This window comes from Streptococcus sanguinis (assembly GCF_050234405.1).
Classification (GTDB): domain Bacteria; phylum Bacillota; class Bacilli; order Lactobacillales; family Streptococcaceae; genus Streptococcus; species Streptococcus sanguinis_W.
Genome location: NZ_CP092117.1, coordinates 1902731 through 1959788, shown reverse-complemented (window position 1 = coordinate 1959788; position 57058 = coordinate 1902731). Strand labels below are relative to the sequence as shown.

Sequence of the window (57058 nt, the reverse complement as noted above, 5' to 3'; positions counted from 1 at the left end):
TTACTGGACCAAATGGAACACGGAAGACCACTTTCTTATCCGGATATTTCTTTCTTAATACTAGTACAGCTAGAGCAGTTGGGATGTATTGGAAGAAGCGGAAGACCACGCTGAGAGCTGCTAATTCTTCAAATTTACCAGAGAAGAGCAGGGCGATAGCCAGAATTCCTGAAATAATAATGGCAACTATAGGGGCATTTTTAGAGTTGGTTTCTGCAATTTTCTTAGGAAGCAGGCCTTCATTTGCGATAGCTGCACCATAACGCGGAACCATGACGGACTCTCCGATATTAAGACCAGTGATAGAGATGAGTGCTCCAATGGAAATAATCCAAGCACCAGCAGGGCCAATCATCTCAACAAAGGCGTCTTGTACAGAAGCATCTGTTTGCAAGATACGGCTGCCCAGCATGGCAATGGTTCCAGCGATAATCAACATATAGAGAACTGATACAATACTGATAGAGCCTAAGATAGCCCGAGGTACATTCTTTTCTGGGTTGCGCATTTCACCAGCAACGATAGACATGGTTTCAAATCCGATAAATCCGTAGAAGATATAAATGGCTGTACTTGAGATAGCTTTCATGATATCTACTTTAGGATCTAGTTGTAGAAACGGAGTGAAGTTACCTTTATCAATTCCCGATTTAATAAAGAAAATTGCGCATAAACTAAAGGCAACGATTGGAATGAGTTTAGCTACAGTAGCAGTCAAGGTAAATATTTTTGAAGTCTTAAGACCAGATATATTCATCAAGCTGAGCAAAATAATCAGGCTCACACTGAGCAAAAGTTCATAAGGTTCAAAGGCTTTAAAAGTGATGACAAAAAGTCTTGCAAATGCTGCTGCCATAGCGGCCCAAGCGATAATGGTTACGACCCATCCCAGAAAACCGACATTAAAGCCTACAAAGTTTCCGAAGGCCGCTTTGGAATATTGGAAAGCTCCGCCGTTTTTATTAAAATAACCTGCAGTTTCTGCCAAGCAGACGGCTAGGAGAATAACGAGGAGGGCAGTTCCAAGCATGACAGCTAGAGAGGCAGGACCAAGTCCTTTATAAATCTTTTGCGGTAGGAGGAAAATCCCTGAACCGATAACGGCATTGATACCGTAGAGAGTTGCACCGGAAAAGCTGAATTTCGCTTTTTCCTGTTCTTGTTCTTGTGCAGTGAGTTTAGTTGCATCCATAATAATGTTTCTCCTTTAGAGATATGGGATCCTTTCCAAGTAAAGATAGAATGGTGACAAGGCATCATGGTATCTTTACTTAGTAGGGATGTGGGTCAAACCAGCCCATATAGCAAGGGGCGTTCCCTTTGGCTGGTTACTCGAAAACATTATATGCAGCTCAGTTTCCTGAGTCTCTTTTTCCACTATCAGAAGCTGCTCTGCCTCTAGGTTAAGCGATGGCAGATTTGTTCCCGTCACCGTCAGATCCTCTATGGCATAGATAAATTGAATTTCGTCATCTCGGCTAAGCTCTTGCCCATTCGAGATGGCAATCAGCTGTCCCTGATAATGGTCGCTGTAGATTAAGTTAAAGTCGGTACAAGTCCCCCGACTTGTGATAGAATCACTCCCTTCAAAGACATAGGGAGTAAAGGGAGCTAGAACCGTTTCCTCCTGCCGGCTGGCATTGTGGAGATGAAGTGTGTGGTCCAGGCTCATGAGAATGCGGTGAAAGCCGCTGAGGTCAGAAAACTGACTTTCAGCCAACTCCACAGTCGCTGTTGAGAGTCGATAGTCAAAGTCCCGCTTGCCATAGTGGCCAGTTGGCGGGGAAAGATAAAGTTGTTTTGTCTTTCCCCCCGACCAATCGGAAACTTGAAAATCATTTACTCTTAAAAGGGTTATATGTGTCATTTTTGGTATTTATTAGAACAAACCGCTGATATTGCCGTCTTTGTCAACATCAATCTTTTCGCTGGCTGGTACTTTAGGCAGCCCTGGCATGGTCATAATCGCACCAGTCAGAGCAACGATAAAGCCTGCACCAGCAGAAACTTTGAGCTGGCTGATAGTCACGACAAAGTCTTTAGGTGCGCCCAGTTTCTTAGCATCGTCTGAGAAGGAGTACTGAGTCTTAGCCATACAGATAGGATAGTTGGAGAAGCCCAGCTCTTCCAGTTGTTTGAGCTCGCGTTTAGCAGCAGGAGTCAGGCGAACGCCCTTGCCTCCATAGACCTTAGTAACAATTTTGTTCAGCTTGGTCTCAATGGAGTCCTCTTCATTATATACAAATTGGAAGTGATTGTCTCCTTCGGCCAGTTCCACGACTTTTTCAGCCAACTCTTTGCCACCGGTTCCGCCATTTGCCCAAACGTCGGAAATCACGACGTCAACGCCGCGTTTTTGGCAGGCGTCATAAACTGCTTGCAATTCTGCTTCGGTATCCAGCGGGAATTTATTGATGGCAACGACTGCTGGCAATCCATAAACATCTTGAATGTTTTCCAGATGTTTTTCCAAGTTTGGCAGTCCATCTACAACGGCTTGGACATTTTCTTCAGCCAGATCACTCTTAGCCACACCGCCGTGCATCTTGAGAGCACGGATGGTAGCGACCAGAACTACAGCTGCTGGACGAAGTCCAGATGTACGACACTTGATATCAATGAATTTTTCAGCACCCAGGTCAGCACCGAAACCAGCTTCTGTGACTGCATAGTCGGCATATTTGAGAGCCAGCTTGGTAGCTAGGACACTGTTACAGCCATGGGCAATGTTGGCGAAAGGTCCGCCGTGAATCAAGGCTGGCGTGTGTTCCAGAGTTTGAACCAGGTTTGGATGGATAGCGTCTTTGAGCACAGCAGCCATAGCGCCACCAGCTTTCAAGTCCTTGGCAGTTACTGGCTTACCTTCAAAGCTGTAGCCAATGATAATTTTTTCCAAGCGGTTCTTGAGATCGGTAATATTTTCTGACAGACAGAGAATAGCCATAACCTCAGAAGCAACTGTAATATCAAACCCATCTTCACGCGGAACACCGTTGACTTTACCTTGCAAGCCGTCTACGATGTGGCGCAGTTGCCGGTCATTCATATCTACTGCCCGCTTCCAAGTGATGCGGCGAGAATCAATGCCTAAGGCATTGCCATGGTGGATGTGGTTGTCAATGAGGGCCGCCAGCAGATTGTTGGCAACACCGATGGCATGAAAGTCACCAGTGAAGTGGAGGTTGATATCCTCCATGGGTACAACCTGAGCGTGCCCACCGCCAGCAGCTCCGCCCTTGATACCAAAGACAGGTCCGAGTGAAGGTTCCCGCAGAGCGATAACGGCTTTTTTACCGATAGCAGCCAAAGCATCGACCAATCCGACAGAAGTAGTGGTCTTGCCTTCTCCGGCTGGTGTCGGAGAAATAGCTGTCACGAGAATCAGTTTGCCGTCTGGCTTGTCTTTTAAGGCTTCCAGTTGGCTGGCACTGATTTTTGCCTTGTAATTTCCATAAAGAGACAAAGCGTCTTCAGCAATTCCTAGCTTTTCTGCCACCTCTTTGATGGGCTTCATTTGAACCGAATTCGCAATTTCAATATCTGATAAAACCATATTGTTACCTCTTGAGAAGAGGAAGTCCATTCATGGGAATGAGCAGACTTCTCTTCCGTTTATCTATTAGACAACTTTCAAAATTTCTTGATAAATTTCATCTGCTAGAGCGCAGCCTTTTTGTAGGAGATCTTCACCCTTGCTCCGGTAGTCTGTGACGAATGTTTCATCCTTGACGCCTGACAGGTTAATGAGGACATTGAGCCAAGCCCCTTGCAGGCCAGCCTTAAGATTGAGAGCTGCTACTCCCAGGTCGCTGGCAGCATTGGTATTGGACTTGCCAACAGCCTTTTGAGTTGTTTGCAGGGCAGCCAAGATGTCTTCCATCATGCCATAAGGTGACTTGGTCGCTTCCTTGAGGGCTTGTTGCATCGCTTCTCGACGGGCAGCCTTGTCTTCGTCTGTTTCCTTAGGCATATCAAAGACGGCGGAGACTAGATTGAAGGCTTCAGTGTCCTTGTCAATAGCTGCGAGCAGACTTTCTTGGAGGCGAGCACTTTCTGTGTGCACTTGAGCAATTTCTGCTTCAAATTCTGCGTATTTTTTCTTGCCAAGGGTCAATTCACAGACCATCTTAGTCAGGGAAATACCGTTCGCTGCGGAAAGAGCAGCGGCAGAGCCGCCTCCTGGTGCAGGAGCATCTGAGCCTAGGACTTGGGCAAATTCTGTCAAGCTTAAATCTACTAATTTCATAGGTTTCTGTCCTCCTAGCCCAGCAAATGGTTTTCCAGAACTTGCTTGCCGTAGTCAAAGTCTTCGATTTGCAGATAGTATTCTGCTGCGTCAATCAAAGCCTTGGCTGGAGCCAAACCGATGACTTCTGATCCGAGGATTCCAACTCCGTAGCGCTTGGCTTCAAAGCGAACAGTTTCAAAGACACGATAGAGTGGGAATTTTTCCAGATTGACCATGTTGATAGAAACCTGAGCAATGTTGCGGTCTTCCAGCATAACGCCAATCGCTTTACAGTACTTGTAGCCACCGCTTGATCCACGGATGATTTTGGCAATATTGTTGGCAATTTCCAGATTGTCTGTATCCAAGTTGATATTGTAGGCGATGAGCGGCATTCTAGCACCGACAGCAGTAACACCAGCGGTTGGGTGAATCTTTCTTTCACCGTAGTCAGGCGCCCAGTCAGGTTCCAATAGTTTTTCTGGCATGCCTTCAAACTGTCCTTTACGAACCTTAGCCAAGTTCTTACGCTCAGGACGAGTCGCCGCATCTTCATAGAGGAAGATAGGGATACCGAGCTCACGATTGATCCGCTCAGATACGGTCTTCGCAATTTCTACGCATTCCTCACTTGTGATGTCCTTGATCGGTACAAAAGGCAGGACATCAGTTGCGCCCATACGAGGGTGTTCACCCTGGTGCTTGGTCAAGTCAATATTTTCAGAAGCGTATTTAACCAAACGGAAGGCAACTTCCTGAATGTTTTGGTCATCACCGACCAAGGTAAAGACGCTGCGATTGTGGCTGGCATCAGAAGAGTGGTCCAAAAGTGTTACGCCTGGCACGCTCTTAGCTGTTTCCACTAGACCGTCAATGACCGCTTGGTTGCGGCCTTCAGAAAAGTTAGGAATACATTCAACAATTTTTGCCATAAGATATTACCTCGTGATATCAATAATTTTAATTTATAATATGAACTTAATGAAGCAGAACCTTCTCCTGAGCCAGGTTGATACCCAGCTCAGGCCGGAAGTTGGGGGACAAGTTTTTTCTATTCGAACAATTTCTTAACAGATTCTTTGACCAAATCTTCGTCAGTTAAGTATGGAATGGTGATGTGGTCTGTTCCTTGGTGGAGGCGGTTGTACTCAATAGCAGTCTCAATAGCATGCTCATTGCGAGCCCAGTTACGACGTGCAACTCCGCCAATTGTATCCCAAGCGATAGCAGATTTGATGATTTCATCAATGCGTTCGCTGCCGTCCAGTACCAAGCCAAAGCCACCGTTGATTGCTTTACCGATACCAGTTCCGCCACCGTTGTGGAGAGCTACCAGACTCATACCGCGAGCTGCATTACCGGCATAACATTGCACAGCCATGTCGCAGGTAACATTAGAACCGTCCTTGATATTAGAAGTTTCACGGAATGGAGAGTCAGTACCAGATACGTCGTGGTGGTCACGGCCAATCATGACAGGACCAATCTTGCCTTCGCGGACTAATTCATTGAACTTGAGGGCGATATTGACACGGCCCATACAGTCTTGGTAGAGAATCCGAGCCTGAGTTCCAACAACCAGCTGGTTCTTTTCTGCATCGCGGATCCAGTTGTAGTTGTCGCGGTCTTGGTAGCGGCGGTTAGGGTCGATCACTTCCATAGCTGCATGGTCAGTAGCGACCAGGTCTTCGTGCTTACCGCTCAGACATACCCAACGGAAAGGACCATAACCATAGTCAAAGAGCATTGGACCCATGATATCTTCTACATAGGATGGCCAGATGAAGCCGTCTTTGTCGTCAAAGCCGTTCTTAGAAATTTCCTTGATGCCAGAGTCATAGACTGCCTTCATAAAGGCATTGCCGTAGTCAAAGAAGTAGGTACCGTTGCTAGTCAGGGTCTTGATTGCCTTGAAGTGACGTTCCAATGTTTCGTCAACCAACTTAGCAAAGGTTTCCTTGTCTTCAGCCAGGAGGCGAGTCCGCTCTTCAAAGCTGATACCAGCTGGACAGTAGCCGCCGTCATAGACATTGTGGCAAGAAGTTTGGTCAGACAGCAGATCTACATGGATATTGTTCTCGTTGACATATTCTAAGAGATCTACAATGTTACCATGATAGGCAATGGAAGTTGATTCACCAGTTTCCAGAGCTTTTTGAGCCAAGTCGATAGCTTCTTTCGGACTTTCGGCTAATTGACTAATCCAGCCTTGGGAGTGACGAGTTTCAATCCGGGATTGGTCTACTTCAGCTACGATTGCCACAGCTTTAGCAATTTCGGCCGCTTTCCCTTGAGCTCCACTCATGCCACCCAGACCAGAAGAGATGAAGAGTTTGCCAGTTAGATCACCATCGTCAGCCACACCCAGTTTCAAGCGTCCAGCATTGAGGAGGGTGTTGAAAGTACCATGGACGATACCTTGAGGGCCGATGTACATCCAACCACCGGCTGTCATTTGACCATAGTTGGTTACACCCATTTCTTCTGCAATTTCCCAGTCCTTCATGTTGTCGTATTCACCGACCAAGAGGCCATTGGTGATAATAACGCGCGGAGCTTCTGGTTTAGATTTGAAAAGTCCAAGTGGATGGCCAGATTCTACAACCAAGGTTTGATGGTCGGTCATGATTTCCAAGTATTTCTTGATCAGGTTGTACTGCATCCAGTTAGCGCAGACAGATCCAGTTTCCCCGTAAGTAACCAATTCATAAGGATAAAGGGCGATTTCAAAGCTCAGGTTGTTGTCAATCATAACCTGCATAGCTTTGGCCGCAGTACAGCTCCCTTTATATTCATCAATTGGTTTACCGTAGATGCGTTCTTTTGGACGCCAGCGGTAGCCATAAATCCGTCCGCGAGTTTTCAGTTCTTCTAAGAATTCTGGAATTACTTCCTCATGGAATCTCTTTGGAATATAGCGAAGGGCATTTTTAAGCGCAATTTCGGTTTGAGCTTGAGTCAAACGGAAGCCCCGGTCAGGTGCTCGACGGATGCCTTCTTGGAAAACTGTTTTTTCAGGCAGTACATCGTCTAATTTGACGGTCATTGCTGCTGCAATTTCATTTTCGCTAAAGTATGACATGAAAAATCCTCCTTTTAGTCAAGTGTAAAATATCTTTCTCCTACATTCTATAAGACTCCCGTCCATAAAGAGTCAAGAAAATGAGAAAAGCAGTAAAAAAAGTGGGGCTCCTATCTTTTACAAGCTTTTGACTATAATTTGACGATAGTGTATTATGATGAAAAGCAAATATGTCGGAAAATGAAATGGAGGAACAAGCATGACTGCTGATTTACTATTAACTCACTTTAATCAAGTCTTCTGTCCCAAGGACCTCGGACATCCCCTTTTTGGCGAGGAGATGAAGGAAGCTCAGGTTTTGGAAGACGGCTACATTGCAGTCAAAGACGGCAAAATCCTAGCAGTCGGCAGCGGAGAGCCGGATGCCAGTCTGGTCGGACCAGATACTAAGATTCAGTCTTATGAAGGCAAGATTGCCACACCTGGCTTGATTGACTGCCACACTCACTTGGTCTACGGTGGCAGCCGGGAGCATGAATTTGCTAAGAAATTAGCTGGTGTCCCTTATCTGGAAATTCTTGCCCAAGGCGGTGGTATTCTCAGTACAGTCCGGGCGACACGAGAAGCTTCTTTTGACACTCTCTATGATAAGTCTAAGAGACTGCTGGACTATATGCTGCTGCATGGGGTAACAACAGTTGAGGCTAAGAGCGGCTATGGTTTGGACTGGGAAACAGAGAAGCGCCAGCTAGATGTCGTTGGGGCTCTGGACCGTGACCACGAGATTGATCTCGTTTCTACCTTTATGGCTGCCCACGCCGTTCCACCAGAATATAAGGGACGCTCTCAGGAATATCTGGAGCTTATCGTCGAGGAAATGCTGCCTCGGGTAAAGGCAGAAAATCTAGCTGAATTCTGTGATATTTTCTGTGAAAAAGGCGTCTTTACAGCTGACGAGTCACGCTACTTACTTTCTAAGGCAAAGGAGATGGGCTTCAAGCTTCGTATCCATGCTGATGAAATCGAGTCTATCGGCGGGGTAGATGTAGCGGCTGAGCTAGGAGCAACCAGTGCAGAGCACTTGATGATGGCGACCGATGAGGGCATTCGCAAGATGGCAGAAGCCAAGGTTATCGGTAATCTCCTGCCGGCAACTACCTTCAGTCTGATGGAAGATACCTATGCACCAGCCCGTAAGATGCTGGAAGCTGGTATGGCTATCACTCTGACTACCGACAGCAATCCAGGCTCTTGTCCGACAGCTAATCTGCAGTTCGTCATGCAGCTGGGCTGCTTTATGATGCGTCTGACGCCAGTAGAAGTTCTCAACGCTGTAACCATCAATGCGGCCTACTCAGTTAACCGTCAAGATAAGATTGGCAGCTTTGATACTGGTAAGCAGGCGGACATTACCATTCTAGACGCTAAGAATATTGACTACCCACTTTATTTCTTTGCGACCAACCTGACCCATCAGGTCTACAAGGCTGGAAAACTGGTCGTCGATCAAGGAAGAATCGTCTAGCCTCTCTAAAAACGAATCGTATTTTTCGGACTCTCTCTGGTGACAGGGAGAGTTTTCTTTATATCAAAACTTTCCCTTGCCATTCTGCCGCAAGTCTGCTATAATAGTTATTTGTGAGCAAACCTCACTTACCCCTTGCAAAGTCTCGGGGTCATTAGACCAAAAGGAGGAAAAATCAATGGCTAAATACGAAATTCTTTATATTATTCGTCCAAACATTGAAGAAGAAGCTAAAAACGCTTTGGTAGCACGCTTTGACTCTATCTTGACTGACAATGGTGCAACTGTTGTTGAATCAAAAGACTGGGAAAAACGTCGTCTTGCATACGAAATCCAAGATTTCCGTGAAGGACTTTACCACATCGTTAACGTTGAAGCAAACGACGATGCAGCTCTTAAAGAGTTTGACCGTCTTTCAAAAATCAACGCTGACATTCTTCGTCACATGATCGTCAAACTTGACGCTTAAGAAGGTAGACTATGATTAATAACGTTGTACTGGTGGGTCGCATGACCCGTGATGCCGAGCTTCGCTATACTCCGCAGAACCAAGCGGTCGCAACATTTACTCTGGCTGTCAATCGCAACTTTAAAAATCAAAGTGGCGAGCGAGAAGCAGACTTTATCAATGTTGTCATCTGGCGTCAGCAGGCAGAAAATCTTGCAAACTGGGCTAAAAAAGGAGCCCTAATCGGAATTACAGGCCGTATTCAAACGCGTAACTACGAGAATCAGCAAGGCCAGCGTGTCTATGTCACAGAAGTTGTTGCGGACAATTTCCAACTCTTGGAAAGCCGCTCTAATCGTGATGGTCAGTCATCTGGCGGTTACGGTGGGAACAGCTTCGGCGGCAGCTCTGCTCCAAGTTATGGCAGTGCGGACTCGTCTAACCAAGTACCGAACTTTTCTCGTGATGAGAGCCCATTTGGCAATTCTAACCCAATGGATATCTCAGACGACGATTTACCTTTCTAAGGACCGAATCTAACTATAATATAAAGGAGAAAACACATGGCTCAACAACGTCGTGGCGGATTCAAACGCCGTAAAAAAGTTGATTACATCGCAGCGAACAAAATTGAATATGTTGATTACAAAGATACTGAGCTTCTTAGCCGTTTCGTTTCAGAACGTGGGAAAATCCTTCCTCGTCGTGTAACAGGAACTTCAGCTAAAAACCAACGTAAAGTAACAACAGCTATCAAACGCGCTCGCGTAATGGCTTTGATGCCTTTCGTAAATGAAGACTAATTAGATTAACAGCAGGCTCTAGCTTGCTGTTTTTTTATTTTGTCATTGACAAAATGTCAGTAGAGTGCTATACTGACCACAAGGAGGCAGAAATCATGCGTGATGTCAAGGAAGTAGAGGTGCGGCGGGCGGAGATTATGTCTGCAGCCTTGCAGCTCTTTGCCCAAAAGGGCTATCTAAAGACAAGGACTCAAGACATTATTGATAAGCTTGGAATTTCTCGAGGCCTGCTTTACTATCATTTTAAGGATAAGGAAGATATTCTCTATTGTCTGATTGAAAAGAACTCTGAGCCCTTGCTGAGAAAGCTAGAAAAAATCAGCTATCAGCCAAATGTCGGAGCCAAGGAAAAAATCAGAACTTTTATTGAGGCGACCCTTATCCCAGAGGAGAGCAGAACACAGGAAAATCAAGTCTTGCAGGAAACCGTCAATTTAGAAACAAATCGCTATGTCTTGGATCGCTTTTATCATAGACTCTGTGAGCGGATGATTGTTTTCTTTACTCATATCTTGGAGGAAGGTCAGAAATCTGGAGATTTTCATTTGAAATATCCGCATGAAACGGCTTCTTTTCTCATGACTGCCTACGTCTTTGTGTCCAATGATATCAAGATGAGTCAGGAAAAACCAGAGACTTTGCAGAATTATCTCACCAGCTTCCAGGCAATCTTAGAAAGAAGCTTAGGATTAGAGGAATCTATTTTTTAGAATAATCGGCAGTTTTCTGCCTTTTATTTAGAAGTGGAACTGACAAAATGTCAGTTCGAGACTTCAATCTTTTAATCCTGATATTTAAAAAATTTTAGGCTAACACTGACAAAATGTCAGTTTGAATAAAAGGAGAAATTCATGTTAAAAATAGAACATTTAACAAAAGTATATAGCAACGGTAAGAAGGCAGTGGATGATCTTAGTCTGATGGTGGAGCCTGGGGATATTTATGGCTTCATCGGCGCAAACGGAGCAGGTAAAACATCTACCATTAAGTCGGTTGTTGGGATTCATGATTTTGATAAAGGAGAGATTTATATCTGTGGGCACTCTATCAGTAAGGAGCCCTTGCTTTGTAAGAAAAAGATGGCGTTTCTACCGGATAACCCAGACCTTTATAAAAATCTGACTGCAAGGCAGTTTTTGGACTTTGTAGCAGATATTTATAGAGTCTCTATGGAAAAGAGGCAAGCGGCTATAGAAAAGTATTCTAAAATGTTTGAGTTGAATACTTCTTTGGATCAGTTGATATCAGCTTATTCACATGGAATGAAGCAGCGATTGGCACTAATAGCGGCCCTCTTGCATGAGCCAGAATTACTGATTTTAGATGAACCTTTTGTCGGTTTAGATCCGAAAGGCGCATATTATTTTAAGCAGATCATGAGAGAGTTAGCCGATCAAGGGCATGCGATTTTCTTTTCTACTCACGTTTTAGAGGTTGCGGAAGAACTCTGCAATAAGGTGGCTATTCTGCAAAAGGGACATTTGGTGGCTAATGGAAGGACCTCTGAAGTTAAGGGGGCATCCAGTTTGGAACAAGTATTTATGGAGTTACAGGAAGATGACTAATATTCTTTTGCTTTTAAAAGTACAATTATACAGCACATTTTCGCTTAATGATTTAAGGAAAGGACGAAGGTTGGGCAAGTATTTTAAGCTTGGCCTGCTCTTCTTGCTTGTTTTTCTATTTTCAGGCTATAACCTTTTGACGGCTTTGAGTTTAGTCAAGTTGGGGCAGGCAAATTTGATTCCAGCCTATATGATTGCCTTGGTTAGTTTTATTATTTTCTTTTTTAGTCTGATGCAGTCAAATGGCATCTTGTTTGACCAAGAGGAACTTGACAGGCTCATCGTATTACCGCTCAGTATTAGAGATATTGTCTGTGAGAAATATGCTTTTCTTTATCTTTTGAACAGTGTGTTTGCCATACTTCTCATGCTTCCAGCAGGCCTCGTTTGGTTTGGATATAGTGCGTCCTTGTTGGAGTTGCTTCTTTATCTGCTTTTAATGGGATTTGTCCCTCTTTTACCTCTCTGTTTAGCTTCTTTACTTGGCTTGTGCGTTGCCTACATAGCCTCAAAGGCCCCTCATAAAAATCTAGTTGCCTTCCTTTTTTCTCTCCTCTTGCTTTTGGGGCTGGCAACAGGCAGTATATGGGCTATGAGAGCTGGACTGTCAGCGGAAAATGTTGGTCTCTTGCTTACCAAGCAGCTGACTTCTCTCTATCCTCCGGCAAGCTTGTTTTTTAACCCTCAGCATTTTTTGTGGGCTAGCCTTCTGTTGATGCTTATATCTTTTGCGCTGACAGGGCTTTTTCTAAGGTATTTAAGTAGAAATTATTTAAAAATAAATCAGATGATAACAGGGGTGAAGTCAGAAAGCAAAGTCTATAGAAGCCGGCAGAAGTCTCCCTTTATGGCTCTTTATAGGAGAGAAATTTCGAATTTTATGAGTTCCTATCTTTATATGCTCAATAGTGGACTGGGAACCATTTTAATCATCGTTTTAGCCATCTCGCTTTGTTTTATGACTCCTGATGTCCTCTTTTCTTCGATTGGACTCAGAGATAGCCGAGAATTTTTACCCCTATTACTGGCTGGCTGTCTCAGTATTTCCAATCCTGCAGCTGTCAGTATTTCCTTGGAGGGGGAAGAGATTTGGCTGCTTCAGACACTCCCGGTTTCTATGAGGCAGATAATGATGGCAAAGCTGGCCTTGACGGTGTCCTTACACTTCACAGCCTTGCTGCTGGGCTTGCCTGTTCTGGTTTGGCGTTTCTCGCTAGGAGGCTTGCAAGTAGTGGATTTGGTCCTTGTTTCACTGGCTTATTCTCTATTTACAGCTCTTCAGGGACTTGTGGTCAATTTTCATTATCCTAAGTTCATCTGGGACAATGAAATGATTGTTATTAAGCAAAGTTTTTCGACTATCTTGTCTGGAGGAATTGGCATCTTGGTTCTTGTGTTCCCTCTTTGTTTATCCTTACTATTTGGTATGGACTTGGAGATTTCGCTGCGAATCTCAGCTCTTGGACTTTTTCTCTTGGCAGCTGTTCTTTATAGGCATTTAATAAAACAAGGATATTTTAAGGAGGTCCATGGCTAATGAAAAAGAAAGATTTATTCGTTTTGTTTCTCTTAGCAGTAACCTTATTTCTGATTATCTGCCTGCTGCCAGAGCAGGTTCCCATTCATTTTAACAGCGCAGGAAAGGCGGACATTGTTGTCAATCGCTTTTGCTTGATTATCAGTTTGCCCATTCCCTACTCTCTTTATTGGAAATATTTTCGAAACAAATCAAAAAGAGGTCACTGACCTCTTTTTGTGTGATATTAATATCTCGTCGGTCCCATAGTCGCGCTCTTGATGTTGAAGCGTTTTTTGAGATAGAAACGCAGGGCTAGGGTAATAGCGCCGACAATAGCAACTACGACATTGGACAGGCGGGGATTGAGGAATTCAGGCAGGAGGCTGGTCAATACGATGGACATGCTCCAGAGGAGAATAGCCGCTGCCATGGTAAGGATAGACTTGAGCAGTTTAGGGCGCTGGCTACGGTCCTTATCTGGTCCGTAGAAACGGTAGATAAAGTGGTAGAGGGCATAGAAAGAAAGGCCACCGACGATGCTTCCAAGTACTAGAGTTGTCAGTCCATAGACAGATGGCTGAGAGGAAGCCAGATTGACGATAGAGGTCAGAAGGGTAAAGAAACCAAAGATAAAGAGGACAGAGTCCAGCATCATCCATTTAGGATCGTCATTTTCCTTTGGATGCTCGGCATCATAGCGCTCTTTTGCGGTCAGAGAAGCTGCCCAAGTGGTTGGGGCTCCGTAGAGGCCACGGGCAGTGATTCCCTTGGTTTGATTTTCCAAGATTTCCGGCAGAATGCCTTCTAAGATAGTCTGGATTTCCTGATCGGATTTGCCGTCTTGTAAGAGTTGATTAGTCGCGATATGGATAAATTCTTTGTTTTTTTTGCTGAGTTTGTCGAGGGATACTTGTGACATAGGCGTTCTTTCTAAAGGTTAAAATAGTTTTTTGTGCATGAGGTAGGCCATGACCGAAGCACTCATGGCAAAGGCAATGAACATGATAATCCAGAAGGCATGCGGTTCACCATTGAGAGGCAGTTCGTTATTTTTGAAATTCATCCCATAGGCCGAGAAAATCATGGTCGGGATGGACATGACGATGGTCACCAAAGCCAAGGCTTTCATGATATTGTTCTGATTGTTAGAAATGATAGAGGCAAAGGTCTCTGTCATACTGTGGAGGATGTTGCCGTAGATATCAGCCATCTCAATGGCCTGCTGGGTCTCAATCAAGGTGTCTTCCAGCAAGTCCTCGTCTTCCAGGTATTTCTTGATATTACTAGTAGAGCTGGTCAGCTTCTTAATCACGCGCTCATTTGTCTTAAGAGAGGCCTTGAAATAGACGATGGTCTTTTCCAACTCCATGAGCTCAATCAGTTCTTCGTTTCGCGTGGACTGGTGCAGTTGGCTCTCAATCTGCTCACTCTTACGGTCAATGGAGCGCAGGGCTGTCAGATATAGCTCGGCATTGTGGTAGAGAATCTGAAAGATAAAACGTGACTTCATAAAAGTATAGAAGTTGCGCAGGCGCCGGTGAATGAAGATATCCAGCAGAGGTAATTTCTCCAAACAGGTGGTGATAATAGCTTCTTCCGTGATGATAATACCAAGGGGGATCGTGACATAGTAAGTCTGGTTATTCCGCTCCTCTGTGATGGGCACATCAACGATGATCAGCGTGTACTCATCCTCTATCGTAACCCGAGACATTTCTTCCGCATCAAGCGGCGCTCGCAGGTCGGTGATGTCAATGCCAAAGGCGTTAGCGATTTCGATTGATTCACTCTGGGAAGGGTTGACAAGATTGATCCAAGTGCCTGATTCGAGCGCATCAATCTCTTTGAATTCTGTCGTAGTAGATAAAAAGACTTGCTTCATGATCTTTTTCCTTTCCAGAGTGTTTTTTGCATACCGTACTATTATACTACAAATTCGGGCTTTTGGGGCAAAAGTTTGCAGAAAAATTTGTTATAATGGAGAAGGTTTATAAGTGAAACGAGGTCAATATGCAAGATAAAATTGTGATTCATGGAGCACGAGCTCATAATTTAAAAAATATTGATGTAGAAATTCCGCGGGACAAGCTAGTCGTGGTGACGGGGTTGTCTGGTTCAGGCAAGTCCAGTCTGGCTTTTGACACCCTTTACGCTGAGGGGCAGCGCCGCTATGTGGAAAGTCTGTCGGCCTATGCTCGGCAGTTTTTAGGCAATATGGAAAAGCCGGATGTGGACTCGATTGATGGTCTCAGTCCAGCTATTTCCATCGACCAGAAGACGACCAGTAAAAATCCCCGCTCAACAGTGGGAACAGCTACCGAAATCAATGACTATCTGCGCCTTCTCTATGCTCGTGTTGGGACGCCTTACTGTATCAACGGTCATGGAGCTATTACGGCTTCATCTGTTGAGCAGATTGTTGACAAAGTCTTGGAATTGCCAGAGCGTCAGCGGCTGCAGATTTTAGCGCCGGTCATTCGTAAGAAAAAGGGCCAGCATAAGACCATTTTTGACAAGGTTCAGAAGGACGGTTATGTCCGTGTGCGTGTGGATGGCGATATTTACGATGTGACGGAAGTGCCAGAGCTTTCTAAGAGCAAGCAGCATGATATTGAGGTCGTGGTAGACAGAATTGTTATCAAGGAAGGGGTGCGTAGTCGCCTCTTTGACTCAGTCGAAGCGGCTCTGCGGATTGCTGAGGGCTATGTGGTGATTGACACTATGGATGGTCAAGAGCTACTCTTTTCTGAGCACTATGCCTGCCCAGTCTGTGGCTTTACAGTGCCGGAGTTAGAGCCACGACTCTTCTCTTTCAATGCGCCTTTTGGCTCCTGTCCGGACTGTGATGGTCTGGGGGTTAAGCTGGAGGTGGATCTAGATGTGGTTGTGCCAGAAGCTGGCAAGACCTTACGCGAAGGAGCGCTAGCACCTTGGAATCCCATATCCTCCAACTACTATCCGCAGATGCTAGAACAGGCCATGGCAGCCTTTGGCATTGATATGGACAAGCCTTTTGAGGAGCTGACTGAGGAAGAAAAGCAGCTGATTTTCTTTGGCTCAGATGGACGAGAGTTCCATTTCCACTATGAAAATGAATTTGGCGGCGTGCGCGATATTGACATTCCTTTTGAGGGGGTTGTCACCAATATCAACCGTCGCTACCATGAGACCAATAGTGATTTTACTCGGACGCAGATGCGGGCTTATATGAATGAGCTGACTTGTGCGGCTTGTCATGGTTATCGACTCAGCCCTCAGGCCTTGTCTGTCAAGGTTGGCGGCGAAGACGGCTTGCATATCGGTGAGATTTCAGACTTGTCCATTGCTGATCATTTGCTTCAGTTGGACAAGCTTAGCTTGACTGACAATGAAGCTACGATTGCGCAGCCTATTCTTAAAGAAATTCATGACCGCCTGACCTTCCTCAATAACGTTGGTCTTAATTACCTGACTTTGTCTCGCTCGGCTGGGACTCTATCAGGAGGTGAGAGTCAGCGGATTCGCTTGGCGACTCAGATTGGTTCTAACTTGAGTGGCGTCCTCTATATCCTGGACGAGCCCTCTATTGGCTTGCACCAGCGTGACAATGACCGTCTGATTGCCAGCCTCAAGAAGATGCGCGACCTAGGAAATACCCTCATTGTGGTTGAGCATGATGAGGACACCATGCGGGAGGCTGACTGGTTGATTGATGTGGGACCAGGAGCCGGTGTTTTTGGCGGTGAAATCGTCGCAGCTGGTACTCCTACGCAAGTGGCCAAGAGCAAGAAATCTATCACTGGCCAATACCTGTCAGGTAAGCGCGAAATCCCAGTGCCATTGGACCGCCGTGTAGGCAATGGCCGCTTTATTGAAGTGACAGGAGCTCAGGAAAATAACTTGCAGAATATCACGGCCAGATTCCCCTTGGGCAAATTTATCGCTGTGACAGGAGTTTCTGGATCCGGCAAGTCAACGCTGGTCAACTCTATCCTTAAAAAAGCCATCGCCCAAAAACTCAACCGCAACTCTGCTAAGCCAGGTAAGTTCAAGAAAATCAGCGGCATTGAGCACGTGGATCGACTGATTGATATTGACCAAAGTCCGATTGGTCGGACACCGCGCTCTAATCCGGCTACATATACTGGAGTATTTGACGATATTCGCGATCTGTTTGCCAAGACCAATGAAGCCAAGATTCGCGGCTACAAGAAGGGCCGTTTCAGCTTTAACGTCAAGGGCGGCCGCTGCGAGGCCTGCTCGGGTGATGGGATTATCAAGATTGAGATGCACTTCCTGCCTGACGTCTATGTGGCCTGTGAGGTCTGCCACGGCACCCGCTATAATAGCGAAACTCTGGAAGTCCACTACAAGGAGAAGAATATCGCTCAGGTTCTGGACATGACGGTCAATGATGCGGTAGAGTTCTTCCAGCATATTCCCAAGATTGCCCGCAAACTCCAGACCATCAAGGATGTGGGACTAGGCTATGTGACTCTGGGGCAGCCAGCCACAACCTTGTCAGGTGGTGAAGCTCAGCGGATGAAACTGGCCAGCGAACTTCACAAGCGCTCGACTGGTAAGTCCTTCTATATCTTGGATGAGCCGACCACGGGTCTGCATTCTGAAGATATTGCCAAGCTCCTTCAAGTGCTATCACGCTTTGTGGACGATGGCAATACAGTACTCGTTATCGAGCACAATCTGGATGTTATCAAGACGGCTGACCATATTATCGACTTAGGACCAGAAGGCGGTGTTGGTGGCGGTACGATTATTGCGACGGGTACACCGGAAGAAGTCGCAGCTAATCCAGCCAGCTATACCGGCCAGTACTTGAAAGGCAAGCTGCATGTGAAATAATACATCAAATCCCTGTTAGATATTAAAAACAGGGATTTTTCATGTCAGAGAGTGCTCGTTGGATTCTAAGACCTAGATAAGTTTTGTCAAAAAATGTCCTATTTGACTGGTTTTTTGATATAATAAGCTTAGTTATTTCACGGAGGTGCCTCATGTTATCAAGAGTTGAGAAGTTTGAAGCAGCATTGGCTCAGACAGAATGCGATGCTGTTTTAGTAACCAATCTGAAAAATGTTTACTATCTGACTGGCTTCAGCGGGACAGAAGCGACAGTTTTTATCAGCAAGACTCGTCGGATTTTCCTGACGGATGCGCGCTATACGCTGATTGCCAAGGGAGTTGTCCAAGGCTTTGATATTGTCGAAACTCGAGATCCACTCGGTGAGATTGCTAAAATTATTGCGGGCGACAAGCTACAAAAAATCGGTTTTGATGACGAGATTTCCTATACCTACTTCAAAATGCTGGAAAGTGTCTTCTCGGCCTACGACCTGGTTCCCATGACAGGCTTTATTGAAAATCTGCGCATGATTAAAGATGAGCACGAAATCGCGACTATTCGCAAGGCCTGTCAGATTTCGGATCAAGCTTTCCTAGATGTGCTGGATTTTATCAAGCCTGGTGAGACGACAGAGCTGGCTGTTATGAACTTTTTAGATGCCCGTATGCGCCAGTTAGGTGCTTCAGGTGCCTCTTTTGACTTCATCATCGCTTCGGGTTACCGCTCTGCTATGCCGCATGGTGTGGCTAGTGACAAGGTCATTCAAAAAGGGGAAACCCTGACCATGGACTTTGGCTGCTACTACAATCACTATGTCAGTGATATGACGCGGACTGTTCATGTGGGGCAGGTGACGGATGATGAGCGGCAGATTTATGATATTGTCCTGCGCAGCAATCAAGCCCTGATAGAAGCAGCCAAGGCTGGGCTTAGCCGAATTGATTTTGACCGGATTCCGCGCCAGATTATTAACGATGCTGGCTACGGCCCTTACTTTAGTCATGGGATTGGTCACGGTATCGGCCTGGACATCCATGAGATTCCTTACTTCGGCAAGTCAGAAGAGCCGATTGAGGCCGGTATGGTCCTGACTGATGAGCCAGGTATTTATCTGGACGGTAAATACGGCGTCCGCATCGAAGACGATCTCCTCATCACAGAAACAGGCTGCGAAGTCCTAACTCTTGCGCCGAAAGAGTTGATTGTTATATAAGATGAATATTGTATTCTTACCCCTATTATTTTTTATAAGGATGAAAAGAGGATTATGAAAAAAAGTACTTTAGCGTTTGTTGCAAGTCTTCTTGCTTTACTATTGGTTTTAGCTCCTACAGTTGATGCTGGTGTGGGTAATTCTAAGAGTGGCGGAAGCAGAAGATCTGGAGGAAGCAACCGGTCAGGAAGAAGTAGTTGGTCAGGAGGGAGCAATCGATCAGGAGGAACGAGTAGTTACAGTTCGAGCTCAGAGTCTGGAGCAGGATTAGGATCTTCTGGGGCTCTAGGTGTCGTGGCTATTGTTGCAGTTGGCGGTATATTTTTTAGGATTGTGAAGGGAATGGGTGGTGATACCTATTCAAGCAATGATGTGGAAATGACCACAGAAGAGAGAGTAGGAAGACAGATTCAGAATAATCAAGAAGCAATTAGAGAACTGAAAAGATTGGATCCTTACTTTGATGAAGAAAGTTTCTTGTCTCAAGCGAAAGCCGTTTACCTTCACCTTCAGTCTGCATGGACAGAAAAAGATTGGGCTTCTGTTCGTAATTTAGAAAGTCCGAGTTTATATGAACAACACCGAACTCAGTTACAGGAACATATTCGAGCCAAAACGACTAATGTCTTGGAACGGGTGTGTGTAGAAGATTCTAAAATTAAAGACTTTTATCCAAATTCACAAGGTCATGATAGATTAGAAGTCATCCTTTCATCTACTATGAGAGACTATATTAAAGATGATGAAACAGGTCGGATTATTGAAGGTGATCCAACCAAAGAATTGTTTACAGTTTATCGAATGAACTTCATTCGTGTGCATGGAGCTCAGACTGAAGGAATTGCGAAAGACGATGTATCCAGCGATCATTGTCCTAATTGTGGGGCGCCACTGACGATTGATTCTGGTAGTAAGTGCGAGTATTGTCAGGCTTCCTTGATTCGAACCGCTCAAGATTGGGTTCTGGATACTTATGATGTTGTTGATGAAATTGAATTTTATAAATAGGAGTAATTATGGGATTTATTAAAGCAGCCCTTTCTGGGGGTATTAGTAGTTTTCGTGATAGTCAATTTAAAGAAGCAGTGGTCTTGCCTGAATCTGTTCCGGAAACGGCACTAGCAATCAAAGGGAGAATTTTGACCAAAGATCCAGATGGTCAATCTCGTCATGGCAATCAGAATACAGGGCTTTTAACGGATGGCTCGCTAGTTATTGTTCCACAAGGATATGTGGCTCTATTGGTCAACAATGGAAGCTTCTTGGGAGAAGTTTTAGAACCGGGAAGTCATGAATGGCAGGCTGGAGACAACACTTGGTTATTAGAAAAAGAAGGTATCAAGGGAACTTGGGAGAACTTTAAACATCGCTTCTCCTTTGGTGGTCAAGTTGTAACCCAGCAAGAAATCATTTATTTCAGAACTCAGCCTTTTACAGGGAACAAATTTGGTACACAAAATCCAGTTGAGTACTTTAGCGAACGCTATCAACAGCTGTTAAGTATTCGTTTTTATGGTCTGTATGACTTGAAAATTGCGGACCCGGTTCTCTTTTATATTAGTTCTGTAAGTCGTCAGATTACAGCGGAACAGCCATTTACCTTGCAAGATGTAGCACAAGGGACTTTGCGACAAAACCTGCCGCCAAAGATTGCGGTAGCAATTGCAAAGTACACTGCCGAGAACCAAGTGGATATCTATAGCCTTAATGCTAATCAAGAAGTCTTTAATGAAGTAGCAAAACAAGAGGTCAATCAAACTTGGACGAGCTTATATGGCTTGGAAGTAACCAATGTCCTCCTTGAAGACTTAAGCTATGATGAAGATAGCATGGCGACTGTTCGCAAGCTTGATAGTGAGTTAGCGGCTATGAAATACAATACGATTGAGATTGAAGAACGCCGGGCGCGTAATGAAGCCTTGGTTGCTGCGGCTAAAAACGAAGGCGGAAACGGTATGAATCTTTTGATGGGCATGAATGTTGGACAAGCTCTAGGTGGAGAACTTCAGCAGCAAGCATCTTCTTCTCAAGGTAAAGCAAAAACATTTTATATTGAGGTGGATGGGAAATATGTCCATGTCAAGAAAGATGAAGATGGAAATATCGTTCCAGTAGACTGAGGTAAGTGTACGGTTTGGTATGAAGATCAAGCCTGAAAATTTAGTAGCTGCAACCAATTGGAGTTGATTGTTATTTGAGAATTATCAGGCTTTATGATAGAATAAGTAGAAATATAATTTTAAAAAGAGGTAATATAGAATGATTGAAGCAAGTAAGCTGAAAGCTGGAATGACCTTCGAAACAGCTGATGGAAAACTCATCCGCGTTTTGGAAGCGAGCCACCACAAACCAGGTAAGGGAAATACGATTATGCGTATGAAATTGCGTGACGTTCGTACTGGTTCTACATTTGACACAAGCTACCGCCCAGAAGAAAAATTTGAACAAGCCATTATTGAAACTGTTCCAGCTCAATACTTGTACCAAATGGATGACACTGCTTATTTCATGAATACTGAGACTTACGATCAATATGAAATTCCAGTAGTCAATGTAGAAGAAGAATTGAAATTCATCCTTGAAAACTCTGATGTGAAAATCCAGTTCTACGGAACAGAAGTGATTGGTGTGACAGTACCAACAACAGTTGAATTGGTCGTAACAGATACTCAGCCATCTATCAAGGGAGCTACTGTTACTGGATCTGGTAAGCCAGCAACACTTGAGACAGGTCTTGTTGTCAACGTACCAGACTTCATCGAAGTTGGACAAAAATTAATCATCAACACTGCAGAAGGAACTTACGTTTCTCGCGCATAATATAGAAGAGGTAATAACTATGGCAGCTGAACAATTAGGTGAAATCGTCATTGCGCCACGTGTTTTGGAAAAAATTATTGCCATTGCAACGGCAAAGGTAGAAGGTGTTTATTCCTTCGCAAATAAGAGTATGTCAGACAGTCTTTCTATGCGCTCACTCGGTCGCGGAGTATCGCTCCATACTGATGAGACAGGTGATGTGACTGTAGACATCTACCTGTATTTGGAATACGGTGTCAGCGTTCCAACTGTTGCAGTAGCAATCCAGAAGGCTGTAAAAAGTGCTGTTTTTGACATGGCTGAGGTAGAGCTGTCTGCTGTCAATATCCATGTGGCAGGCATTGTTCCAGAAAAGGCACCGAAGCCAGACTTGAAAGATCTATTTGATGAGGACTTCCTCAATGACTGATATATTGTTGGAATCCAGAAGAGGTCTGCGCCAGCGGGCTTTTCAGGCCCTGATGAGCCTAGAGTATGAAGGGGATCTTGTAGAAGCTTGTCGCTTTGCCTATTCGTATGATAAGGACGAAGAGGCATGCAAAGCTGCGGAAGCTGATATTCCAGCCTTCCTGCTCAATCTGGTCTCTGGTGTGGTCCAGTCCAAGGACGACTTGGACAAGAAAATTGCCCAGCACCTTAAAAAGGGCTGGACAGTGGATCGTCTGACGCTGGTCGAAAAAAATATCCTACGTCTGGGTATCTTTGAGATTACAGAGTTTGACACCCCGCAGTTGGTTGCAGTCAACGAAGCCATCGAGCTTTCCAAGCAATTCTCTGACGAAAAGTCCAGTAAGTTCATTAATGGGATTTTGAGTCAATTTATCGTTGAATAAAATGAAGGTCGAGACAAGTGTCTTGGCTTTTTTGTTTGCCAATTGTTGTTTGAATCGCAAATAGTTTATCGAATCATCAAAATCCGCCCAGAGAGCATGAAGTATCTGAGTGAGAAAAACTCTTATTGAAAGCCTTTACAACTTGAAAAAGAATCGGTATAATAAATACAGAAAACGTTTGCATAGATGTTCTCTATAAGAAAAAATAAAGGAGTTTTCTGTTTATGAAAAATAACTATCACCTACAGTCTCGGATGGGAGAAAAGCGTCATTATTTCGGCATCCGTCGCTTAAAAGTAGGAGTGGCCTCTGTTGTCATTGCCTCAGTTTTCCTACTGGGGAATGCTCAGCTAGTCCAAGCGGATGAGGCGAGCACAGCCACCAGCCCAGCAACAGAAGCAGTATCTAATGCAAATGCGTCCGCCCTACCTAAGTCAGTAGATGAAGAAAAAACTGGAGAGGCAGATAGTTCAGGAGCGGGGGCTTCAGAGCAGGCAGCTCCAACTGGTATGCTAGCAGATCAAGCTCCAGCTAGTGCAGTTTCAGAAGCAGCTGGTCAAGATGCTGCAAATCCAAGTGAAAAAGACAAGCAAGAACCCGTTAGTCAGCCGCAAGCTTCAGCGAAAGAAGCTATCGAAGAGGGCAATATTCGCTTTCATTTCAAAACCTTGCCCTCACAAAATTTAGATAGCTTGGGCCTGTGGACTTGGGATGATGTTGAGACGCCTTCTAGTCAAAAGGGAGCTTGGCCGACTGGAGCGACTAGTTTTGCGACTGCTAAAGAAGATGACTACGGTTATTATCTTGATGTTAAGATGGCTGAGAAAAGAAGCAAAATCAGCCTTCTAATCAATAATACAGCAGGTCAGAATATTACGGGTGACAAGACGGTCGAGCTACTCAGTCCTCAGATGAATGAGATTTGGTTTGACACAGACTATCAACCTCATACTTACGAGCCTTTGAAAAAAGGGATGGTTCGAATCAACTACTATCGTACAGACGGCCAGTATGATAAGAAGTCGCTCTGGCTCTGGGGAGATGTCCAAAATCCAAGTAAGAATTGGCCTGACGGAGTGAACTTTGAGAAGACTGGGAAATATGGCCGCTATGTAGATGTTCCCTTGAAGGATGCTGCTAAGACGATTGGCTTCTTACTTTTAGACGAAAGCAAATCAGGAGATGATGTGAAGATTCAAAATCAGGATTATAATTTCACGAATTTGGAGAAAAACAGCCAAATTTTCTTGCGTGATGCGGATCCGACAGTTTATACCAACCCTTACTTTGCCAATGATATTCGTATGACGGGAGCCCAGCATATTGGCTTGACTGAGATTGAGGCCAGCTTTTCTACCTTAGAAAGTGCTAAAAAAGAGGACATTTTAAAGAACTTAAAGATTACAGACAAAGATGGCCATGAAGTCGCTGTTAAAGATGTGGTTCTGGCTCCTGAGACCAAAAGTGCCAAATTCATCGGTGATTTTAACCAAGCCCAGTCACCTTACCTTATCAAATATGGAAATGATCAATTCAAAACCAGCATGAACTGGCAGCTGAAGGATAGTATTTACAAGTATGATGGTGAGTTGGGAGCGCGTGTTTCTCAGGCGGGCAAACAAGTGGACCTAACTTTCTGGTCACCAAGTGCGGACCAAGTTGATTTGGTGGTCTATGACAAGGAAGATCAGAACAAGGTCCTTGGGCGCATAGCTATGCAGAAAGGTGAGTCTGGCACATGGACCAGCAGTTTGACGCCTGAGAGCGGTCTAGGAATTTCTGACTATCGTGGATATTTTTATCATTATGAAATTACTCGCGGCGGCAAAAAGTTTCTTGTGCTGGATCCTTATGCCAAGTCTTTAGCAGCTTGGAACAGTGAAGATGCGGACAAGGGGGATGCCTACAAGATTGCTAAGGCAGCCTTTGTAGATCCAAGTGAATATGGACCGAAAGACCTGACCTATGCTACTATTCCGAACTTCAAGAAGCGGGAAGATGCCTTGATTTATGAGGCGCACGTTCGTGACTTTACCTCTGATCCAGCTATTTCAAAGGATTTGAAATCTCAATTTGGAACCTTCTCAGCTTTCATTGAGAAATTAGATTATTTGAAAGACTTGGGAGTGACCCACGTTCAGCTCCTGCCAGTTCTAAGTTATTACTTTGTAAATGAGCTGAAAAATGCTGAGCGCATGGACAAGTACGCTTCTAGCAACAGCAACTATAACTGGGGCTATGACCCGCAAAACTACTTCTCGCTGACAGGTATGTACTCCAGTGCGCCGACAGATCCAGCCAAGCGCATTGAGGAATTCAAAAATCTTGTCAATGAAATTCATAAGCGCGGCATGGGCGTTATCATGGATGTGGTCTATAATCATACGGCTAAAACCTCTATCTTTGAGGATTTGGAGCCTAATTACTACCACTTTATGGATGCGGATGGTACACCGAGATCCAGCTTTGGCGGCGGCCGCTTGGGTACTACTCACTATATGAGCAGACGGGTCTTGGTGGATTCGATCAAGTACCTGACAGAGCAGTACAAGGTAGATGGTTTCCGCTTTGATATGATGGGGGACCACGATGCTGAGTCCATCCAAAAAGCTTTTGAAGAAGCTAAAAAGCTCAATCCAAATCTCATTATGCTGGGTGAGGGCTGGAAGACTTATGCAGGTGATGAAAATAAAGCTGTCCAGCCGGCTGACCAATCTTGGATGAAGTCAACAGACACGGTAGCAGTCTTCTCTGATGATATTCGCAATACCTTGAAATCAGGTTATCCAAATGAGGGAACACCAGCCTTTATCACCGGTGGCAAACGCAGTGTGGAAAATGTCTTCAAAAACATCAAGGCGCAGCCAACCAATTTTGAGGCGGATAGCCCAGGAGATGTGATCCAATACATCGCAGCCCATGATAATCTGACGCTCTTTGATATCATTGCTCAGTCAATCAAGAAAGATCCGGCAGTGGCTGCCAATTATCAAGAGATTCATCGCCGCCTGCGTCTGGGAAATCTGATGATTCTGACTTCGCAAGGGACACCATTTATCCACTCTGGTCAAGAGTACGGCCGGACCAAGCAATTCCGCGATCCCGATTATAAATATCCGGTCTCAGAAGACAAGGTTCCAAACAAAGCGCATTTGTTAACCAATGAGGACGGCACGCCGTTTGACTATCCGTACTTCATTCATGATTCTTATGATTCGAGCGACGCGGTCAACCATTTTGATTGGACCAAGGCGACTGATTCGGAGAAATTCCCTGAAAATGCCAAGAGCCGTTCCTATATGAAAGGCTTGATTGCCTTGCGGAAATCAACGGATGCCTTTACCCGCAGTTCCAAAGATGAAGTGGAGCAAAATGTGACCCTCATTACCCAGCCTGGCAAGGATGGTGTTGAGAAAGAAGACCTTGTGCTCGGTTACCAAGTAGTTGCGTCAAATGGTGATATTTATGCGGTCTTTATCAATGCAGACACCAAGGAACGACAATTCAACTTTGGTGAAGCCTACAAGCATCTAGCAGGTGCAGAGGTTGTGGCAGATGGTAATACGGCAGGAGTGACAGCCATTTCTGATCCAGCAGGTGTCACCAGAAACAGCAATGGTTTAGCCCTAGCTCCGCTGACAGCGACTATTTTGCGACTTCGAAAAGTGACCCCAGCTCAGGAAGAAAAATCTCAAGCTCCAGTAGCTCAAAAAGAGCAGCTGTCTGCCCCTTATGCAGCCAACGCTCAGCCTCAGGCTTTATCCTTGGATGGGCAAAAAACTCAGGCTTCAGAAGTAAAAGAAGCGGCTAGCCAAACAGAAAAAGCCTTGCCAAAAACCGGAACAAGCACTTCCCTGCTGGCACTTTTAGGTGGCTTCCTTGCTTTCCTGGCCGGTTTGTTAACCTTTAGAAAGAAAGAGTAATAATTGATTATTGCCCTGTGAGAAATTTTTTAGACTATGGCTAAATAAAGACGACTTCCAATAATGGATGTCGTCTTTGCTTGCTTATATCTGTGTTAAACACTCTTACCAGGCAAGAGGCTGACTGGCAGGAAATAGCCAGTTGTTTGGACTTCTTGGCCGGCAATTTTTTTGAGGAGTAGGTCTACAGAGAGACGGGCGATATCTTTCAGTGGCTGCTTGATCGTTGCCAGCTGTGGGTAGTAGTTCTCCACAAAGTAGGTGCCATCGTAGCCAATGATTTTCAAATCTTCAGGGATCTGGATGTTCAGCTCCTGTGCGACCTTCATAATTAAAATGGCTGTCAGATCGTCTGATGTAAAAATGCCATCAGGTTTGGTCTGAGTCAGAATTTGCTTGATTTCCATCTCCTTACGGACCGGTGAGAAATCACTGGAAACATTGATAATCGGTGCGTCTGGCAGGACGGAAGCAAAGCCAGCATGGCGCAGGCCGGTTGGTGAGTTGGAATTGTCATTGCCAGTTATCATGATGACGTTTTGAGCTCCGGCCTTGACCAAGGTCTGAGCCGCCAGTACTCCGCCTCCGTAGTTGTCTGAGGAAACAACTGGGATATCCGGCGAGAGATTCCGGTCAAAGGCAATGATTGGTGCTGTCACGCGATTGTAGTCCTCGATACCTAGATTGTGGCTGCCGGAAATGATGCCGTCCACCTGATTGGCTTCCAGCATCTCAAGGTATTCACGCTCCTTGTCAGAGTCATGCTCACTATTGCAGATGATGGTTTTATAGCCTTGTTTAAAGAGCTCATGCTCCAGCTTGTCAATCAATTCTGCATAAAAGACATTGCTGATATTAGGAAAAATGAGTCCAATTAGCTTGGCCGACTTTCCCTGGAGGCTGCGCGCCAGATTGTTGGGCTTGTAGGCCAATTCTCGCATGGCTGCCTCAACCTTAGAGATCGTTTTGTCGGATAAGTAGCCTTTTCTGTTGATGACGCGGGAAACAGTTGTGGGGCTGACTCCTGCTAGTTTTGCTACATCAGTTAGCTTTGCGACCATAATCTAATTCATAGTAAGTACCGGTTGGATTACCCTTGGTAATAGCAATACCTGTCTGGTCTTCTCTTGGGAAGACACGGCCGGAAAATACTTTCTCTCCTTTATTGATGAAAATTTCAAAAATCGATTTATCGATGAAGATAGTAGCACTTGTGGCTTCTTTGTCAATATCACAGCTTCGGATGGTTCCAAAGTCCAGAGCAAATGGCTCACCTGCCTGACTGCGGTCAACGATCACTTTCCCTGCCTTGAGGTCGAAGTTGATGCGTAGTCCCTTGCCATCCTTGTCTGCAAAGAGGACGATTTCATGCTCGGTGTCTGCAGCGAGATTTAGATCTAGTTCGTAGCTGTTCTTGCTTTCTGCCAGAGCAGTGAAAGGCTGTTCCTCTGCTCGCAAATCCTTGATAGAAGGCACTGGGTACTGGTAGAGCTTGCCGTCTTTCAGACTTAATTCCTTGACGAGGGAGAAGGCTCCTTGATGGTCGAAGCGGTCAGATGGGTATTCCACATCAGGCAAGCCTAGCCAGCTGACAGCGAGTGCACGACCGTCAGGTGCGTTAAAAGCTTGGGTCGCGTAGCAGTCGAAGCCATAGTCCAGATTTTGGATAGGGCTAGGATTAATCAAAGTAGCGTTACTTGTGTCAAACGATTGACCTATTTTATACATGTTTGGATAAATGTTGCCATAGTCCTGTACATCCTTAGACAAACCTTGAGGACAATAGAGCAGGACTGGTTGGTCATTGATAAAGACTAGATTAGGACACTCCATCATATAGGCTGTCTTGTCATTGGCGAAGTCTAAATCGCCGACAACTTCCCAGTTGGTATAGTCATTATCAACAGCCTTGTAAAGCTTGACATAGCCTTGTTTGTCTAGATTTTGCCCACCGACAATGGCATAGAATTGCCCTTTGTAGTTGAAAATCTGCGGATCGCGGAAGTGGTCAGTCGCTTCAGCAGGTTGTTCAATCAAGACCTTGTCAATTTTTTCCAGCTTGCCTGATTTATCTAATAGGGCACCGATTTGATAAGGATGACGTACCCAATTCTCATCACGAACATTGCCAGTGTAGAAGAGAAAGAGCTTGTCGTCAAACTGCATGGCAGAGCCAGAGTAGGCGCCGTGGCTGTCCAGAGGAGTATCTGGCAACACCCGAAGGCCAGTTTCCTTGAAGTGGACTAGGTCGTCGCTTTCCATCTGGACCCAGCACTTGAGACCGTGAGCTGCTCCGAAAGGAAAGTTTTGGTAGAAAACCACCCACTTGCCGTCAAAATAAGAAAAGCCATTGGGATCATTGAGCAGACCCGTCTGAGGCTCCACATGGTAGTTAGCCCGCCAAGGAGATTTAGCGATGTTTTCTTTGATCTGTTGTAGCTCTTCCTGAGTCCAGTCTTCATAGCGTTTGTAGCGTTTTTCAGTAGTCCAAGCCAATCTTTTGTCCTCCGAATCATATTATTTCTTATTACTATAGTAAACGTTTTCCGACGAAAAATCAACATTTAACAGTAAAAAAAATATTTTTTCTGCAAAACGCTTGACATATTTTTGAATCATGGTAAAATAATATTCGTAAAGGCGATAAAATCGCTTTCAAAAGTTAAAAATATTTATAAGGAGATTTTTGCAAATGAATAATACTGAAATTGCAAAAAAAGTCATCGAAGCCCTTGGCGGACGCGAGAATGTCAACAGTGTGGCTCACTGTGCGACTCGCTTGCGCGTGATGGTTAAAGATGAAAGTAAAATCGACAAAAATACTGTCGAAAATCTGGAAAAAGTGCAGGGTGCCTTCTTTAACTCCGGCCAGTACCAGATTATCTTTGGTACCGGTACGGTTAATAAAATCTATGACGAAGTTGTAGCCTTAGGATTGCCAACTTCATCAAAAGATGACATGAAAGCAGAAGCTGCTAAGCAAGGGAATTGGTTCCAACGCGCCATCCGTACATTTGGTGACGTATTTGTACCAATCATTCCAGTTATCGTAGCAACAGGTCTCTTCATGGGTGTGCGTGGACTCTTGAACGCTCTTGGGATGACACTTCCAGATGATGTGAAGACCTATACAGAAATCCTTACGGATACAGCCTTCATTATCTTGCCAGGTTTGGTTGTTTGGTCAACCTTCCGTGTATTTGGTGGAAATCCAGCTGTTGGTATCGTCCTTGGTATGATGCTGGTGTCTGGCTCGCTTCCAAATGCTTGGGCAGTAGCATCAGGTGGCGAAGTGACTGCCATGAAATTCTTTGGCTTCATCCCAGTTGTTGGTTTGCAAGGTTCTGTTCTTCCAGCCTTCATTATCGGGGTTGTTGGAGCTAAGTTTGAAAAAGCTCTCCGCAAGGTTGTGCCAGATGTCTTGGATCTCTTGGTGACACCATTCGTTACACTTTTGGTAATGTCTATCCTTGGACTTTTCGTCATCGGACCAGTATTCCACGTTGTTGAAAACTACATTTTGTTTGGAACAAAAGCAATCCTTGCTTTACCGTTTGGTTTAGGTGGTTTGGTGATTGGTGGAGTTCACCAATTGATTGTCGTATCAGGTGTTCACCATATCTTCAACTTGCTTGAAATTCAGTTACTCGCTACTGATAAGGTGAATCCATTTAATGCGATTATCACTGCTGCTATGACAGCCCAAGGTGCAGCGACTGTAGCTGTTGCGTTCAAAACGAAAAATCCTAAGTTAAAAGCCCTTGCTTTCCCAGCTGCTCTTTCTGCCTTCCTTGGTATTACAGAGCCAGCTATCTTCGGGGTTAACTTGCGTTACCGCAAACCCTTCTTCCTTTCATTGATTGCTGGTGCAATTGGTGGTGGCTTGGCATCTCTCCTTGGACTTGCTGGTACTGGTAATGGTATCACTATCATTCCAGGTACAATGCTTTATATCGGTAATGGACAACTCTTCCAATATCTCTTCATGGTAGCTGTATCATTTGCTCTTGGATTTGCATTGACTTATATGTTTGGTTTTGAAGATGAGAAAGATGAGTGGCAAGATAAAATGACAGATGTTTTATCAAAAGCTTCAATCCCTAGCGTTGCTTTGAGAGTTGCTCTTGATAAAAAAGATGAAAAAGCTGTAACTGAAAAACTGGTCGAAGAAGAAACAACTGGTAATGTGCCAGCTTCCCTCCAAGACGAAACAATTATTTCTCCAATTATTGGTCAGGCAGTAGCTTTGAGCGATGTTGATGATCCTGTTTTCTCTAGCGGAGCGATGGGACGAGGAATTGCTATCAAGCCTAGCGAAGGTGTGGTTTATGCTCCGGCCGATGCAGAAGTTACGATTGCATTCGCGACTGGCCATGCTTATGGTTTGAAGACAGCTAATGGTGCTGAAATTCTGATTCACGTCGGAATCGACACAGTGTCTATGGGCGGCGAAGGTTTTGACCAAAAGGTTGCTCAAGGTGACAAGGTCAAAGCTGGCGATGTTCTGGGAACATTTGAAGCTGAGAAAATTGCAGCTGCTGGTCTGGATGATACGACTATGGTTATCGTTACCAACACAGCTGACTATGCTTCTGTGACTCCAGTAGCAGAAGGAGCACTTGCTAAAGGCGACGCAATTATTGAAGTGAAAGCCTAATGGAATTTAGAAAACGAACAAAAGTTGATTTGTTCGTTTTTTCTAATAACGTAAGTCTATCTATAAGAGTGTCATAAGGAAAGTTTTTGGCAAATAGTCTGCAAGAGATATGCTATAATGAATAGAGTAGAAATCAAATTTTAAAAGAGGATTTATAATGACAAAATTGTATGGAAGTTTGGAAGCGGGCGGCACTAAGTTTGTCTGTGCTGTAGGCGATGAACGATTTGAAGTTGTTGAAAAGACACAGTTTCCAACGACCACGCCTATTGAAACGCTAGACAAGACGATTGAGTTCTTTTCTCGTTTTGATAATCTAGCTGGTCTGGCTGTAGGCTCTTTTGGGCCGATTGATATTGACCCTAACTCAAAGACTTACGGCTTTATCACGACTACGCCTAAGCCGCATTGGGCTAATGTAGATATTGTTGGCGCTCTGCGCCGGGCTCTCAATGTGCCAATTTACTTCACGACGGATGTCAATAGCTCAGCTTATGGTGAAGTGGTAGCTCGCAACAATGCTGGCGGCCGTATTGAAAATCTGGTCTATTATACGATTGGGACAGGAATCGGTGCTGGCGCTATCCAGCGAGGCGAATTTGTAGGGGGGACAGGACACCCAGAGATGGGGCATTATTATGTAGCTAAGCACCCTATGGATGTGGAAAAAGAGTTCAATGGCGTTTGTCCTTTCCACAATGGCTGTTTGGAAGGATTGGCGGCTGGACCAAGCTTAGAGGCACGGACCGGAGTTCGTGGGGAAAACATTAAACTCAATAGTTCTGTCTGGGATATTCAAGCTTACTATATCGCTCAGGCGGCTATTCAGGCGACAGTGACTTTCCGTCCAGATGTCATCGTCTTTGGTGGCGGAGTTATGGCTCAGCAGCACATGCTGGATCGAGTTCGTGAGAAATTCACAGTTCTTCTGAATGGCTATTTGCCAGTTCCTGATGTTCGTGACTATATCGTGACACCGGCTGTGGCTGGAAATGGCTCCGCAACGCTGGGCAACTTTGTACTGGCTAAAGAAGTTAGTGAACGCCACGCAAAATAAGCCTATAGGGTCTGATTTATCAGGCTCTTCTCTATGAGGGAAAGCAATGGAAAAAGCAATTGTCAAAGATATTTTCTTTCTGCAGCAGCTGTCTGAGCGGGCTAGCAGAGAAGACCTTTATCTGGCTCAAGACTTGCAGGATACTCTGCAGGCCAATCGAGAAAACTGTATAGGGCTCGCAGCAAATATGATTGGTGTCCGTAAGCGGGTCATTATCTTTCTATATGGCTTGGTGCCGGTAGTCATGTTTAATCCGGTGCTGCTCTCTAAGTCAGGCCCTTATAAGACAGAAGAGGGCTGCCTGTCCTTGGTTGGAAGCCGTCCCACTCAACGTTATCAGGAAATCACAGTCGATTATCTGGATAAACATTGGCAGCAGCAGACCATGACCTTGAAAGGCCTGCCTGCCCAAATCTGCCAGCATGAATTGGATCATTTGGAAGGGGTTATCATTTAGAAAAATTTGACAAAATTGCAAAAAATGTCTAAAATTAGAGATAATTAGCAGAATAATATTGAAGGAGGCAAGATGTAAATGAAAACAAAAACTTTAGCACTGATAAGCGGTCTGGTTGGTTTGATTGGAGGGACTATTTTGCTGCTCTCGAATATCTTTTTTGTTCCTTTTTCAGCCCTACTAGGTGATTCTGGCCTGAATTTACTGGGAGCGGTGATTAAATTGGCAGCTCTGGGCTTGGGAATTACTTCCTTGGCTTATTACAAAGGTCAAATGCGTTTCAGTGTCGCAGCGGGCGTCCTCCTTATCGTCGGAAGCAGCAACATCGCGCCCATTCCATTTATAGGCTGGATTGCAGGCATTCTCCTTATCATTGGAGGGTCTCTATTCCTCGCTTCTTCTTCAAAATTTTAATGCGGGACCAATCAATTTTTAGGCTGTTTGTCAGTTTGAAAGGAAGGGTGAAGAAATTTTCTTCGCTTTTTTTCTTGTTGAAAAAATAGTTCTCATGGAAACTTTTTTCTTGACTTTCTTTTTTCTTGTGTTAAAATAGTTCTCACGAAAACTATTTTTACAAAGGATACAGGTATGGATAAGCCTTTACTGGAATTGAAGCGTTTTGGACGAAAGATTCATCTCATAGCGGAAAAGCTTGCCAAGGAGCAAGGGATTGAGTCCATGGCTGGGCCTCAGGGGCAGGTCTTGCATATTGTCGCCTGTCGTATGGAAGAGGGGAAGGATACCCTTATCAAGGATATTGAGCAGGAGTTGGATATTTCCAAATCGGTGGCCTCTAACTTAATGAAAAGGATGGAGAAGAATGGCTTTATCCAGCTGGAAGCGAGCAAGACAGACAAGCGGGCTAAATATATCCGTCTCACTCCGCAGTCGCAGGAAAGAATGAAAAAAATCCGTGACTTTTTTGATGAAATGAACCTTTCTATTTTGAATGGTGTTTCTGAGCAGGAACTGCTGATTTTTTCTCAAGTCATGGCCAAGTTTTATCAGAATATCGAAAGTTTAGAAAATGGAGGGAAAGATGTTTAAGTTATTTAAACGGCTGACGGTAAGGGAAGTGAGCATGATTGTTCTCAGTGTGCTCTTCACCTTCCTAACGGTATATCTGGAATTAGAAGTTCCAACCTATATTTCGACGATTACAGAGTTGCTGCAAACACCAGGGACTGGTTTGGCAGATTTGTGGGAGCCAGGTCTGAAAATGATCGGCCTGTCTTTTGCTAGCTTGCTGTCAGCTATTGTGGTTGGCTTTTTTGCCGCTCGTATAGCAGCCAGCTTTACCCAGAGCTTGCGGAGCGATATTTTCAACCGTGTGCTAGACTATTCGCAGACGGAGATTAAGAAATTTTCAATCCCTAGTCTGCTGACTCGGACGACAAATGATATTACCCAGGTACAGACCTTAATTACCATGGGGCTTCAGGTGGTGACCAGGGGACCGATTATGGCGATTTGGGCCATGACCAAGATTATTGGCAAGTCCGAGAACTGGCTGATAGCAGTTCTTATTGCTGTTATAGTCAATATCCTGCTGACAGTAGTTTTGGTTACACTGGCCTTTCCCAAGCAGTCAGTTGCGCAGCGCTTGATCGATAAGCTAAACAGCGTCACTAGAGAGAGTCTGACTGGGATTCGCGTGGTCCGGGCTTATAATGCTGAGGACTATCAGGATGAGAAGTTTGCGACGGCTAATGATGAAGTGACTCGTCTTAACCTCTTCATTAATCGTCTGATGGCCATGATGAATCCAGTTATGATGGGGATTTCTAGCGGTTTGACACTGGCGATTTACTGGATTGGTGCTTATTTGATTCAGGAGGCTGGACTGCAGGAGCGCCTACCACTCTTCAGTGATATGGTCGTCTTTATGTCCTATGCTATGCAGATTGTGATTGGGTTCTTGCTCATGGGTGCCCTCTTCATCGTCCTGCCTCGGACCATTGTATCCGCTGGCCGGATTAATGAAGTGCTGGACCTGCATTCTTCTATCACCAGTCCAGAACAGCCTGAGGCAGCAGCAGATAGCAAGGGAGAAGTGGTCTTTCGAGATGTGTCCTTCCGCTATTCCAAGAATTCAGAAGCGGTCATTGAGCATGTTAGCTTTACAGCGCAGGCTGGTGATACCGTGGCCTTTATCGGTTCAACCGGTTCAGGGAAATCTACTCTTGTCAATCTCATCCCTCGTTTCTACGATGTAACTGAAGGAGAGATTTTGGTAGATGGCGTCAATGTTCAGGATTACCAGCTGGAAGATCTGCATAGTAAGGTCGGCTACATCCCGCAAAAGGCTGTGCTTTTCTCTGGCGATATCGAGAGCAATCTGGACTTCGGTCAAAGCAAAGAAAGCCCGCTGGATGAGCAGAAAATGTGGGAGGCTCTTGATCTAGCACAGGCTAAGCCCTTTGTCCAAGAGAAGGAAAAAGGGCTGAAAGCAGAAGTGGCTCAAAGCGGGACCAACTTCTCTGGTGGCCAGCGTCAGCGTTTGGCCATTGCCAGAGCCTTGGCTCGTAAGCCAGAAATCCTCATCTTTGATGATTCCTTCTCAGCCCTAGACTATAAGACAGACCGCATTTTGCGCAAGGAACTGGCTGAGCGGACGCAGGATATGACTAAGCTGATTGTGGCACAGCGGATTTCTACTATCATGGATGCGGATCAAATCTTGGTCTTGGATGCTGGTAAGGTGGTTGGTCAAGGTACCCACCGAGAGCTTTTGGCTAGCAACGAAGTCTATCAAGAAATTGCCTACTCACAACTATCCAAGGAGGAATTAGAAAATGGAAAATAAGAAGCCTTCATTATTTAGCCAGATACGGCCTTATCTCAAAGGCTTCCAGCTTCCTCTTGCTTTGGCATTTGTGGGAGCTGTCTTGTCAAACATTATCACAGTCTATGGGCCAAATAAATTAAAAGAAATTACTAATCTCATTTCTGATGGTCTGGCTACCAGCATTGATTTAAAAGCTGTGTCTGAGATTGCCCTTCTGCTGACCGTGCTCTATGCAGTCGGAGCCTTGCTCAACTACGGCCAGTCCTTTATCATCAGTACGGTTATCCAGTATTTCTCTAAGCGGCTGCGGACGGCTATTGCAGAGAAGATAAATAAGCTGCCGTTGGGCTATTTCGATGGTCATTCTCAGGGGGATACTCTGTCGCGCGTGACCAATGACGTAGATACGGTCGGCCAATCCCTCAACCAGAGTCTGGGGAATGTTATCTCTGCTAGCCTGCTCTTGGTGGCTGTGGTTTTGACCATGTTCTTTATGAACTGGATCTTGGCCTTGGTAACCATCTTGGCTACTATACTCGGTTTTGTCTTTGTCGGTCTCATCATGGGCAAGTCCCAGGGCTATTTCACCGCTCAGCAAAACGATCTGGCGGCTGTCAACGGTTATGTAGAGGAAATGTACTCCGGTCATAATGTCGTTACCAGCTATAATGCTATTGAGCAGTCTAAGGAGCGCTTTGCAGTTCTCAATCACAATCTCTATAACAGTATTTGGAAGTCTCAATTTATCTCTGGCATGATGATGCCGCTCATGTTCTTTACGGGGAATTTTGCTTATGTGCTGGTTATTTTGGTCGGTGCTGCTCTGGCGATTAATGGCTCTATTAGCATCGGAATTATCGTCGCCTTTATGGTTTATGTGCGGACCTTCTCTCAGCCTTTGTCACAGATTGCCCAAGGTATCACTGTCTTGCAGCAGGCTGGTGCAGCACTGGTTCGTGTCCTTGAATTTCTGGCTGAGCCTGAGATGGAAGACGACCAGCATAAAGAGCGGCAGCTTGCTGCTGTCAAGGGAGATGTTGCCTTTGAAGATGTCTTCTTCGGTTACAAGCCAGACCAGACGATTATTCATGATTTCTCAGCCCAGGCCAAAGCCGGACAGAAGATTGCCATTGTCGGCCCGACGGGTGCTGGTAAGACGACCATCGTTAATCTGCTCATGAAGTTCTATGAAATTAATAAAGGGCGTATCAGCATTGACGGTATAGATATTAAGGATATGAAGCGCTCTGAGGTTCACGATGCCTTTTCAATGGTCTTGCAGGATACCTGGCTCTTTGAGGGGACGATTCGGGAAAACTTGATTTACAATCAGGAGCATGTGACTGATGAAGCAGTTGTTGCTGCAGCGAAGGCAGTCGGTGTTCATCACTTTATCATGACTCTGCCGCAGGGCTATGATACAGTGCTGGATGACACGGTCAACTTATCGGTTGGTCAGAAGCAGCTGCTGACGATCGCTCGTGCTCTGCTGAAAGATGCGCCGCTCTTGATCTTGGATGAGGCAACTTCGTCAGTCGATACGCGGACGGAGGAGCTGATTCAAAAGGCTATGGACAAACTCATGGAAGGCCGGACTTCTTTTGTCATTGCCCACCGTCTGTCTACTATCCGTAATGCGGATCTTATCTTGGTCATGCGCGATGGAAATATCATCGAGCAGGGTAACCACGATGAACTCATGGCTCAGAATGGCTTCTATGCGGACCTCTATAATAGTCAGTTTGTAGAGGAAGATGCAGGTTGATGCTCAAATAAAACATCAGGAATGTTCGTTTTTCTGATGTTTTTTTAAATTTAACAGAATTGTAAAAAATGCTCAATTTTCAGTGAACACGCTCTAAAATCCTGACTTTTTTCGCAGATGCTCTATCAAAAACTTGACAGTTCTTATGCTTTATATTAAAATAAATTTAATATAAGAACTGGAAGCGAACACAACGGGGTGTTTGCTCTACATATAAGTGAGCAACGGTGCTACAAAAAAAATAAAAATTCCTTATTTTTTTTGTAGTACTTTTTTTATCAGCGAATCTGGAGTAAAGCGATGAAGCAATTTATGCTGGCTGGTGTTTCCAGCGGTGTCGGAAAGACAACAGTTACCCTAGGGATTTTGAAAGCTCTGGCAGACAGAGGTTATCAGGTCCAGCCTTATAAGGTAGGACCTGATTATATTGATACAGCTTATCATAGTCGGATTACCAAGCGACCGTCGCGGAATGTGGATAGCTTTATGATACCGGACGAACAGAGTCTGGCTTGGTCCTACTATAAATGGCATGGAGATGCTGATGTGGCAGTGGTCGAAGGAGTCATGGGGCTCTTTGATGGTCTGGGAACAGACAAGGACTGCGCGTCTTCTGCTTCTGTTGCTAAGAAATTGGGCATTCCGGTTGTCTTGATTATTGATGGGAAGGCGACATCCACCTCAGCAGCTGCTATGGTCCATGGCTTTGCGACTTTTGATCCGGATTTGGATATTGCTGGGGTCATTATCAATCGGGTAGCTTCACAGAACCACTATGAACTCATCAAGGGCGCCATTGAGCGTTACACGGATGTCGAAGTGCTGGGTTATCTGCCTAAGAATGCAACTGCAGAGCTGCCATCGCGCCATCTGGGTCTAATCCCTGACGTAGAAATGGATGATTTGGATCGTCGATTTGAGGAGTTAGGAGCGGCAGCAGCCAAGCATATAAATCTAGATAGGCTGCTGGAAAAGGCAGAACTTCCCGATAAGCAGATGGCCAATCCTTTTCATATTCGAAACGATCAGCCCTTGACTTTGGCTTATGCTTTTGATGATGCTTTCCACTTTTACTATGAAGATAACCTGGACTTTTTAAGAGAGCTCAATGTCCAGCTGGTGTCTTTCAGCCCTCTGAAAGATAAGGAACTGCCAGCAGCAGATGCATATTATTTTGGTGGCGGTTTTCCAGAAGTCTACGCTCAGGAGCTGATGGCAAATGCTGACTTCCGAGCTTCGGTTAAGAAAGCTCACGAGCAAGACCGGCCAATCTACGCAGAATGCGGCGGACTCATGTATCTGGGAGAGATACTGGAAGTAGATGAGCAGGTCTATGAAATGGTTGGAATTTTCAGGGGCAAGAGCCTGATGACCCCCGGCCTGAAAAGCTTTGGCTACTGCCAAGCAGAAACGCAGGTAGACAGTCTTTTTGGCCCTAAAGGTACAGCGGTCAGGGGACATGAGTTTCACCATTCGGTCTTTGAGACGGAGGAAGATACGGTCCTCAAGCTAGAGAAAGCCAGAGACGGTCAGGTCGTAGCTGCTTGGACAGGCGGTTATCAAAAGGGCCGGACCTTTGCCAGCTACCTGCATGTTCATTTTTATCAGGATGAGCAGCTGCTGGCCAACTGGCTGAACTATATCAAAGAGGCGAACTGATATGACACTCATTGCAATTTTTTTGGCCGTCTTACTGGACTGGCTCATTGGCGACCCCTATAGCTGGCCTCATCCAGTCAAGTGGATGGGTTTCTATATTTATTTATGTATGCGTTTGCAGGAGAAAAGGCAGTTTTCGCCCTATCTGTTTGGCTTTTTCCTCTGGCTGACAACAGTTGGACTGGCGCTGGGAGTGACCTACGGGTTGCTCTGGTTGGCTGGTCTGGTCCATCCCGTCCTCTACTGGATTGTCTGGATCTATCTGGCCTATGCCAGCCTGGCGGCTAAAAGTCTAGCTTTTGAGGCCCAAAAGGTTTACCATACGCTCAAGTTTGGCACTTTGGAAGAAGCTAGAAAGCAAGTTGGCATGATTGTCGGCCGTGAAACTTCCCAGCTGACTCCAGAGGAAATCAGCAAGGCGACGATTGAGACGGTGGCCGAAAATACCAGTGACGGGGTTATCGGCCCTCTGCTCTGCCTTTTTCTGGGCGGCCCCATCTTAGCCATGACCTATAAGGCCATCAATACCTTGGACTCCATGGTAGGCTATAAGACGGAGAAATACCGCAAAATCGGCTTGATATCTGCCAAGATGGATGATTTGGCCAATCTGATTCCTGCACGTTTGACTTGGCTTTTCTTGGTTCTCAGTAGTCAGATTTTACTGCTGGATTTCAAGGGAGCCCTGCGGATTGGCTGGCGGGATCGCTACCAGCATGCCAGTCCCAACAGTGCTTTTTCGGAGGCAGTTGTGGCTGGAGCTCTGGGGATTCAGCTGGGCGGACCGCACATCTATCACGGAGAGCTGATTGAGAAACCGACCATTGGAGAGGATTCCAGACCGGTTGAGGCGGATGATATTCAGACGGCGATCTCTCTGCTTTATACAAGCACCATGACAGGTTTAATTTTGTTCACTCTTTTTTATTTAGTAATGCAAGCATATTTCTAGGAGTATACTATGACATATATCCAAAACCCTTCCTCTATTGAGGAAAAGAGCTTTCAAATTATTCAGTCTATGATTACTGAAAAAGACCCTGATTATGTCTTCCATTCGGAAATGGAAGAATCCATTATTAAGAGGGCTATCCATACGACAGGAGATTTCGATTATCTCTATACTATGCGCTTTGAGCATGATGTCCTTAAAAAAATAGAAGAAGTAATCAGAGCTAAGGGGACCATTCTGCTGGACTCTAATATCTCTCTCAATGGGATTAACAAGCGCGTGCTGGACCAGCTGGGTGTGAGCTATCGCTGTTTAATTAGTGATGAAGAAGTGGTTGCGCTGGCCAAGGAAAAGCAAATTACCAGAGCTATGGCAGCAGTTGAGATAGCAGCTAAGATTGAAGGGCCTAAAGTGTTTGCTTTTGGTGGTGCTCCGACGGCTTTATCTTACCTGATTGAGCTGGCGGAGCAGGGACTGGTAGAAGCGGATGCAGTGATTGGGGTTCCAGTCGGCTTTATCAATGTCGAAGAATCCAAAGAAGAACTGCTTCAGTCAGGTCTTCCTGCCCTTGTCAATCTCGGCAGAAAAGGTGGCAGCACGATTGTAGTAGCCATTATCAATGCCATTATCTATCAGCTGAGAGAAGTGGTGACGGACGACTATGTCCGCTACTCTACACCATCCAGTAAAGAAGGAGGAAAGAACTAGATGTCCTATCTAAAAGCAGCGCACAAGATTGAAGAAGCTAGTTTCAGCAAGATTCAGGAAATTATTGACCAAGAGCATCCAGATATTCATTTTTCGGATCCTTTTGAAGAGGCAGTGCTCAAGCGGGTTGTCTTTACTAGTGCAGACTTTGACTACCTCTACAATATCAAGTTTTCCAATCAGGTTATTGAGAAAATCCTCTATGTCCTCCGAAACAAGGGCACCATTTTTACGGATACGACCATGGTCTTGGGTGGTTTTAATAAGAAATTGCTGGATGATCTAGGTGTTTCTTATCGCTGTCTGGTCAATGAGCCAGCAGTCTTTCAGGAAGCTAAGGAAAAAGGAATTACTCGCTCCATGGCCGCTGTAGAATATGCAGCTAAAGTGGATGGTCCAAAACTTTTTGTCTTCGGGAATGCTCCAACGTCCATCTTTAAGGTTTTGGATATGGTCGAAGAGGGAAGCTTGCAGCCGGATGCAGTTGTCGGAGTTCCAGTTGGCTTTGTTGGAGCGGCAGAATCCAAGCTCAAACTGCATGAAAGTTCGGTGCCTTCTATCGCGGCACTGGGTCAAAAGGGCGGCAGTACCATCGCAGCAGCTGTGGTCAATGCCATTCTCTACCAGCTCAAGCTCGACACTACGGACTATGAGCGTTACAGTGTTTCAGATAAAAAGCAGGCTCCGGAGAAAGGAGAGGGCTAATGATGGATGAATACGCTTATGTCAATGGAAAGAAATTAAGAAAAGGTTTTACAACTGGTACTTGTGCGACGGCGGCGACCGTTGCAGCCTTGAGCATGATCTTAAATCAGGAAAGGGAAGAAAAGGTTACTGTTCGTACGGCTTCAGGTGTGGAAGTGACCATGGATGTTCACAATCCTTCCTTTGGACCAGAAGAAGCGACAGCGGCCATTGAAAAAGATGGCGGCGACGATGCAGATGCGACGCACGGCCTCTTGATTTATTCGACCGTGACCCTTCTGCCAGATCAGACGGAAATCGAGATTGACGGTGGTCAGGGAGTCGGGCGTGTGACTGAGAAGGGGCTGGCCTGCGATGTCGGCATGGCAGCCATCAATCCAACTCCTAGACGGATGATTGAGCAGCATGTCCGTGAGATTATCGGTCCCAACTGTGGAGCACGGGTTATCATTTCCGTTCCCGGAGGAGAAGAAACGGCCAAGCTGACCTACAATTCCAGATTAGGTATTGTCGGTGGCATTTCAATCTTAGGAACGACAGGGATTGTCAATCCTATGTCCGAGGACAGCTGGAAGGCATCCATCACGATTGAGTTAACCATGCTCTACAATCAAGGACATCGTTCAGTCGTCTTGGTGCCGGGGAATTACGGTGAAGATTTTGCTACTAATACTGTGGGGATTCCAGCTGGGCGCATCGTCAATATGAGTAACTTTGTCGGCCACGTCCTCAAAGAAGTGCAGCGGATTGGCTTTACCAAGGTTTTGATGATCGGTCACATGGGCAAGTTTGTCAAAGTGGCGGCTGGGATTTTCTCTACCCACAGCAAGGACTCGGATGCTCGTATGGAAACGCTGGTGGCTAATCTAGCCCTGATGGGGGCGCCTATGGAGCTGCTGGAAAAGGTTGACAAGTGCTTGACGACCGAGGCAGCTGGGACAGCCATTAAAGAATTTTCTTATGAGGGGGTCTATCAGGTCTTGGCAGATAAGATCAAGGCTAGAAGTGAGCGTCTGCTCCGCTATCGTAAGCCAGAAGTCAGTATTGAAGTGGTCGTCTTTGGGACTGAGGAAGGCTACCTGGCATCAACTCAGCCTTTAGAGCAGATAAAGGAGGAATGGACATGATTTATGTTATCGGAATTGGTCCGGGAGATCCGAGCTATGGTCTTCTGGGGCAGGAAGCCTATTTTGAAAAGGCTGACCGCATTTTGGGCAGTGAACGCCATCTGGAAATTTTACCGCTGGCTTATCGGGACAAGGGCCTGGTCCCTCCTAAAAAATTGGCTGCGTTAGCAGAATTGCTGGAGAGCTTTGGTGAGGATGAAGAAATTTTATATCTGGCCTCAGGCGATCCCCTGATTTACGGCTTGGGCAAATGGCTGTCAGAGAAGTTCAAGGGGCGTGTGGTTATCTCGCCTGGTATCAGCGCCATGCAGTATCTGGCCAGCAGAATTGCCCTGCCTATGAACGACGCTTATCTGACGAGCAGTCATGCTAAGGTGCCTAACTTTGACTTGATTATGAGTCTGTCAAAAGTCTTTATGGTGACGGATCAGAAAGTAGGCCCCTACGAGATTGCTCAAGAGGCCGTTAAAAGAGGCTTAGATAAGGTGTTGGTCATCGGTGAGCAGCTGAGTTATGAAGACGAGCGTATTACCATTCTGCCTGCGAGTGAGGTAGAAGATAGAGAATATGAAATGAATGTGGTGGTGGTGTTAGATGAGGGATTCGGAATTTATCAGGGCTAAAGTCCCTATGACTAAGGAAGAAGTCAGAGCCATCAGTTTGGATAAGTTGGAGCTGCATCGGGCCAAGCGCATGCTGGATGTCGGCTCTGGCACTGGCAGTGTTACGATTCAGGCAGCCCGAACCTATCCAGAACTGGAAGTGGTGGCAGTGGAGCGCAATGAAGACGCGGTGGCTTTGACGCAGGAGAATATCCAGCACTTTGGCTGCCACAATGTCCGTCTCCATCAAGGACTGGCTCCGATTGAGCTGGAAGGCAGCTTTGATGCCATCTTTGTCGGAGGGACTGGGGGCAATATGCAGGAGATTTTTGACTGGTGTGCCCAGCTCATGGAGCCGGGCGGTCGGTTGGTCTTGAACTTTATCCTGCTGGAGAATGCTCTGGAAGCAGCTCAAATAGCGGAGCAGATGGATTGGGAGGATCTAGAGATTGTCTCGATTCAGGCTAGCCGCTGGACAGCTATAGGCAAGGGGCACTACTTCAAGCCTCAGAATCCGACCATTATCGTTTCCTGTAAGAAAAAAGAAAGAGAGGCTAATTGATGTCCAAAGTACATTTTGTTGGAGCAGGCCCAGGTGATGTGGAGCTGATTACGCTCAAAGGTTACAAGCAGCTGTCTGAGGCTGATGTGGTCATTTACGCAGGCTCCTTGGTCAATCCAGACCTGCTGAACTACTGTAAGGAAGGGGCTGAGATTCATGATAGCGCCAGCATGCACTTGATGGAAATCATCGATGTCATGGAAGCTGGAGTCAAGGCTGGTAAAGATGTAGTTCGCCTGCAGACGGGAGATTTCTCCATCTACGGCTCCATTCGAGAGCAGATCGAAGAGATGAAGAAGCGCGACATAGAGTTTGACTGTACGCCGGGCGTTAGCTCTTTTCTGGGAGCTGCTTCCAGTATCGGGGCGGAGTATACCGTACCGGAGGTTTCTCAAAGCCTCATCATCACTCGGATGGCCGGCCGGACGCCTGTGCCAGATCGGGAATCCCTGAAAAGCTATGCTCAGCATCGGACCTCTATGGCTATCTTCCTGTCTGTTCAAGGCATTGGAAAGGTCGTCAGTGAGCTGATCGAGGGTGGCTATCCTCCAGAAACGCCTGTGGCGGTCATTTACAAGGCTACTTGGCCGGATGAAAAGAAGGTCTTTGGCGATTTGACAAACATTGCTGAGAAAGTCAAGGAAGCTAAGATTAGAAAGACAGCTTTGATTTTGGTCGGTGACTTTTTAGGTCAGGAATTCTACTATTCCAAGCTCTACCATGCAGATTTTCAGCATGAGTTCAGACGGGGGAAGAGCAGCCATGCCAAGTGATTCTCAAGCCCGCTACGCAATCGCAACAGTGACAGCAGTCGGCAAGGACTTGGCTCTGACTATGCGAGAAAAGCTAGGCAAGGAAATCCCTATCTATACGACACCTCGATTGGCAGATGACAGGGTCATTGCCATCGAAGGACGAGTGATTGAGGCACTTGGTCAGCTCTTTCAGGAAGTGGATGTTCTCATTTGTATCATGGCTATCGGGGCAGTTGTGCGAGCTATTGCACCAGTCTTGAAAGACAAGGCGAGCGACCCAGCAGTGGTGGTCATGGATGAGAAAGCGACGAATGTCATCAGCCTGCTGAGCGGACATCTAGGCGGAGCCAATCAAGTGACGCTAGACATCGCAGAATTGCTCGGTTCAAATCCTGTTATCACGACAGCAACAGATGTGCAAAATGTGACAGCCTTGGACAATCTGGCTCAGTCGGTCAATGGCTGGCGGCCGGAATTGAGAGAATTCATCAAACCTTTCAACAGCTATCTAGGAAGCGGCCGAAAAGTCTACTTCTATCAGGAAAAGGACTGGGTTACGGACCTCCGCGGTCTGACTCTGGTGGATGAGGAAGAACTTGCGGCTGTTCTCAAAGGAAGGGAACCGCTGATTCTGCTGACTTCAGAAAAAAAGGACATTCAAAGAGAAAATCTGGCTCTCATCTATCCTCAACCCTATATCTTAGGAGTTGGCGCGAGAAAGGATGTGGCTCCAGCTGTCTTCCGAGAAGGCTTTGAGGAATTTTGTCAGCAGCAAGGGATTTCTGCCAGTGAGATTTCCAAAATCGTCAGCATTGATGTCAAGAAGGACGAAGCAGCCATTCTGGCCTTGGCTGAGGAATTGGGCTGTCCCTTTGAGACCTTTAGTAAGGAGGAGCTGTCTGTTGTAGCAGACCGCTATCCTCAGTCAGAATTTGTCAAAAAGACAGTCGGGGTCGGCAGTGTCGCCTTGGCTAGCGCAGATTTGGCCAGTCAGGGTCAAGTCCTGACAGAGCGCTTTGCCAAGAACGGCTGTACCTATGCGCTTGCAAAAGCAATAACCAAAAAGTAAATCAAAAGAAAAAGCAGATGGTCCTATGAACCAACTGCCCTTATAAAATTTTATCATACCCATAAAGGAGAAAAAATATATGTTATACGTTATCGGATTAGGCCCAGGTAAAGAAGAATTGATGTCACAAGAAGCATTGGCTGCTATAGCAGATTGTGAAATTATCGTCGGCTACTCGACTTATATGCGGTTGATTCTTGATTTGGTCAAGGACAAGGAGCTCGTAGCGAATGGTATGCGTCAGGAAATCGACCGTTGTCAAAAGGCTATTGATTTGGCTAGAGAGACTGGTAAAAATGTCGGAGTTGTTTCCAGTGGAGATGCCGGAGTCTATGGAATGGCTGGCTTGATTTTAGAATTGCTGGGAGATGCCAGTGATGTAGAAGTTAAGGTGGTTCCAGGTATTACAGCTAGTCTGGGTGCTGCTGCAGCTATGGGAGCTCCCCTCATGAACGACTTCTGTCACATCAGTCTGAGTGATTTGATGACGCCTTGGGAAATGATTGAGAAGCGTCTGCATGCCGCAGCTCAAGGTGACTTTGTTGTCTGCCTCTATAACCCTCGGAGTAAGGGACGTCCAGACCATTTGGCAAAAGCACTTTCTATCATGTCTGAGTATAAGGCAGAGGATACTATTGTCGGTATCGGTAAGGACATTGGCCGTAAGGATGAGGAAATCATCTTGACGACTATCAAAGACTTGGATGAAACTTTGGTAGATATGACGACAATCGTTATCGTTGGTAACAAAGAAACTTATGTTAAAAACGGACGCATGATTACACCTCGAGGATATACTTTATGATGAAATTACTGCTGGGAGGGACATCCGACAGCACCGCTATTTTAGAAGTGCTTGACCGCATGAAGATTGATGTAACAAGCTCTGTTGTCACAGACTATGGTCGGCACTTGGCTTCCAAATTCGGCCAGCCGGTCATTCAGGGCCGGCTGACAGCCGAGGATATGGTTGCCTTTATCAAAGAAAATGATGTGGATGAAATCATTGATGCAACCCATCCTTTTGCGGATATCGTTTCCAAGGAAGCCATTCGGGCGGCAGAGATGGCCGGTGTATCTTACCTGCGCTTTGAGCGTCAGGCGACCTTGGATTTGAGCGGAGCCATCGTGGTGCATTCTACCCAAGAAGCGATTGAAGAGATTGCCAAGCGCGGCTACAAGACAGTCTATCTGGGAACAGGCAGCAAGACCCTGCCGCTCTTTGTCAAGGGCCTGCCAGAGCAGCGGATTGTCGTTCGCGTTCTGCCGACTTCGGAAGTGCTTCTGGCTTGTGAGCAGCTAGGACTGGTAGCGGATCAGATTGATGCGATCAAGGCTCCATTTTCCAAAGAGTGTAATAAAGAGCTCTTACTGCGTTCCGGAGCAGATGTCTTTGTTTCCAAGGAGAGCGGTACCGTCGGCGGTATTCGTGAAAAGATTGATGGCTGTCAAGAGCTGGGGATGGACTGCATTATCATCTCTCGGCCGATTGTGGCCTATCCGCAGATGGTTTCTAACTTAGAAGAGTTAGAGGCTTATCTGACAAAATAGCTAATAAAAGGAGAAAAAATGTCCGGTTTAGTAACATTACTGGGAGCAGGTCCAGGCGATGCGGAGTTGTTGACCCTCAAAGGCAAGAGACGGCTTCAAGAAGCAGATGTCTTGGTCTTTGACCGCTTGGTCAATCAAGAGCTCTTTCAGCATCTAAAGTCTGACTGCGAAAAGATAGATGTCGGTAAAAAGCCAGGCCAGCCCTGCATCCGACAGGAAGAGATTGAAAAGATTCTTATCGAAAAAGCCCGTCAGGGCAAGCGAGTAGTCCGCCTCAAGAGCGGTGATCCCTATATCTTTGGCCGAGGCGGAGAAGAAGGAGTCAAACTGGTGGAAGCTGGTGTGGACTTTGAAGTGGTGCCAGGTATCACCTCTGCTGTGGCTGGTCTGACCTATGCAGGGATTCCTATGACTTATCGGGATGTGGCGACTAGCTTCCATGTCTTTACAGCCCATCTTAAGGATGAGACAGAAATGCTCAATTGGGAAGCAATTTCTGAGCTCAAAGGAACCTTGGTCTTCCTCATGGGCATGAAAAATCTGCCTTCCATCGTCCAAGAGCTGACGGCTAGAGGCTATGGCGAGGACAAGCCAGCCGCCATCGTTGAATGGGGAACCCATCCTCAGCAGCGCTCAGTGGACGGTACCTTGGGCAACATAGTCGAACTAGCAGAAGCTGAGGACTTTAAGGCACCCAGTGTCATCGTGGTAGGTGATGTTGTGGCCTATAGAGAACAGCTGAATTTCCATGAGAATCTGCCGCTTTTCGGCCGGAAAATCCTCATCCAGCAGTCAGAGACGGGCAGACTTCCTCGCTTGCTTAAGGATGCTGGAGCTGCGCTGACGACATTCCCAGCTCGAGATTTGGTTGAAGAGTTAGAATTGCAGCTGCCGGACTTGGAGCAGGTAGATGGTCTCCTCTTTGCAGATATGCAGAGCTGGCCACTCTTCTTGAAAGCCCTCCGCAAGGCAGGCAAAGACTTGCGCAGTCTGCCGCACATCCGCTTTGCAGCTATCGGTCATCATACGGCTAAGTCTATCGAAGCGAGCGGCATTGTGCTGGATCGGATGACGCCACAGCAGTCGGATGCGGATTTTGCAGCTGCTCTTGAAAAAGAAGGCGGCAACTGGTATATTCTGACAGCCGAGCATAAGAAAGCCAGTCTGGCAGAACTCTATTCGTTGCCGATTATTGCTAGCCACAGGCTGGCCTTTGACAGTCAGATTAGCAGTGACAATTGGTCAGAGATTGAAGTAGTCTGTCTCCCGAACTCTGCTGCGGCCATGAACTTTGTCGCAGCCAGTCAGGAAGCTGGATTTGACTGGACAGATGTTCCTATCGTTGTCATGGGTGCCAGCACACGGGCTGTTTTGGAAGAAGCAGGCTTTAGCAAGATTGTTGAGACAGATGAAGCGACTATTGCTTCCATCATTGACAAATGTCGGGAAATTCTTTGAAAGGATGCAGGTCATGAGTAAAGCTATAGTAGTAGTCAGTTTCGGAACGACCTATCCCGAGACCAGACGCAAAACAATCGAGGCTTGTGAGCAGGCTATTCAGGAACATTTTCCAGACTATCCAGTCCACCGATCTTTTACCTCAAATGTCGTTAGACGGCGGATTAAGAAGCAGGAAGGGCTAGATATTCCTACGGTCAAAGAGGTGTTAGAGCAGCTCTTGGAAGCGGGCACTGAAGAGGTCTATATCCAGCCTCTCCATGTCATTTTGGGCAGCGAGTATGAAAAGATTCTTGCCCAATCCAAAGAGTTTGAATCAGCTTTTAAAAAGCTGGTCGTTGCAAAGCCTCTGCTCAACAGTCAGGAAGACTATGAGGCTGTCAAGGATATTCTGCTGGAACGGTATGGCCATGAGGGTCAAGATGCAGCGACAGTTCTGATGGGACACGGCAGTCAGCATTATGCCTTTACAGCTTATGCAGCCTTGGATCATATGATGAAGGGAAACTCAGTCTATATCGGATGTGTAGAAAGCTATCCTCCCGTTGAGCTGATTGAGCAGGAACTGAAGCAAGAGGGCGTTCGAGAAGTGCATCTGGCACCTTTCATGCTGGTAGCGGGCGACCATGCGACCAATGATATGAGCTCAGATGAGGAAGGTTCTTGGTATCACTTCTTCAAGGAGCGGGGATATGAGGTTAAGGCTCACCTAGTCGGTCTGGGGGAATATCCTGAGGTTCAGCAGCTCTACATTCAGCATTTAGAAGAAATCATCGAATAGGAGGAAGGAATGGCAAAATTTTACGGAATTGGTGTGGGACCGGGTGATAGCGAGCTAGTCACTATCAAGGCCAGTCGGCTTTTGGAAGACTTAGATATTCTCTATACACCAGAGGCTAAGAAGGGGAGCAAGAGCTTTGCATTAGGTATCGCGGAGCCCTACCTGAAAGAGCATCTGGAAATCAAGCAGCGGCATTTCCCTATGGTCCGTTCCAATTCGACCAAAGAAGTCCAGTGGCAGGCCATCTCTGCTGAAATCGCAGAGGATGTCAAGTCTGGCAAGAATGTCGGCTTTATCACACTGGGTGACCCCATGGTCTACAGTACATATAGCTATCTGCTGGCCCTGCTGGAAAAGGAAATCGACTGTCAAACCATCCCTGGTATCACCTCTTTCTGTAGCATGGCTTCTGAGCTAGGTCAGCCCCTGACCATGGATGAGGAGTCTCTGGCGGTCATGCCGGCTACGGCTTCTGCTGAGAAGATTGAGGCGGCGCTTGAGCTGCATGACTCGATTGTGATCATGAAGGTGGCCAATCACCTAGATACTGTCCTGCCCCTGCTAGAAAAGCTCGGTCTCTTGCAGCAGACTTTTATGGTTAGCAATTCTTCAACGGACAAGCAGCAGACTCTGCTAGGCCTCCAAGGAATCACACCAGAAACCAAGCTGCCTTATTTTACCACTTTCCTCGTGAAAAAGAAGATTTTTTAATATTAGAGCCCATGTTCGTGGATAAACATTCATCCTTTTGAGCTTAGGTTCTTAGTAAAGGAAAAAAATATGAAACTATTGAAAAATAAAAAAGTAACTTTTGTGGCCTTGTTGGCTATTTTGGCGGTACTGAGTACCCAGTCTGTGTCAGCTATGCATATCATGGAAGGCTATCTTCCACTCTTTTGGTGTATCTTCTGGTTCGCCGTATTCCTGCCTTTCTTTGTGGTCGGCTTGATGCGCATCAAGAAAATCGTTGCAGAGGATCCAAATTCCAAGACCATGCTGGCCTTGTCCGGTGCCTTTATCTTTATCCTGTCTTCTTTGAAGATTCCGTCTGTTACAGGATCCAGTTCGCATCCGACTGGGGTTGGTCTGGGGACAGCTATGTTTGGTCCGTCCGTTATCAGCGTTTTGGGAACCATCTGCTTGCTCTTCCAAGCCCTTCTCTTAGCTCACGGCGGCTTGACAACTCTGGGTGCCAATGCATTCTCAATGGCAGTGGTTGGTCCATTTGTCGGTTATTTTGTCTATAAGTTTGCTAAATCCATCAAGATGTCTACACCGGTATCTATCTTTATCTGTGCGGTGATTGCGGACTTGGCGACTTATGCGACAACTTCTATCCAGCTCGGTTTAGTCTTCCCAGATGCTAACAGCGGTTTTGTTGGTTCTGCATTGAAATTCATGGGTGTCTTCTTGACCACTCAAATCCCGATTGCTATCGTAGAAGGATTGCTGACAGTTGTCCTCTATAACTTGATCTCAGAAAATATCAAAGAAAGAGCAGGTCTGTTCAAATGAAAAAATATAAGAATATCATCTTAATCTTGGCTGCAGTAGCAGTCACTCTAGCTGCCTTTATCTTTGCACCTAAGGGTGTGGAATACAGTGGAACAGATGACGCTGCTGAAAAAACCATTAGCTCTATCCAAAAGGACTATGAGCCTTGGTTTTCACCAATTTTTGAGCCAGCAGGTCCGGAAGTAGAAAGTCTGCTCTTCACCCTGCAAGGCAGTATCGGAGCGGGTATCATCTTCTATGTCATTGGCTACCACAAAGGGAAAAAGCAAGGCCAACAAAAGGAAAACTCTGAACATAAATAAAAGCCTTCAACAGTATGAGAGAGCTCTGGTTCTTGATAGCGATTCAGCTTGTTTGGGACCGGAGCTGCTCTGTACTGGGGGCATGGTAAAAACAAAGCTAGAAAGGAGACCTCCACTTGTTTGCGATTGATAAATACGCCTATCAAAATCGGCTGAAAAATCTGCCGGTTGCTTATAAATTTGTCATCTATGTGCTCTTGTTAGCTGTCAGTTTTTCTGGTGTCAGGATTCTACAGCTAGGGCTCATTATCTTGGTGGCGCCTCTGACTTGCTATGTGGCTCGGCTTCCGTGGCTGCGCTATCTGAAGTGGTATCTGCATGCCAGTATCTTTATCCTGATTAGTCTCTTGACCTTTGTCTTGACCTATCAGAACAGTCAGGAGCAGCTCTTGCTGGCCTTGCCTTTAGGTCAGGGCTATCTGGGCATCAGCCAATCTTCTGTTCAGCAGACCATTTTTATCCTCTTGCGCATCTATTCATCTTTGGTTTCGACTTATTTCTTTGTCCTGACGGTGCCTTTTGCTCAGATGCTGCGGCTTTTTAAAGCCATGCATGTGCCACGGGTACTGCTAGACTTGATTGTCCTCATGTATCGCTTTATTTTCCTGGTCTTCTATGAGTTTGTGACCATTCGGGATACCTTGGACTTGAAATTCTCCTTTTACAATAAAAGGAAGCAACACCAAGCTTGGGGCAGATTAGCCAATACTCTTTTTGTTAAATTGCTAGATGATAATCAGCATTTAAATGAAGTACTGACGCTAAGATTTGATGCAGAGCACAGTGAATAATGAAAGCGCATTTACAATAAGACTGCTTTTATACTATAATGGAAAGTAGATAGGAAACATAGATGTTACAAGTAAAGAATATTTCTTTTTCGTATGACGAAAATCCAACGCTGCACGATATTTCTATGGACTTCGAAGAGGGCCGGATTACTGGTATTCTGGGAGTCAACGGTTCAGGTAAGTCTACCATCATGAAAATCATCACCCGACTGCTCCAACCGCAGAAGGGCAGTGTTTTATATGATGGTCAGCCTGTAGGCGACTCTAAGAAGGCTTTGTTCCAGTATCGGCAGCATGTCAATATGGTCTTTCAGAATCCAGAGCAGCAGCTCTTTTATACCATTGTGAAGGACGATATTGGCATGGCCTTGGAAAACTTAGGCTATGAAGAAGACGAGATAACCAGCAGAGTGGCGACGGCTTTAGAGATGATGGACATTTCTCATCTGCAGGACAGACCGCTGCAGTATCTGAGCTATGGCCAGAAAAAGCGGGTGGCTATTGCTGGCATGCTGGCCCTGCAGCCCAAGTATTTGCTGCTTGATGAGCCGACAGCTGGACTGGATCCCAAAGGGAGGGACCAGATGGCCGAGACCATGAAAAAGCTGGTCCAGGCTGGGACAAACATCATCGTATCCAGCCATGACATGGATCTGATGTATGACTGCTGTGACTATGCCTATCTGCTGCAGAAGGGGCATTTGATCGCAGAGGGCAGCAAGTTTGATTTCTTCCAGCAGGGAGATCTGCTAGTAGAGGCAGGCTTGGCTGTGCCTTGGATTGTCAAGCTTCATCAGACTATCCAGACGCCACTGGCAGAAAATGAAGCTGCTTTCTTTGAGCAGCTAGGAGGAAATGGAAAATGGTCAAATCATTGATGGTACAGGGAACTGCCTCAGATGCTGGAAAAAGCATTATTGCGGCGGGGCTCTGCCGGATTTTTAAGCAGGATGGCCTAGAAGTGGTGCCTTTTAAGTCCCAGAATATGGCGCTTAATTCCTTTATCACCAAAAAAGGAGATGAAATGGGCCGTGCTCAGGTCGTTCAGGCTGAGGCAGCTGGCAAGGAGCCGGATGTCCGCATGAACCCAGTCCTGCTAAAACCCACCTCTGACCGCAAGTCTCAGGTCGTCTTTTTAGGTCGTGTACTGCGGGATATGGATGCTGTCGAATACCATGAATACAAGCAGCAGCTCCTGCCTAAGATTAAGAAAGTCTATGAGGAGCTAGGTGCTGAGAATGATATCATCGTCATTGAGGGTGCTGGCAGTCCAGCTGAAATCAATCTCAATGACCGAGACATTGTCAATATGGGCATGGCCAAGCTGGTTGATGCGCCAGTGATTTTAGTGGCGGATATTGATAAGGGAGGCGTCTTTGCCTCTATCTATGGAACGATTGAGCTCATGCCGCCTGAGGACCGCAAGCGGATCAAGGGGGTTATTATCAATAAATTCCGCGGCGATGTGGCCCTGCTGCAGTCCGGTATTGATATGATTGAGGAGCTGACCCAGGTGCCGGTTATCGGAGTCGTGCCTTATGCCCAGCTGGATATTGACAGCGAAGACAGTGTGGCATTGGTACAGAAAAGCCGACGCTTTGATAGCAGAAAGAGTCTGGATATCGCAGTTGTCAGCCTCAAGCGCCTGTCCAACTTTACGGATTTTCACAGTCTGGAAATCCAACCAGATGTTTCTGTCCGCTATGTCCAGCCTGGTGATGCAATCGGTCGGCCGGATCTCTTGATTCTGCCGGGCAGTAAAAACACCATTGAAGACATGAACTATCTGCGCTACTCTGGTCTTGAAGCCGAGATTCTCGAGTGTCTGGAGCAGGGCGTGCGAATCTTTGGTATCTGCGGCGGCTATCAGCTGCTGGGGCAGAAGATTAGCGATCCGCTGCACCTAGAGTCTGACTTAGAAGAGATTAGCGGTCTGGGAATTTTAGAGACAGAGACGGTGCTTCAGCCGGTCAAGCGGACGACGCAGGTCAGAGCCCTGCATGAGGGACAAGAGCTAGAAGGCTACGAGATTCACATGGGGGAAACTCAGCTTGCGGATAGTCTGGAGCCATTCTCCATCATCAAGGAGCAAAATGGTGAAGCAACCGAGCGTCTAGATGGAGCAGTGGCTTATGGTGGGCAAGTACAAGGAACCTACCTTCATGGGGTCTTTGACAATCTAGAATGGACTCGTCAGTACCTGAATGAACTTCGGCTGGCTAAGGGCTTAGAGCCGCTAGAGGACCAGCTTGTCAGTATCAAAGACTTTAAAGACAGAGAGTATGATAAGTTAGCAGACGTCCTGCGCCAGTCTTTGGACATGGAGCAGATCTATCAAATCATCAACAGAGAAGAAAAATGAGAATTTATACGAAATACGGTGACAAGGGCTTTACACGCCTCTACGGTGGGGACCGAGTATCCAAGACCCATATTCGGGTCGAAGCTTATGGAACGATGGATGAGCTATGCTCTCATCTAGGCTATGTCGTATCTGAGATGCGTGACTATCCTATCTTGGATGACCTGCGTCTGGAATGCGAGGAAATCCAGCAGCATCTCTTTGACTGTGGCAGCGACTTGGCTACACCGAGGGAACTGCGCCCCTACAAGCAAGAGCCAGCCAATGTCAGCTGGCTGGAGGAGCGAATGGATGAGTATATGCATATTCCTCCGAAAATCGACCGCTTTATCATTCCGGGCGGCCATCGGATTGCGAGTCTTCTGCATGTGGCTCGTACCATGACCAGACGCCTGGAGCGCCGGATGGTGGCTGTTATAGAGGCAGAAGAAGCGGTCAATGAGATAGGATTGATCTATATCAACCGCCTGTCGGATTACTTTTTTGTGCTGGCTCGATTGGTCAATGACCGTCTAGAGGAGCCAGATACAGTTTACAAACGCAGCGCGAAAATCTTTCGGGAAAAGAAATAGGAGAAGCTAGCATGTATCCAGTCATGATTAATATCAGAGAGAAGAAAGTCGTGGTAGTGGGAGGCGGCAAGGTCGCAGCGCGGAAGATTAGGACCCTGCTGGCTGAGCAGGCTGCTGTGACAGTAGTCAGTCCGACTCTGCATGCTGACATTCCTCAGGCGGAAATTCAGTGGCTAGCTAGACCCTATCAGACAGGTGATTTGGAAGGCGCTAAGCTGGTCTTTGCCTGTACAGATCAGGAAGAAGTTAACCGTCAGATTATGGAGGATGCTGCACCTAGTCAGCTGGTAAACAATACGGGCGACAAGACCTTTTCTGACTTCTACAATGTAGCCATTGCGAGAAAGAAGGACGTGTCTGTCATGATCTCGACCAACGGTTTTTCGCCCAGCCGTTCCAAGGAGATTCGCAAGAAGATAGAAGCAATTTTAGACCAACTTTAAAAGAAGGAAAGAAGCATGCACCTATTATATGTGGGTTTGACCCATCGGGAAACGCCGCTGCCAATTTTGGAAAAAGCGCATTTCTCAGATCAGGAGGGGCTCAAAGCTCTAAAGCTCCTGAAAAGAGAAAAAAGTATCTTGGAAAATATCATCCTGTCCACCTGCAATCGGACCGAGCTCTATCTGGTGGTGGACCAGCTGCACACTGGCCGCTACTATTCCAAGCATTTTTTGGCGGACTGGTTTCAGATTCCTGTCAAGGAGCTTGAAGAGTATTTAGTCTTTCGTGAAGGGGATGAGGCCTTGCGGCATCTGCTGCGGGTCTCTATCGGATTGGAATCCAAGATTGTTGGTGAAAGTCAGGTCTTGGGCCAGCTCAAGCATGCTTTCCTGACAGCACAAGATGCTGGTACGACTGGTATTGTCCTCAATCAGGCTTTTAAGCAGACGCTGACCTTTGCCAAGCGAATGCATGATTCTTATCGAATCAATGACCGTCCTATTTCTATCGGCCTGACCGCCATCCAAGAATTGGACCGACTGGGGCTGGATTACAGTACTAAAAAGGTAGCTGTGATCGGTCTGGGAGAGATTGGTCAGTTGGTGACCAAGTATGCTTTGCAGCGTCCATTCGAATCAGTCATGCTGCTCAATCGGACAGTCAGCAAGGCCCAAGCATTTCTGATAGAGGACAGGGTGTCTGCCCATGGCTGGGATGAGTTGGAGGCAGTGCTGGCGGATGCGGATGTGGTTTTTTCGGCAGTTAAAACGGAAGAATACATTATCTTTCCCTCTATGCTTAAGGAGGAAGCGGTCGTGTTTGACCTCTGTCTGCCTCGTTCCTGCCATCCGAGCTCGTCTCTGAAGCTCTATAATATCGAAAATCTAACCAATCAACTGGAGCAATACAAAGCGGAACGGCAGGAGATTGCCGGTCGGATTGCTTTGGAGATTGATGAGGAGCTGGTCAAGTTTGCTGACTGGCGTCAGCAGTTAGGCATTATTCCTCTGATTCAGGAAATCAGGGATAAGGCTTTGGAAGCTCAAGCATCAGCCATGGAAAGTCTTAATCGCAAGATTCCGGATTTGACCGAACGGGAGCAGAAGCAGATTTCCAAGCACATGAAGAGTATTATCAACCAAGTCTTGAAGGAGCCAATCTTGCAGCTCAAAGAGCTATCAGTCGGAGAGCATTCAGACTATGACATTGCCTTGATTGCCAAGATATTTGGCTTGCACAGAGAAAGGGGAAAAGATGAAGGTCATTAAGGTAGGAACCCGCAAGAGTAAGCTGGCCATGACCCAGACCCAACAGTTAGTGGAACAGCTCAAGGAGCTCCATCCAGAGAGGGATTTTGTCCTCGTTCCCTATACGACCAAAGGAGATCGCTTGACCCATGTCAGCCTTCAGGAAATTGGCGGTAAGGGAGTCTTTGTCAAGGAAATCGAGCGAGCTCTCTTGGCTGGTGAGATTGATATGGCGGTCCACAGTCTCAAGGACATGCCGGCTAAGCTAGCTGAGGGCTGTGCGCTCGGTGCGATTAGCCAGCGAGAAGATGTTCGAGATTGCTTGATTTTCCGTCAAGCTGGCCAGACGCTGGCTGACCTGCCTGAGGGCGCTCTGATAGGAACCAGCAGCATTCGCCGACAGGTTCAGCTGCAGGCTCAGAGACCGGAT

The 57058-nt window shown here is 46.1% G+C and carries 57 protein-coding genes and 1 pseudogene (2 of these 58 cut by a window edge); 48 read left to right on the top strand and 10 right to left on the bottom strand.

Annotated features, from left to right (window positions below; translation table 11 throughout):
* The 6 genes from MFP28_RS09535 to MFP28_RS09510 form a co-directional block, all read right to left on the bottom strand.
* On the bottom strand, positions 1-1192 hold the 5' portion of the coding sequence (locus MFP28_RS09535; RefSeq protein WP_002907227.1) for an APC family permease. Its footprint begins 161 nt before the window's first position; only the first 1192 of its 1353 coding nucleotides appear in the window; the start codon lies at positions 1190-1192; the stop codon falls past the left edge of the window.
* 75 nt (positions 1193-1267) lie between these two features.
* Positions 1268-1867 (bottom strand): HutD/Ves family protein, encoded by a 600-nt coding sequence (locus MFP28_RS09530; RefSeq protein WP_002907226.1) that lies wholly within the window; start codon positions 1865-1867, stop codon positions 1268-1270.
* Positions 1868-1879: 12 nt separating this feature from the next.
* Complete coding sequence (locus MFP28_RS09525; protein ID WP_032916075.1) at positions 1880-3553, bottom strand: formate--tetrahydrofolate ligase; 1674 nt, start codon at positions 3551-3553, stop codon at positions 1880-1882.
* Between the two features lie 66 nt (positions 3554-3619).
* Positions 3620-4246, bottom strand: coding sequence for a cyclodeaminase/cyclohydrolase family protein (locus MFP28_RS09520; protein WP_002907223.1), 627 nt, complete (start codon positions 4244-4246; stop codon positions 3620-3622).
* Between the two features lie 14 nt (positions 4247-4260).
* The gene (ftcD, locus tag MFP28_RS09515; protein ID WP_002907222.1) at positions 4261-5160 is read right to left on the bottom strand and encodes a glutamate formimidoyltransferase; all 900 of its coding nucleotides are present in this window, start codon (positions 5158-5160) and stop codon (positions 4261-4263) included.
* 119 nt (positions 5161-5279) lie between these two features.
* Complete coding sequence (locus MFP28_RS09510; RefSeq protein ID WP_002907221.1) at positions 5280-7310, bottom strand: urocanate hydratase; 2031 nt, start codon at positions 7308-7310, stop codon at positions 5280-5282.
* Positions 7311-7509: 199 nt separating this feature from the next.
* On the opposite strand from MFP28_RS09510, the gene hutI reads away from it, so the two are divergent.
* The 8 genes from hutI to MFP28_RS09470 all read left to right on the top strand — a co-directional run bounded on the left by hutI (position 7510) and on the right by MFP28_RS09470 (position 13337).
* Entirely contained in the window at positions 7510-8775 is a 1266-nt protein-coding gene (gene hutI / locus MFP28_RS09505) for an imidazolonepropionase (protein WP_002907220.1), read from the top strand.
* A 178-nt stretch (positions 8776-8953) separates the two neighbouring features.
* A complete protein-coding gene (rpsF, locus tag MFP28_RS09500) occupies positions 8954-9244 on the top strand; it encodes a 30S ribosomal protein S6 (RefSeq protein ID WP_002896497.1) in 291 nt (96 codons plus the stop codon).
* 11 nt (positions 9245-9255) lie between these two features.
* Complete coding sequence (locus MFP28_RS09495) at positions 9256-9750, top strand: single-stranded DNA-binding protein (RefSeq protein WP_002907219.1); 495 nt, start codon at positions 9256-9258, stop codon at positions 9748-9750.
* Between the two features lie 36 nt (positions 9751-9786).
* Positions 9787-10026 (top strand): 30S ribosomal protein S18, encoded by a 240-nt coding sequence (gene rpsR, locus MFP28_RS09490; RefSeq protein ID WP_000068664.1) that lies wholly within the window; start codon positions 9787-9789, stop codon positions 10024-10026.
* 53 nt (positions 10027-10079) lie between these two features.
* A complete protein-coding gene (locus MFP28_RS09485) occupies positions 10080-10736 on the top strand; it encodes a TetR/AcrR family transcriptional regulator (protein WP_002907217.1) in 657 nt (218 codons plus the stop codon).
* 141 nt (positions 10737-10877) lie between these two features.
* Positions 10878-11591 (top strand): ABC transporter ATP-binding protein, encoded by a 714-nt coding sequence (locus MFP28_RS09480; RefSeq protein WP_002907216.1) that lies wholly within the window; start codon positions 10878-10880, stop codon positions 11589-11591.
* Positions 11518-13128, top strand: coding sequence for a hypothetical protein (locus MFP28_RS09475; RefSeq protein WP_002907215.1), 1611 nt, complete (start codon positions 11518-11520; stop codon positions 13126-13128). Before MFP28_RS09480 ends, MFP28_RS09475 begins: the two co-directional genes overlap by 74 nt.
* Positions 13128-13337 (top strand): DUF1648 domain-containing protein, encoded by a 210-nt coding sequence (locus MFP28_RS09470; protein WP_002907214.1) that lies wholly within the window; start codon positions 13128-13130, stop codon positions 13335-13337. Before MFP28_RS09475 ends, MFP28_RS09470 begins: the two co-directional genes overlap by 1 nt.
* A gap of 17 nt (positions 13338-13354) precedes the next feature.
* On the opposite strand, the gene MFP28_RS09465 is transcribed toward MFP28_RS09470, so the two are convergent.
* Together MFP28_RS09465 and MFP28_RS09460 are read right to left on the bottom strand one after the other, a co-directional pair.
* A complete protein-coding gene (locus MFP28_RS09465) occupies positions 13355-14029 on the bottom strand; it encodes a DUF1129 domain-containing protein (protein ID WP_002901378.1) in 675 nt (224 codons plus the stop codon).
* An 18-nt stretch (positions 14030-14047) separates the two neighbouring features.
* Complete coding sequence (locus MFP28_RS09460; RefSeq protein ID WP_002907213.1) at positions 14048-14992, bottom strand: magnesium transporter CorA family protein; 945 nt, start codon at positions 14990-14992, stop codon at positions 14048-14050.
* 128 nt (positions 14993-15120) lie between these two features.
* On the opposite strand from MFP28_RS09460, the gene uvrA reads away from it, so the two are divergent.
* From uvrA to MFP28_RS09415, 9 genes are all read left to right on the top strand, one after another.
* The gene (gene uvrA, locus MFP28_RS09455) at positions 15121-17952 is read left to right on the top strand and encodes an excinuclease ABC subunit UvrA (RefSeq protein ID WP_002907212.1); all 2832 of its coding nucleotides are present in this window, start codon (positions 15121-15123) and stop codon (positions 17950-17952) included.
* Positions 17953-18104: 152 nt separating this feature from the next.
* Positions 18105-19166, top strand: coding sequence for a M24 family metallopeptidase (locus MFP28_RS09450; RefSeq protein ID WP_002907210.1), 1062 nt, complete (start codon positions 18105-18107; stop codon positions 19164-19166).
* Positions 19167-19314: 148 nt separating this feature from the next.
* Positions 19315-19437 (top strand): hypothetical protein, encoded by a 123-nt coding sequence (locus MFP28_RS09445; protein ID WP_263281475.1) that lies wholly within the window; start codon positions 19315-19317, stop codon positions 19435-19437.
* Positions 19438-19460: 23 nt separating this feature from the next.
* Positions 19461-20174 carry a TIM44-like domain-containing protein gene (locus tag MFP28_RS09440; RefSeq protein WP_002907208.1) on the top strand — a complete coding sequence of 238 codons (714 nt, stop codon included), beginning with the start codon at positions 19461-19463 and terminating at the stop codon, positions 20172-20174.
* Positions 20175-20182: 8 nt separating this feature from the next.
* Complete coding sequence (locus MFP28_RS09435) at positions 20183-21286, top strand: SPFH domain-containing protein (protein ID WP_002907207.1); 1104 nt, start codon at positions 20183-20185, stop codon at positions 21284-21286.
* Between the two features lie 139 nt (positions 21287-21425).
* Positions 21426-21986, top strand: a complete 561-nt coding sequence (gene efp, locus MFP28_RS09430) for an elongation factor P (protein ID WP_002896485.1) — start codon at positions 21426-21428, stop codon at positions 21984-21986.
* Between the two features lie 19 nt (positions 21987-22005).
* Positions 22006-22395, top strand: a complete 390-nt coding sequence (locus tag MFP28_RS09425; protein WP_002896484.1) for an Asp23/Gls24 family envelope stress response protein — start codon at positions 22006-22008, stop codon at positions 22393-22395.
* Positions 22388-22819 (top strand): transcription antitermination factor NusB, encoded by a 432-nt coding sequence (gene nusB / locus MFP28_RS09420; protein ID WP_002907206.1) that lies wholly within the window; start codon positions 22388-22390, stop codon positions 22817-22819. The genes MFP28_RS09425 and nusB overlap by 8 nt, the downstream gene beginning before the upstream one ends.
* 224 nt (positions 22820-23043) lie before the next feature.
* Positions 23044-26742: a pullulanase gene (locus MFP28_RS09415; protein WP_002907205.1), complete on the top strand. Its 3699-nt coding sequence runs from the start codon at positions 23044-23046 to the stop codon at positions 26740-26742.
* 95 nt (positions 26743-26837) lie between these two features.
* Here MFP28_RS09415 and MFP28_RS09410 read toward each other — a convergent pair whose 3' ends face one another.
* Positions 26838-27803, bottom strand: a complete 966-nt coding sequence (locus MFP28_RS09410) for a LacI family DNA-binding transcriptional regulator (protein WP_002907204.1) — start codon at positions 27801-27803, stop codon at positions 26838-26840.
* A complete protein-coding gene (locus tag MFP28_RS09405) occupies positions 27784-29238 on the bottom strand; it encodes a sucrose-6-phosphate hydrolase (protein WP_002907203.1) in 1455 nt (484 codons plus the stop codon). Before MFP28_RS09405 ends, MFP28_RS09410 begins: the two co-directional genes overlap by 20 nt.
* Positions 29239-29434: 196 nt before the next feature.
* On the opposite strand from MFP28_RS09405, the pseudogene MFP28_RS09400 reads away from it, so the two are divergent.
* From MFP28_RS09400 to hemC, 31 genes and pseudogenes are all read left to right on the top strand, one after another.
* A pseudogene (locus MFP28_RS09400) lies at positions 29435-30790 on the top strand (sucrose-specific PTS transporter subunit IIBC); the annotation flags it as partial.
* Entirely contained in the window at positions 30770-31399 is a 630-nt protein-coding gene (locus MFP28_RS09395; protein WP_398578188.1) for a PTS glucose transporter subunit IIA, read from the top strand. The pseudogene MFP28_RS09400 and the gene MFP28_RS09395, both read left to right, overlap by 21 nt.
* Before the next feature lie 157 nt (positions 31400-31556).
* Complete coding sequence (gene scrK, locus MFP28_RS09390; protein WP_002907200.1) at positions 31557-32456, top strand: fructokinase ScrK; 900 nt, start codon at positions 31557-31559, stop codon at positions 32454-32456.
* Between the two features lie 46 nt (positions 32457-32502).
* The gene (locus MFP28_RS09385) at positions 32503-32913 is read left to right on the top strand and encodes a peptide deformylase (RefSeq protein WP_002907199.1); all 411 of its coding nucleotides are present in this window, start codon (positions 32503-32505) and stop codon (positions 32911-32913) included.
* Between the two features lie 78 nt (positions 32914-32991).
* A complete protein-coding gene (locus tag MFP28_RS09380; RefSeq protein WP_002907198.1) occupies positions 32992-33327 on the top strand; it encodes a hypothetical protein in 336 nt (111 codons plus the stop codon).
* Between the two features lie 174 nt (positions 33328-33501).
* The gene (locus tag MFP28_RS09375; protein WP_002907197.1) at positions 33502-33960 is read left to right on the top strand and encodes a MarR family winged helix-turn-helix transcriptional regulator; all 459 of its coding nucleotides are present in this window, start codon (positions 33502-33504) and stop codon (positions 33958-33960) included.
* A complete protein-coding gene (locus tag MFP28_RS09370; RefSeq protein ID WP_002907196.1) occupies positions 33953-35719 on the top strand; it encodes an ABC transporter ATP-binding protein in 1767 nt (588 codons plus the stop codon). The genes MFP28_RS09375 and MFP28_RS09370 overlap by 8 nt, the downstream gene beginning before the upstream one ends.
* Positions 35709-37466, top strand: a complete 1758-nt coding sequence (locus tag MFP28_RS09365; protein WP_002907195.1) for an ABC transporter ATP-binding protein — start codon at positions 35709-35711, stop codon at positions 37464-37466. Before MFP28_RS09370 ends, MFP28_RS09365 begins: the two co-directional genes overlap by 11 nt.
* Before the next feature lie 300 nt (positions 37467-37766).
* The gene (locus MFP28_RS09360; RefSeq protein WP_002907193.1) at positions 37767-39125 is read left to right on the top strand and encodes a cobyrinate a,c-diamide synthase; all 1359 of its coding nucleotides are present in this window, start codon (positions 37767-37769) and stop codon (positions 39123-39125) included.
* 1 nt (position 39126) lies between these two features.
* Positions 39127-40077 carry an adenosylcobinamide-phosphate synthase CbiB gene (gene cbiB / locus MFP28_RS09355; protein ID WP_002907192.1) on the top strand — a complete coding sequence of 317 codons (951 nt, stop codon included), beginning with the start codon at positions 39127-39129 and terminating at the stop codon, positions 40075-40077.
* Between the two features lie 9 nt (positions 40078-40086).
* Entirely contained in the window at positions 40087-40785 is a 699-nt protein-coding gene (locus tag MFP28_RS09350) for a cobalt-precorrin-8 methylmutase (protein WP_002901147.1), read from the top strand.
* Positions 40786-41490 (top strand): cobalt-precorrin-8 methylmutase, encoded by a 705-nt coding sequence (locus tag MFP28_RS09345; RefSeq protein ID WP_002901146.1) that lies wholly within the window; start codon positions 40786-40788, stop codon positions 41488-41490. It begins immediately after the preceding gene.
* On the top strand, positions 41490-42617 hold the full coding sequence (cbiD, locus tag MFP28_RS09340) for a cobalt-precorrin-5B (C(1))-methyltransferase CbiD (RefSeq protein ID WP_002907191.1): 1128 nt from the start codon (positions 41490-41492) through the stop codon (positions 42615-42617). The genes MFP28_RS09345 and cbiD overlap by 1 nt, the downstream gene beginning before the upstream one ends.
* On the top strand, positions 42608-43240 hold the full coding sequence (locus tag MFP28_RS09335; protein WP_002907190.1) for a cobalt-precorrin-7 (C(5))-methyltransferase: 633 nt from the start codon (positions 42608-42610) through the stop codon (positions 43238-43240). The genes cbiD and MFP28_RS09335 overlap by 10 nt, the downstream gene beginning before the upstream one ends.
* Positions 43212-43781, top strand: a complete 570-nt coding sequence (locus MFP28_RS09330) for a decarboxylating cobalt-precorrin-6B (C(15))-methyltransferase (protein ID WP_002907189.1) — start codon at positions 43212-43214, stop codon at positions 43779-43781. The genes MFP28_RS09335 and MFP28_RS09330 overlap by 29 nt, the downstream gene beginning before the upstream one ends.
* Complete coding sequence (locus MFP28_RS09325) at positions 43781-44554, top strand: cobalt-precorrin-4 methyltransferase (RefSeq protein WP_002907188.1); 774 nt, start codon at positions 43781-43783, stop codon at positions 44552-44554. The genes MFP28_RS09330 and MFP28_RS09325 overlap by 1 nt, the downstream gene beginning before the upstream one ends.
* Complete coding sequence (gene cbiG / locus MFP28_RS09320; RefSeq protein WP_002907187.1) at positions 44544-45605, top strand: cobalt-precorrin 5A hydrolase; 1062 nt, start codon at positions 44544-44546, stop codon at positions 45603-45605. Before MFP28_RS09325 ends, cbiG begins: the two co-directional genes overlap by 11 nt.
* A gap of 79 nt (positions 45606-45684) precedes the next feature.
* Positions 45685-46410: a precorrin-3B C(17)-methyltransferase gene (gene cobJ / locus MFP28_RS09315; protein ID WP_002907186.1), complete on the top strand. Its 726-nt coding sequence runs from the start codon at positions 45685-45687 to the stop codon at positions 46408-46410.
* Positions 46407-47156 (top strand): precorrin-6A reductase, encoded by a 750-nt coding sequence (gene cobK, locus MFP28_RS09310; protein ID WP_002907185.1) that lies wholly within the window; start codon positions 46407-46409, stop codon positions 47154-47156. The genes cobJ and cobK overlap by 4 nt, the downstream gene beginning before the upstream one ends.
* An 18-nt stretch (positions 47157-47174) precedes the next feature.
* Positions 47175-48614 (top strand): uroporphyrinogen-III C-methyltransferase, encoded by a 1440-nt coding sequence (gene cobA, locus MFP28_RS09305; protein ID WP_002907184.1) that lies wholly within the window; start codon positions 47175-47177, stop codon positions 48612-48614.
* Between the two features lie 13 nt (positions 48615-48627).
* Positions 48628-49395, top strand: a complete 768-nt coding sequence (locus MFP28_RS09300; RefSeq protein WP_032916065.1) for a sirohydrochlorin cobaltochelatase — start codon at positions 48628-48630, stop codon at positions 49393-49395.
* A gap of 9 nt (positions 49396-49404) precedes the next feature.
* Entirely contained in the window at positions 49405-50106 is a 702-nt protein-coding gene (locus tag MFP28_RS09295; protein WP_002907182.1) for a cobalt-factor II C(20)-methyltransferase, read from the top strand.
* Positions 50107-50175: 69 nt separating this feature from the next.
* Positions 50176-50910 (top strand): energy-coupling factor ABC transporter permease, encoded by a 735-nt coding sequence (locus MFP28_RS09290; protein ID WP_223331362.1) that lies wholly within the window; start codon positions 50176-50178, stop codon positions 50908-50910.
* Positions 50907-51212: an energy-coupling factor ABC transporter substrate-binding protein gene (locus MFP28_RS09285; protein WP_002896451.1), complete on the top strand. Its 306-nt coding sequence runs from the start codon at positions 50907-50909 to the stop codon at positions 51210-51212. The genes MFP28_RS09290 and MFP28_RS09285 overlap by 4 nt, the downstream gene beginning before the upstream one ends.
* Positions 51213-51328: 116 nt before the next feature.
* Positions 51329-52003, top strand: a complete 675-nt coding sequence (locus MFP28_RS09280) for a CbiQ family ECF transporter T component (protein ID WP_002907180.1) — start codon at positions 51329-51331, stop codon at positions 52001-52003.
* Positions 52004-52065: 62 nt separating this feature from the next.
* Positions 52066-52881 (top strand): energy-coupling factor ABC transporter ATP-binding protein, encoded by an 816-nt coding sequence (locus MFP28_RS09275; RefSeq protein ID WP_002907178.1) that lies wholly within the window; start codon positions 52066-52068, stop codon positions 52879-52881.
* Positions 52866-54365 (top strand): cobyric acid synthase, encoded by a 1500-nt coding sequence (locus MFP28_RS09270; RefSeq protein WP_002907177.1) that lies wholly within the window; start codon positions 52866-52868, stop codon positions 54363-54365. Before MFP28_RS09275 ends, MFP28_RS09270 begins: the two co-directional genes overlap by 16 nt.
* Positions 54362-54937 carry a cob(I)yrinic acid a,c-diamide adenosyltransferase gene (locus MFP28_RS09265; protein ID WP_002898252.1) on the top strand — a complete coding sequence of 192 codons (576 nt, stop codon included), beginning with the start codon at positions 54362-54364 and terminating at the stop codon, positions 54935-54937. Before MFP28_RS09270 ends, MFP28_RS09265 begins: the two co-directional genes overlap by 4 nt.
* 11 nt (positions 54938-54948) lie before the next feature.
* Complete coding sequence (locus MFP28_RS09260) at positions 54949-55380, top strand: precorrin-2 dehydrogenase/sirohydrochlorin ferrochelatase family protein (protein WP_002907176.1); 432 nt, start codon at positions 54949-54951, stop codon at positions 55378-55380.
* Positions 55381-55395: 15 nt separating this feature from the next.
* A complete protein-coding gene (gene hemA / locus MFP28_RS09255) occupies positions 55396-56649 on the top strand; it encodes a glutamyl-tRNA reductase (protein ID WP_002907175.1) in 1254 nt (417 codons plus the stop codon).
* On the top strand, positions 56636-57058 hold the 5' end (the start) of the coding sequence (gene hemC, locus MFP28_RS09250; protein WP_002907174.1) for a hydroxymethylbilane synthase. The gene runs 498 nt beyond the window's last position; only the first 423 of its 921 coding nucleotides appear in the window; its start codon is at positions 56636-56638; its stop codon lies beyond the right edge, outside the window. The genes hemA and hemC overlap by 14 nt, the downstream gene beginning before the upstream one ends.

Bases quoted from the DNA above. Each gene is read 5' to 3' on its own strand.
- MFP28_RS09495 (WP_002907219.1), top strand. From the start codon at position 9,256: ATGATTAATAACGTTGTACTGGTGGGTCGCATGACCCGTGATGCCGAG.
- MFP28_RS09370 (WP_002907196.1), top strand. From the start codon at position 33,953: ATGTTTAAGTTATTTAAACGGCTGACGGTAAGGGAAGTGAGCATGATT.
- MFP28_RS09385 (WP_002907199.1), top strand. From the start codon at position 32,503: ATGGAAAAAGCAATTGTCAAAGATATTTTCTTTCTGCAGCAGCTGTCT.
- MFP28_RS09415 (WP_002907205.1), top strand. From the start codon at position 23,044: ATGAAAAATAACTATCACCTACAGTCTCGGATGGGAGAAAAGCGTCAT.
- MFP28_RS09520 (WP_002907223.1), bottom strand. From the start codon at position 4,246: ATGAAATTAGTAGATTTAAGCTTGACAGAATTTGCCCAAGTCCTAGGC.
- ftcD (WP_002907222.1), bottom strand. From the start codon at position 5,160: ATGGCAAAAATTGTTGAATGTATTCCTAACTTTTCTGAAGGCCGCAAC.
- MFP28_RS09350 (WP_002901147.1), top strand. From the start codon at position 40,087: ATGACATATATCCAAAACCCTTCCTCTATTGAGGAAAAGAGCTTTCAA.
- MFP28_RS09270 (WP_002907177.1), top strand. From the start codon at position 52,866: ATGGTCAAATCATTGATGGTACAGGGAACTGCCTCAGATGCTGGAAAA.
- cobJ (WP_002907186.1), top strand. From the start codon at position 45,685: ATGTTATACGTTATCGGATTAGGCCCAGGTAAAGAAGAATTGATGTCA.
- MFP28_RS09510 (WP_002907221.1), bottom strand. From the start codon at position 7,310: ATGTCATACTTTAGCGAAAATGAAATTGCAGCAGCAATGACCGTCAAA.
- MFP28_RS09265 (WP_002898252.1), top strand. From the start codon at position 54,362: ATGAGAATTTATACGAAATACGGTGACAAGGGCTTTACACGCCTCTAC.
- MFP28_RS09295 (WP_002907182.1), top strand. From the start codon at position 49,405: ATGGCAAAATTTTACGGAATTGGTGTGGGACCGGGTGATAGCGAGCTA.
- MFP28_RS09330 (WP_002907189.1), top strand. From the start codon at position 43,212: ATGAGGGATTCGGAATTTATCAGGGCTAAAGTCCCTATGACTAAGGAA.
- rpsF (WP_002896497.1), top strand. From the start codon at position 8,954: ATGGCTAAATACGAAATTCTTTATATTATTCGTCCAAACATTGAAGAA.
- MFP28_RS09465 (WP_002901378.1), bottom strand. From the start codon at position 14,029: ATGTCACAAGTATCCCTCGACAAACTCAGCAAAAAAAACAAAGAATTT.
- MFP28_RS09530 (WP_002907226.1), bottom strand. From the start codon at position 1,867: ATGACACATATAACCCTTTTAAGAGTAAATGATTTTCAAGTTTCCGAT.
- nusB (WP_002907206.1), top strand. From the start codon at position 22,388: ATGACTGATATATTGTTGGAATCCAGAAGAGGTCTGCGCCAGCGGGCT.
- MFP28_RS09480 (WP_002907216.1), top strand. From the start codon at position 10,878: ATGTTAAAAATAGAACATTTAACAAAAGTATATAGCAACGGTAAGAAG.
- MFP28_RS09365 (WP_002907195.1), top strand. From the start codon at position 35,709: ATGGAAAATAAGAAGCCTTCATTATTTAGCCAGATACGGCCTTATCTC.
- MFP28_RS09475 (WP_002907215.1), top strand. From the start codon at position 11,518: ATGGAAGGACCTCTGAAGTTAAGGGGGCATCCAGTTTGGAACAAGTAT.
- cbiD (WP_002907191.1), top strand. From the start codon at position 41,490: ATGATGGATGAATACGCTTATGTCAATGGAAAGAAATTAAGAAAAGGT.
- scrK (WP_002907200.1), top strand. From the start codon at position 31,557: ATGACAAAATTGTATGGAAGTTTGGAAGCGGGCGGCACTAAGTTTGTC.
- MFP28_RS09525 (WP_032916075.1), bottom strand. From the start codon at position 3,553: ATGGTTTTATCAGATATTGAAATTGCGAATTCGGTTCAAATGAAGCCC.
- hemA (WP_002907175.1), top strand. From the start codon at position 55,396: ATGCACCTATTATATGTGGGTTTGACCCATCGGGAAACGCCGCTGCCA.
- MFP28_RS09435 (WP_002907207.1), top strand. From the start codon at position 20,183: ATGGGATTTATTAAAGCAGCCCTTTCTGGGGGTATTAGTAGTTTTCGT.
- MFP28_RS09375 (WP_002907197.1), top strand. From the start codon at position 33,502: ATGGATAAGCCTTTACTGGAATTGAAGCGTTTTGGACGAAAGATTCAT.
- rpsR (WP_000068664.1), top strand. From the start codon at position 9,787: ATGGCTCAACAACGTCGTGGCGGATTCAAACGCCGTAAAAAAGTTGAT.
- efp (WP_002896485.1), top strand. From the start codon at position 21,426: ATGATTGAAGCAAGTAAGCTGAAAGCTGGAATGACCTTCGAAACAGCT.
- MFP28_RS09410 (WP_002907204.1), bottom strand. From the start codon at position 27,803: ATGGTCGCAAAGCTAACTGATGTAGCAAAACTAGCAGGAGTCAGCCCC.
- MFP28_RS09285 (WP_002896451.1), top strand. From the start codon at position 50,907: ATGAAAAAATATAAGAATATCATCTTAATCTTGGCTGCAGTAGCAGTC.
- MFP28_RS09460 (WP_002907213.1), bottom strand. From the start codon at position 14,992: ATGAAGCAAGTCTTTTTATCTACTACGACAGAATTCAAAGAGATTGAT.
- MFP28_RS09485 (WP_002907217.1), top strand. From the start codon at position 10,080: ATGTCAGTAGAGTGCTATACTGACCACAAGGAGGCAGAAATCATGCGT.
- MFP28_RS09380 (WP_002907198.1), top strand. From the start codon at position 32,992: ATGAAAACAAAAACTTTAGCACTGATAAGCGGTCTGGTTGGTTTGATT.
- MFP28_RS09425 (WP_002896484.1), top strand. From the start codon at position 22,006: ATGGCAGCTGAACAATTAGGTGAAATCGTCATTGCGCCACGTGTTTTG.
- MFP28_RS09260 (WP_002907176.1), top strand. From the start codon at position 54,949: ATGTATCCAGTCATGATTAATATCAGAGAGAAGAAAGTCGTGGTAGTG.
- MFP28_RS09335 (WP_002907190.1), top strand. From the start codon at position 42,608: ATGGACATGATTTATGTTATCGGAATTGGTCCGGGAGATCCGAGCTAT.
- cobK (WP_002907185.1), top strand. From the start codon at position 46,407: ATGATGAAATTACTGCTGGGAGGGACATCCGACAGCACCGCTATTTTA.
- MFP28_RS09325 (WP_002907188.1), top strand. From the start codon at position 43,781: ATGTCCAAAGTACATTTTGTTGGAGCAGGCCCAGGTGATGTGGAGCTG.
- cobA (WP_002907184.1), top strand. From the start codon at position 47,175: ATGTCCGGTTTAGTAACATTACTGGGAGCAGGTCCAGGCGATGCGGAG.
- MFP28_RS09290 (WP_223331362.1), top strand. From the start codon at position 50,176: ATGAAACTATTGAAAAATAAAAAAGTAACTTTTGTGGCCTTGTTGGCT.
- MFP28_RS09300 (WP_032916065.1), top strand. From the start codon at position 48,628: ATGAGTAAAGCTATAGTAGTAGTCAGTTTCGGAACGACCTATCCCGAG.
- MFP28_RS09470 (WP_002907214.1), top strand. From the start codon at position 13,128: ATGAAAAAGAAAGATTTATTCGTTTTGTTTCTCTTAGCAGTAACCTTA.
- cbiG (WP_002907187.1), top strand. From the start codon at position 44,544: ATGCCAAGTGATTCTCAAGCCCGCTACGCAATCGCAACAGTGACAGCA.
- hutI (WP_002907220.1), top strand. From the start codon at position 7,510: ATGACTGCTGATTTACTATTAACTCACTTTAATCAAGTCTTCTGTCCC.
- MFP28_RS09395 (WP_398578188.1), top strand. From the start codon at position 30,770: ATGTTTGGTTTTGAAGATGAGAAAGATGAGTGGCAAGATAAAATGACA.
- MFP28_RS09360 (WP_002907193.1), top strand. From the start codon at position 37,767: ATGAAGCAATTTATGCTGGCTGGTGTTTCCAGCGGTGTCGGAAAGACA.
- MFP28_RS09450 (WP_002907210.1), top strand. From the start codon at position 18,105: ATGTTATCAAGAGTTGAGAAGTTTGAAGCAGCATTGGCTCAGACAGAA.
- MFP28_RS09345 (WP_002901146.1), top strand. From the start codon at position 40,786: ATGTCCTATCTAAAAGCAGCGCACAAGATTGAAGAAGCTAGTTTCAGC.
- MFP28_RS09275 (WP_002907178.1), top strand. From the start codon at position 52,066: ATGTTACAAGTAAAGAATATTTCTTTTTCGTATGACGAAAATCCAACG.
- uvrA (WP_002907212.1), top strand. From the start codon at position 15,121: ATGCAAGATAAAATTGTGATTCATGGAGCACGAGCTCATAATTTAAAA.
- cbiB (WP_002907192.1), top strand. From the start codon at position 39,127: ATGACACTCATTGCAATTTTTTTGGCCGTCTTACTGGACTGGCTCATT.